54 protein-coding genes and 1 tRNA gene (1 of these 55 only partly in view) are annotated in these 56601 nt (G+C 60.9%); 26 read left to right on the top strand and 29 right to left on the bottom strand.

Going from position 1 to position 56601, the window contains the following annotated elements:
- The 5 genes in view from ASD50_RS05510 to ASD50_RS05495 are tightly spaced (at most 31 nt apart) and all read left to right on the top strand, a layout consistent with a single transcriptional unit that may run on beyond the window.
- Nucleotides 1-84: the end of a hypothetical protein gene (locus tag ASD50_RS05510; protein ID WP_056237140.1), read on the top strand. 306 nt of this gene lie to the left of the window's left edge; only the last 84 of its 390 coding nucleotides appear in the window; the start codon falls outside the window, past its left edge; the stop codon is at nt 82-84.
- A gap of 1 nt (nt 85) precedes the next feature.
- Nucleotides 86-253, top strand: a complete 168-nt coding sequence (locus ASD50_RS23365; protein WP_162251987.1) for a hypothetical protein — start codon at nt 86-88, stop codon at nt 251-253.
- A 12-nt stretch (nt 254-265) separates the two neighbouring features.
- Entirely contained in the window at nt 266-1663 is a 1398-nt protein-coding gene (locus ASD50_RS05505; RefSeq protein ID WP_056237138.1) for an APC family permease, read from the top strand.
- Between the two features lie 15 nt (nt 1664-1678).
- Nucleotides 1679-2539: a hypothetical protein gene (locus ASD50_RS05500; protein ID WP_200952379.1), complete on the top strand. Its 861-nt coding sequence runs from the start codon at nt 1679-1681 to the stop codon at nt 2537-2539.
- 31 nt (nt 2540-2570) lie between these two features.
- Complete coding sequence (locus ASD50_RS05495; protein WP_056237136.1) at nt 2571-2846, top strand: hypothetical protein; 276 nt, start codon at nt 2571-2573, stop codon at nt 2844-2846.
- Nucleotides 2847-3409: 563 nt separating this feature from the next.
- Here the strand turns inward: ASD50_RS05495 and ASD50_RS05485 are convergent.
- The 11 genes from ASD50_RS05485 to ASD50_RS05435 form a co-directional block, all read right to left on the bottom strand.
- Complete coding sequence (locus tag ASD50_RS05485; RefSeq protein ID WP_056237130.1) at nt 3410-3670, bottom strand: DUF2312 domain-containing protein; 261 nt, start codon at nt 3668-3670, stop codon at nt 3410-3412.
- A gap of 157 nt (nt 3671-3827) precedes the next feature.
- Nucleotides 3828-7286, bottom strand: coding sequence for a pyruvate carboxylase (pyc, locus tag ASD50_RS05480; protein ID WP_056237128.1), 3459 nt, complete (start codon nt 7284-7286; stop codon nt 3828-3830).
- A 160-nt stretch (nt 7287-7446) separates the two neighbouring features.
- Nucleotides 7447-8565: a branched-chain amino acid ABC transporter substrate-binding protein gene (locus ASD50_RS05475; protein ID WP_056237126.1), complete on the bottom strand. Its 1119-nt coding sequence runs from the start codon at nt 8563-8565 to the stop codon at nt 7447-7449.
- 137 nt (nt 8566-8702) lie between these two features.
- Nucleotides 8703-9050 (bottom strand): DUF6867 family protein, encoded by a 348-nt coding sequence (locus tag ASD50_RS05470; protein WP_056237123.1) that lies wholly within the window; start codon nt 9048-9050, stop codon nt 8703-8705.
- A gap of 16 nt (nt 9051-9066) precedes the next feature.
- Nucleotides 9067-9795 (bottom strand): ABC transporter ATP-binding protein, encoded by a 729-nt coding sequence (locus tag ASD50_RS05465; RefSeq protein WP_056237121.1) that lies wholly within the window; start codon nt 9793-9795, stop codon nt 9067-9069.
- Nucleotides 9795-11426, bottom strand: coding sequence for an ATP-binding cassette domain-containing protein (locus tag ASD50_RS05460; protein ID WP_056237119.1), 1632 nt, complete (start codon nt 11424-11426; stop codon nt 9795-9797). The genes ASD50_RS05465 and ASD50_RS05460 overlap by 1 nt, the downstream gene beginning before the upstream one ends.
- Nucleotides 11426-12994, bottom strand: coding sequence for a high-affinity branched-chain amino acid ABC transporter permease LivM (gene livM, locus ASD50_RS05455; RefSeq protein ID WP_056237116.1), 1569 nt, complete (start codon nt 12992-12994; stop codon nt 11426-11428). Before livM ends, ASD50_RS05460 begins: the two co-directional genes overlap by 1 nt.
- A gap of 4 nt (nt 12995-12998) precedes the next feature.
- Nucleotides 12999-13901, bottom strand: a complete 903-nt coding sequence (locus ASD50_RS05450; RefSeq protein WP_056237114.1) for a branched-chain amino acid ABC transporter permease — start codon at nt 13899-13901, stop codon at nt 12999-13001.
- Between the two features lie 346 nt (nt 13902-14247).
- Entirely contained in the window at nt 14248-15249 is a 1002-nt protein-coding gene (locus ASD50_RS05445) for a 4-hydroxyproline epimerase (RefSeq protein ID WP_056237113.1), read from the bottom strand.
- Between the two features lie 14 nt (nt 15250-15263).
- Nucleotides 15264-16523, bottom strand: a complete 1260-nt coding sequence (locus tag ASD50_RS05440) for an NAD(P)/FAD-dependent oxidoreductase (RefSeq protein WP_056237109.1) — start codon at nt 16521-16523, stop codon at nt 15264-15266.
- Nucleotides 16524-16551: 28 nt separating this feature from the next.
- Entirely contained in the window at nt 16552-17445 is an 894-nt protein-coding gene (locus tag ASD50_RS05435; protein WP_056237106.1) for a dihydrodipicolinate synthase family protein, read from the bottom strand.
- Between the two features lie 100 nt (nt 17446-17545).
- Here ASD50_RS05435 and ASD50_RS05430 point away from each other — a divergent pair, with 100 nt between their 5' ends.
- A complete protein-coding gene (locus ASD50_RS05430) occupies nt 17546-18205 on the top strand; it encodes a GntR family transcriptional regulator (protein WP_413813874.1) in 660 nt (219 codons plus the stop codon).
- 28 nt (nt 18206-18233) lie between these two features.
- On the opposite strand, the gene ASD50_RS05425 is transcribed toward ASD50_RS05430, so the two are convergent.
- Both ASD50_RS05425 and ASD50_RS05420 read right to left on the bottom strand, forming a co-directional pair.
- On the bottom strand, nt 18234-18545 hold the full coding sequence (locus ASD50_RS05425) for a hypothetical protein (RefSeq protein WP_056237104.1): 312 nt from the start codon (nt 18543-18545) through the stop codon (nt 18234-18236).
- A gap of 259 nt (nt 18546-18804) precedes the next feature.
- Nucleotides 18805-20301 carry a CoA-acylating methylmalonate-semialdehyde dehydrogenase gene (locus ASD50_RS05420; protein WP_056237179.1) on the bottom strand — a complete coding sequence of 499 codons (1497 nt, stop codon included), beginning with the start codon at nt 20299-20301 and terminating at the stop codon, nt 18805-18807.
- 138 nt (nt 20302-20439) lie between these two features.
- Between ASD50_RS05420 and ASD50_RS05415 the strand changes: the two genes are divergently transcribed.
- The 3 genes from ASD50_RS05415 to ASD50_RS05405 all read left to right on the top strand — a co-directional run bounded on the left by ASD50_RS05415 (nt 20440) and on the right by ASD50_RS05405 (nt 22238).
- Entirely contained in the window at nt 20440-21321 is an 882-nt protein-coding gene (locus tag ASD50_RS05415) for a LysR family transcriptional regulator (protein ID WP_056237101.1), read from the top strand.
- A 28-nt stretch (nt 21322-21349) separates the two neighbouring features.
- Entirely contained in the window at nt 21350-21817 is a 468-nt protein-coding gene (locus ASD50_RS05410; RefSeq protein WP_156464949.1) for a hypothetical protein, read from the top strand.
- Nucleotides 21818-21920: 103 nt separating this feature from the next.
- Complete coding sequence (locus ASD50_RS05405; RefSeq protein ID WP_156464948.1) at nt 21921-22238, top strand: hypothetical protein; 318 nt, start codon at nt 21921-21923, stop codon at nt 22236-22238.
- 9 nt (nt 22239-22247) lie between these two features.
- Here ASD50_RS05405 and ASD50_RS05400 read toward each other — a convergent pair whose 3' ends face one another.
- The 6 genes from ASD50_RS05400 to ASD50_RS05375 all read right to left on the bottom strand — a co-directional run bounded on the left by ASD50_RS05400 (nt 22248) and on the right by ASD50_RS05375 (nt 29106).
- Nucleotides 22248-23492 carry a Gfo/Idh/MocA family protein gene (locus ASD50_RS05400; RefSeq protein ID WP_056237094.1) on the bottom strand — a complete coding sequence of 415 codons (1245 nt, stop codon included), beginning with the start codon at nt 23490-23492 and terminating at the stop codon, nt 22248-22250.
- Between the two features lie 13 nt (nt 23493-23505).
- Nucleotides 23506-24525, bottom strand: coding sequence for a LacI family DNA-binding transcriptional regulator (locus tag ASD50_RS05395; RefSeq protein ID WP_056237091.1), 1020 nt, complete (start codon nt 24523-24525; stop codon nt 23506-23508).
- Nucleotides 24522-25517: an ABC transporter permease gene (locus ASD50_RS05390; protein ID WP_056237089.1), complete on the bottom strand. Its 996-nt coding sequence runs from the start codon at nt 25515-25517 to the stop codon at nt 24522-24524. Before ASD50_RS05390 ends, ASD50_RS05395 begins: the two co-directional genes overlap by 4 nt.
- Nucleotides 25514-26500, bottom strand: a complete 987-nt coding sequence (locus tag ASD50_RS05385) for an ABC transporter permease (protein WP_162251988.1) — start codon at nt 26498-26500, stop codon at nt 25514-25516. The genes ASD50_RS05390 and ASD50_RS05385 overlap by 4 nt, the downstream gene beginning before the upstream one ends.
- Before the next feature lie 5 nt (nt 26501-26505).
- On the bottom strand, nt 26506-28008 hold the full coding sequence (locus tag ASD50_RS05380; RefSeq protein ID WP_056237084.1) for a sugar ABC transporter ATP-binding protein: 1503 nt from the start codon (nt 28006-28008) through the stop codon (nt 26506-26508).
- A 72-nt stretch (nt 28009-28080) separates the two neighbouring features.
- The gene (locus ASD50_RS05375; protein ID WP_056237082.1) at nt 28081-29106 is read right to left on the bottom strand and encodes an ABC transporter substrate-binding protein; all 1026 of its coding nucleotides are present in this window, start codon (nt 29104-29106) and stop codon (nt 28081-28083) included.
- 682 nt (nt 29107-29788) lie between these two features.
- On the opposite strand from ASD50_RS05375, the gene ccoN reads away from it, so the two are divergent.
- Genes ccoN through ccoS form a run of 8 tightly spaced genes read left to right on the top strand, consistent with a single transcriptional unit; the run spans nt 29789 to nt 36666 of the window.
- A complete protein-coding gene (gene ccoN, locus ASD50_RS05370) occupies nt 29789-31444 on the top strand; it encodes a cytochrome-c oxidase, cbb3-type subunit I (protein WP_056237079.1) in 1656 nt (551 codons plus the stop codon).
- Nucleotides 31445-31450: 6 nt separating this feature from the next.
- A complete protein-coding gene (gene ccoO, locus ASD50_RS05365) occupies nt 31451-32188 on the top strand; it encodes a cytochrome-c oxidase, cbb3-type subunit II (RefSeq protein ID WP_056237077.1) in 738 nt (245 codons plus the stop codon).
- Complete coding sequence (locus ASD50_RS22290) at nt 32188-32358, top strand: cbb3-type cytochrome c oxidase subunit 3 (protein ID WP_082549497.1); 171 nt, start codon at nt 32188-32190, stop codon at nt 32356-32358. Before ccoO ends, ASD50_RS22290 begins: the two co-directional genes overlap by 1 nt.
- A 16-nt stretch (nt 32359-32374) precedes the next feature.
- A complete protein-coding gene (ccoP, locus tag ASD50_RS05360; RefSeq protein WP_056237075.1) occupies nt 32375-33247 on the top strand; it encodes a cytochrome-c oxidase, cbb3-type subunit III in 873 nt (290 codons plus the stop codon).
- Nucleotides 33244-33462 carry a hypothetical protein gene (locus tag ASD50_RS05355; protein ID WP_056237072.1) on the top strand — a complete coding sequence of 73 codons (219 nt, stop codon included), beginning with the start codon at nt 33244-33246 and terminating at the stop codon, nt 33460-33462. The genes ccoP and ASD50_RS05355 overlap by 4 nt, the downstream gene beginning before the upstream one ends.
- Before the next feature lie 17 nt (nt 33463-33479).
- The gene (locus ASD50_RS05350; protein ID WP_056237070.1) at nt 33480-34262 is read left to right on the top strand and encodes a DUF2189 domain-containing protein; all 783 of its coding nucleotides are present in this window, start codon (nt 33480-33482) and stop codon (nt 34260-34262) included.
- A complete protein-coding gene (locus ASD50_RS05345) occupies nt 34259-36514 on the top strand; it encodes a cation-translocating P-type ATPase (RefSeq protein ID WP_056237068.1) in 2256 nt (751 codons plus the stop codon). The genes ASD50_RS05350 and ASD50_RS05345 overlap by 4 nt, the downstream gene beginning before the upstream one ends.
- On the top strand, nt 36511-36666 hold the full coding sequence (gene ccoS / locus ASD50_RS05340; protein WP_056237066.1) for a cbb3-type cytochrome oxidase assembly protein CcoS: 156 nt from the start codon (nt 36511-36513) through the stop codon (nt 36664-36666). Before ASD50_RS05345 ends, ccoS begins: the two co-directional genes overlap by 4 nt.
- A gap of 5 nt (nt 36667-36671) precedes the next feature.
- Here the strand turns inward: ccoS and ASD50_RS05335 are convergent, their stop codons facing one another.
- Nucleotides 36672-36950 (bottom strand): DUF6522 family protein, encoded by a 279-nt coding sequence (locus tag ASD50_RS05335; RefSeq protein ID WP_056237063.1) that lies wholly within the window; start codon nt 36948-36950, stop codon nt 36672-36674.
- A gap of 158 nt (nt 36951-37108) precedes the next feature.
- Here ASD50_RS05335 and ASD50_RS22935 point away from each other — a divergent pair, with 158 nt between their 5' ends.
- Genes ASD50_RS22935 through ASD50_RS05310 form a run of 6 tightly spaced genes read left to right on the top strand, consistent with a single transcriptional unit; the run spans nt 37109 to nt 40533 of the window.
- On the top strand, nt 37109-37330 hold the full coding sequence (locus ASD50_RS22935; protein ID WP_156464947.1) for a hypothetical protein: 222 nt from the start codon (nt 37109-37111) through the stop codon (nt 37328-37330).
- Entirely contained in the window at nt 37330-38676 is a 1347-nt protein-coding gene (locus tag ASD50_RS05330) for a hypothetical protein (RefSeq protein ID WP_056237176.1), read from the top strand. The genes ASD50_RS22935 and ASD50_RS05330 overlap by 1 nt, the downstream gene beginning before the upstream one ends.
- A gap of 20 nt (nt 38677-38696) precedes the next feature.
- A complete protein-coding gene (locus tag ASD50_RS05325; protein WP_056237061.1) occupies nt 38697-39221 on the top strand; it encodes a DUF2249 domain-containing protein in 525 nt (174 codons plus the stop codon).
- A gap of 2 nt (nt 39222-39223) precedes the next feature.
- A complete protein-coding gene (locus ASD50_RS05320) occupies nt 39224-39547 on the top strand; it encodes a metal-sulfur cluster assembly factor (protein WP_056237058.1) in 324 nt (107 codons plus the stop codon).
- 13 nt (nt 39548-39560) lie between these two features.
- Nucleotides 39561-40025, top strand: coding sequence for a group III truncated hemoglobin (locus tag ASD50_RS05315; protein WP_056237056.1), 465 nt, complete (start codon nt 39561-39563; stop codon nt 40023-40025).
- Nucleotides 40026-40071: 46 nt separating this feature from the next.
- Entirely contained in the window at nt 40072-40533 is a 462-nt protein-coding gene (locus ASD50_RS05310; RefSeq protein WP_056237054.1) for an RrF2 family transcriptional regulator, read from the top strand.
- 30 nt (nt 40534-40563) lie between these two features.
- Here the strand turns inward: ASD50_RS05310 and ASD50_RS05305 are convergent, their stop codons facing one another.
- Nucleotides 40564-41265 carry a Crp/Fnr family transcriptional regulator gene (locus tag ASD50_RS05305; protein WP_056237052.1) on the bottom strand — a complete coding sequence of 234 codons (702 nt, stop codon included), beginning with the start codon at nt 41263-41265 and terminating at the stop codon, nt 40564-40566.
- Between the two features lie 163 nt (nt 41266-41428).
- On the opposite strand from ASD50_RS05305, the gene ASD50_RS05300 reads away from it, so the two are divergent.
- Nucleotides 41429-41869, top strand: a complete 441-nt coding sequence (locus ASD50_RS05300) for a pseudoazurin (RefSeq protein WP_056237174.1) — start codon at nt 41429-41431, stop codon at nt 41867-41869.
- A gap of 150 nt (nt 41870-42019) precedes the next feature.
- Nucleotides 42020-43204 (top strand): NnrS family protein, encoded by a 1185-nt coding sequence (locus ASD50_RS05295; protein WP_056237172.1) that lies wholly within the window; start codon nt 42020-42022, stop codon nt 43202-43204.
- Between the two features lie 26 nt (nt 43205-43230).
- Here the strand turns inward: ASD50_RS05295 and ASD50_RS05290 are convergent, their stop codons facing one another.
- The 6 genes from ASD50_RS05290 to ASD50_RS05265 form a co-directional block, all read right to left on the bottom strand.
- Nucleotides 43231-44655, bottom strand: coding sequence for an HlyD family type I secretion periplasmic adaptor subunit (locus ASD50_RS05290; protein WP_056237050.1), 1425 nt, complete (start codon nt 44653-44655; stop codon nt 43231-43233).
- On the bottom strand, nt 44652-46799 hold the full coding sequence (locus tag ASD50_RS05285; protein ID WP_056237048.1) for a peptidase domain-containing ABC transporter: 2148 nt from the start codon (nt 46797-46799) through the stop codon (nt 44652-44654). The genes ASD50_RS05290 and ASD50_RS05285 overlap by 4 nt, the downstream gene beginning before the upstream one ends.
- 32 nt (nt 46800-46831) lie before the next feature.
- On the bottom strand, nt 46832-47125 hold the full coding sequence (locus ASD50_RS05280) for a hypothetical protein (protein ID WP_056237045.1): 294 nt from the start codon (nt 47123-47125) through the stop codon (nt 46832-46834).
- A gap of 57 nt (nt 47126-47182) precedes the next feature.
- A complete protein-coding gene (locus ASD50_RS05275; protein WP_244484440.1) occupies nt 47183-52864 on the bottom strand; it encodes a DUF4082 domain-containing protein in 5682 nt (1893 codons plus the stop codon).
- A gap of 214 nt (nt 52865-53078) precedes the next feature.
- The gene (locus tag ASD50_RS05270) at nt 53079-53393 is read right to left on the bottom strand and encodes a DUF167 family protein (RefSeq protein ID WP_056237040.1); all 315 of its coding nucleotides are present in this window, start codon (nt 53391-53393) and stop codon (nt 53079-53081) included.
- A 28-nt stretch (nt 53394-53421) separates the two neighbouring features.
- Nucleotides 53422-53712, bottom strand: coding sequence for a YggT family protein (locus tag ASD50_RS05265; RefSeq protein WP_056237170.1), 291 nt, complete (start codon nt 53710-53712; stop codon nt 53422-53424).
- Nucleotides 53713-53862: 150 nt separating this feature from the next.
- Here ASD50_RS05265 and ASD50_RS05260 point away from each other — a divergent pair.
- Nucleotides 53863-53938 (top strand) — tRNA-Ala (locus ASD50_RS05260).
- Between the two features lie 359 nt (nt 53939-54297).
- On the opposite strand, the gene ASD50_RS23600 is transcribed toward ASD50_RS05260, so the two are convergent.
- Nucleotides 54298-56169: a recombinase family protein gene (locus ASD50_RS23600; protein WP_056237038.1), complete on the bottom strand. Its 1872-nt coding sequence runs from the start codon at nt 56167-56169 to the stop codon at nt 54298-54300.
- A partial coding sequence (locus ASD50_RS05250) for a DUF2924 domain-containing protein (RefSeq protein ID WP_156464946.1) occupies nt 56166-56601 on the bottom strand: 436 nt, incomplete at its 5' end. The genes ASD50_RS05250 and ASD50_RS23600, both read right to left, overlap by 4 nt.

Here is a 56601-nt window from a genome sequence, read left to right as displayed (position 1 = left end):
TTCGTTTTGGTGGTGCGGTTATCAGACAGGGAGTACCGAGAAGTACTGGACGAACGCTTCGGCTCGAAGCGCAAAGGGGGCTGACATGGATATCTGGAATTTCCTGGAATACGGAGCCTGGGCTCTCTCTGTGGTTTTTGGCGCCTTTCTTCTCATCGACCTTATTCGTGTCGACACGACTTATGACAACGACCTGCTGACTTCCTCTCGCGAAGGCGAGATCGAGGCCACGCAGGAACGTCACACGATTTGAGAGGCGACCAAAATGGCAAACATCACAACTGATGCAGCGAAGCCGGAACGGCTTCAGCTGTTGCGCGTGCTGGGTCCTGCCCATGTTTGGGCACTCGGCGTTGGTATCGTTCTGGTCGGCGAATACATGGGCTGGAACTTCGCGGTCGGCAAAGGCGGAATGATCGCCGGCCTGGTTGCATGCTGGGTCGCCGGCCTGCTCTACACTTGCGTGGCGATGATCGATTCCGAAGTGACCTCGACCGTCGCTGCTGCCGGTGGGCAATACGCTCAGGCCAAGCACATCGTTGGCCCCTTGATGGCTTTCAACGTCGGGCTGTTTCTCGTCATGGCCTACACAATGCTCGAAGCCGCAAACGCCATCACGGTGGGTTTCCTGCTGGATACTGTTGCCGGCATGACGGGTCATTCCGGCTTGCACCAGCAACCCTTCATCGTCTTGGCGATCATGTTCCTGGCGTGGCTGAATTATCGCGGCGTGCTTGCGACCCTGACGTTCAACCTCGTGATCGTGGCGGTGGCTTTCACTGCCATCTGCGTCCTGTTCTTCGCCATTCAGTTTGGGGCCTCGGACGTTCCGCTCGACTTCTCGGCGGTGACGGAAGAGCCACTTCCCTACGGCTGGCTGGGTATCGTGGCCGCATTACATTTCGGCCTGTGGTACTATCTGGGTATCGAGGGAACCTGTCAGGCGGCCGAAGAAGTGCGTTCGCCAGCGCGTTCGCTGCCTTACGGAACCATGGCCGGCATCATGACGCTGCTGATTGCGGCCACCTTGACCTGGTACATGTGTTCGGGCCTGATTCCTTGGGAATACCTCGGCCAGGCAGGAACACCGCTGTTCGACGCGGCGCGTGTGACCGGCAGTGTCTGGCTGATGGTGCTTTTGTTCATCGGCACGATCTTCGCCACGCTTGCTTCGGCCAATGGCTGCATCAACGATGCGTCGCGCGCCTGGTTTTCGATGGGCCGCGACCGGTATCTGCCAAGCTGGTTCGGTGCCGTTCATCCGGTTTACCGCACGCCGTACCGGTCAATCGTGTTCCTCGTGCCGATCGCATTGATCTTCGCCCTTGGCGCACCGCTCGACCAGGTCGTGACCTTCTCGATCCTGTCCGGGCTTCTCGGCTACACGTTCATGACGTTCAATATGGTCATGTTCCGTCGCAAGTGGCCGCTTGACACAATCAAGCGCGGGTATGTGCATCCGTTCCACCCACTGCCCACGATCATTCTCCTGATACTGTGCTCGACTGCCTTCTTCGCCGTTTTCCTGGGTTACGGCACCCAGCTTATCGCGATGATGTGCTTCTACATCGTGGCCTCGCTCTGGTTCCATTTCAGGCGTTACCAGTATGTGCGCCGTGGCGACCAGTTCACGATGCCTTGGCCCAGGCCTCAGGGTTACTAAAAAAGGATACGGGCAGTGGCACAGCCGCTGCCCGTGTCGTATTCTACCGCTAGCAGGCACTTTGAAAGGCTTTCGCGAGCGTGCGATTGCCGGGACCCAGGGACACCCATGGCCACCAATATTGCCTTCGTGATTTTCGTCGGTGTATCCGTTCTATGGCTGATTGCGCGAGCCCTGCAGGATCACCGAAATGCTCTGGCCATGCGCAGGGGACTCCTGGATGATCTTGCCGGCCTTTTCGGGGACGCAAAGATCAGTCTTGCGCCGGACTCTTTTCCAATTCTGCGCGCCCACCTGCCTGATGGCCGTGGCGTAAAAATCGAACTCATCGCCGACACACTGGTTTTCCGCCGGCTGCCGCAGCTTTGGCTTCAGGTTACGATTGCTGAAACCGCGGCCAGGCAACGACCGTCGATCGGGGTCCTGGCCCGGCCTATGGGTGCTGAATTCTACTCTACCGTCCATGATCTGCCGGAATGGATCGAGCCGCCTCAAATCGGCGCGCCGCTCTTGATGCGGGGAGATGGACGGGCGTCGGCCTCGCAGCTTGACCGCGTGTCAGCCCTGTTTCGCAGCCTGTTTTCCGATCCGACGGTCAAGGAAGCAACGATCACGCCACGCGGCGTGCGCTTGATCCGCCAGGCAGCGCAGGGAGACAGAGGCTCCCATCTGATACTGCGCCAAACCCGTTTTCCATTCGCCCCTATCTCGCGCGAACTGGTGCAGAAGGCGATTTCCGAGGCCGAGGCATTGCGGCAGGCTTTGTCCGATGAACAGCCCGTTCAAGAGGCGACGCAGCTACGCGTATCCGTTTCTCGTCCATGGTCGGGCAAAAGCAGGGGCCCGGAGCGGCTCGGCCATCCGGTTCGAATTTGAATTGTCTCAACAATCAGCGCAAGGAAGGCCGATGGCCAAGCAAATCAACCCTTATGCCGTTCTGGCGCTTGCCATCCTGCTTCCGGGCGCGGGTCACGTGGCAATCCGCGAGGCTCCGCGTGGGTTGGTCTTCGCGTTGTTTGTCGCCCTGTTCTCAGTGCTGACCTATATGACGACGACGCCGGACCAATCGTTTATCGGGCGGCACGCAGGCGGCCTCTTCGTCTGGGCGCTGTCCATTCCGGACGCCTACCGGCGTGCGGCCCTGAAAGCACGTCAAAGTGATACAAAGGCTCCGCTTGCCTGAATGCTCCGTGAAAATCGGATGAGGTCGCATGAGCGTTTCGGAAGATCGGTTCGTCAATACGAAAACGTATTCCGATTTACTATTCCTGCCAGAATTGAGCGCTGCGGCATCCAGGTGGTCACACCAATATATCTAAATCGAAAGTTTCATCGGAAATCCTGTGTATAATATAAGTATTCTTGCTACGCGTTGAAAACATTGAGTTTGTTTCGTCGAGGCCGGTGTAACCCGCAACGAACCCAATACGCTCGCGGTCCGCGAAGCGATCGAGCTGGCAGTATATTGTCTTATCGTCGAAGGCGCGGAAGGCGGACATTGGTCCTTCCAGCACAAGCAAGCGGGAGCGGCAATCATCGCTGACTATCGCAACCGAAGCCCTCGCAATTCGGATGCGCCTCAAATGGCAAAAGCCGGCAGCTGACAAGCCTGCCTGCAGGGCAAAGGCGAGTAAAAATGACCTGCCGAAGAGGCATCTCTTCGACAGAGTTGTTCTGAAACGGCGTCACGCCGCTTTCAGTAATGTTTGGGTCAATTGGTGCGCCGCAGGCGGTCGGTCGGGCGGGTTACACCATGCCGAGAGCGGCCATATAGAGGTCGAGGATCGATTCCTCTTCCTGGCGCTCGGCCTGATCCTTCTTACGCAGCCGGATGATGGTGCGCATCGCCTTGGTATCGAAGCCTGTGCCCTTGGCTTCCGCGAACACTTCCTTGATGTCGTCGGCGATGGTCTTCTTTTCTTCCTCGAGCCGCTCGATGCGTTCGATGAAGGCTCGCAACTGGCCGGCGGCAACGGTCTGGCTGGTTTCGGTGATGTCGTCGGCCATTTCATTCTCCGCGTTGTTTGGAATTGCCGCGACTCGCAAGAGTGGCGGCCACTTTTTGTGAGGGTTCGATGCCCGACAGGTGCTGGCTGGTCAAGCCCGTTTGTCGGGTGAGGCAGGCTTGTGAATAAGCCTGCCTCATTTGGCGTGATCGCTGGTGCTAGCCGAACACGACGAGAAGATCCTTGGCATCGATCTGGTCACCGGTGCGTACAAGCACTTCGGCAATCACGCCGTCGCGCTCCGCATGCAGCGCGGTTTCCATCTTCATCGCTTCGATGGACAACAGCACATCGCCTGCCTTGACCGCTTGCCCGGCCGCCACGGCGACCGTCGAGATAACCCCAGGCATGGGCGCGCCGACATGGATGTCGCTGCCCGGCTCGGCCTTGCGTCGCGCCTTGACCGCGGAAGCGCCGTGCGCCCTGTCAGGTACCTTGACCCTGCGCGGTTGGCCATTCAATTCGAAGAACACCGTCACCATGCCCTTGTCATCGACATCGCCGATGGCCAGGCAACGGATGACCAGTGTCTTGCCCTTCTCGATGTCGACGAAAATCTCGTCAGTTGACTGCATGCCGTAGAAATAGGTCGGCGTCGGCAGCACGCTGACGGGGCCGTAGGTCTCCTGCGCTGCTGCAAAGTCGGTGAACACTTTCGGATACATCAGCCACGAGGCAAACTCGTAGTCGGAAAGCTTGCGGCCGAGCTTTGTCTCGATTTCCTTGCGGCTGGCGGTGAGGTCGGCAGCCTTCAGCAGGGAACCCGGCCTTGCCGTTACCGCCTTGCCACCCTTGAGCGCCTTCTTTTGCAGTGTCGCAGGCCATCCGCCCGGTGACTGGCCAAGATCGCCACGCAGCATGGCTACGACTGAATCGGGGAAGGCGATGTCCTTGGCGGGATTCTCGACGTCCGCCACTGTGAGATCCTGGCTCACCATCATCAGCGCCATGTCGCCAACGACCTTCGATGACGGTGTTACCTTGACGATGTCGCCGAACATCAGGTTCACGTCGTGGTAGGCTTGCGCCACTTCGTGCCAGCGTGTCTCCAGTCCGAGCGAACGGGCCTGCTCCTTCAAATTGGTGAACTGACCCCCCGGCATTTCGTGCAAATAGACTTCCGAGGCCGGCCCCTTGAGGTCGCTTTCGAAGGCGGCGTACTGGTTGCGTACCGCTTCCCAGTAGAACGAAATCTTCCGGATCCATTGAGGATCGAGACCGGGATCGCGATCGGTGCCGCGCAGGGCTTCGACGATGGAGCCGAGGCACGGCTGAGAGGTGTTGCCGGAGAACGCATCCATTGCAGCGTCGATGGCATCGGCGCCAGATTCCACCGCAGCCAATACCGTAGCGGCCGAGAGGCCCGAGGTATCATGCGTATGAAAGTGGAGGGGAAGGTCGGTTGCCTCGCGCAGAGCCTTGAACAGCACCTTGGCGGCTGCCGGCTTCAGCAGGCCGGCCATGTCCTTGACCGCGATGATATGCGCGCCTGCCGCCTCCAGTTCCTTGGCAAGTGAAACATAGTATTTGAGATCGTACTTGGCGCGGGCCGGGTCGAGGATGTCGCCGGTATAGCACATCGCCGCTTCGCACAATTTGCCTTCGGCGACGACCGCGTCCATCGCGACACGCATGTTGTCGACCCAGTTCAGACAGTCGAAGACGCGGAACAGGTCGATGCCGCCACTGGCGGCCTGCTTGACGAAATGTTGGACGACATTGTCGGGGTAGTTGGTGTAGCCGACGCCGTTTGCTCCGCGCAGCAGCATCTGCAGGAGAATGTTCGGCGCCCTTTCGCGGATCAGCGACAATCGCTCCCACGGATCTTCGGTCAGGAAGCGCATCGCCACGTCGAAAGTCGCGCCGCCCCAGCATTCAAGCGACAGCAATTGCGGCAGCGCGCGCGCATAGGTGCCGGCGATGCGGGTGATGTCGTGCGTGCGCACACGGGTGGCAAGCAATGACTGGTGGCCGTCGCGCATCGTCGTATCGGTCACCAGAACCTGCTTCTGGTCACGCATCCATTGCGCGAACTTCTGCGGCCCGAGCGTGTCGAGCTTCTGGCGCGTGCCGTCGGGAATGGGACCCGTGAACCACGGAATAACGGGTGCCGCCGCATCCGGGTTAGGCTTGGGACGGCCGCGCGCTTCCGGGTGTCCGTTGACCGAAACGTCGCCGAGATAGTTCAGCAACTTGGTGGCGCGGTCCTGCCGCTTCACATGCGTAAACAGTTCAGGCGTCGTGTCGATGAACTTCGTCGTATAGGAATTGTCGCCGAAGCGCGGATGATTGATGATCGCCTCGAGGAAGGTGAGGTTCGTCGCCACGCCGCGGATGCGGAACTCGCGCAAGGCCCGGTTCATGCGTGCGATAGCTTCGCCCGATGTCGGTGCCCATGCCGTGACCTTCTCAAGCAGCGGGTCATAAAAGCGCGTGATAACCGCGCCTGAATAGGCGGTGCCGCCGTCAAGGCGTATGCCGAAGCCGGTCGCCCCGCGATAAGCGGTAATGCGTCCATAATCCGGTATGAAGTTCTGTTCCGGGTCTTCCGTGGTGATGCGGCATTGCAAGGCATGGCCGTTGAGACGGATGTTTTCCTGCGCCGGCACGCCCGATTGCGCTTGGCCGATTGCAAACCCGTCAAGAATGTGGATCTGCGCCTTGACGATATCGATGCCGGTCACCTCCTCGGTGACCGTGTGCTCGACCTGGATGCGCGGGTTAACCTCGATGAAGTAGAACTTGCCGGTATTGACATCCATCAGGAACTCGACGGTGCCGGCTCCGATGTAGCTGGTCTCATTGGCGATCTTCAGCGCATAGCCGCACAGTTCCTGGCGCTGCGCTTGATCGAGATAGGGGGCGGGCGCGCGCTCGACGACTTTCTGGTTGCGGCGCTGGATGGAACAATCGCGCTCGAACAAATGCACGGCGTTGCCATGGGTGTCGCCCAATATCTGCACTTCGACATGGCGCGCCCGTTCGACCAGCTTTTCGAGGTAGACTTCGTCTTTGCCGAAGGCCGCCTTGGCTTCGCGCTTGCCTTCCATAACTTCGCGCGCGAGATCAGCCTCGGAACGGATGGCGCGCATGCCGCGTCCACCGCCGCCCCATGAGGCCTTGAGCATAAGCGGGTAACCGATATCGGCGGCGAGCTTTTTCACGGCCTCCATATCGTCGGGCAAGGGATCGGTGGCGGGAACGACAGGTACGCCGACTTCCATGGCAAGATTGCGCGCGGCAACCTTGTTGCCGAGGCGGCGCATCGTATCCGCCTTGGGGCCGATGAAAGTGATGCCGGCCTCGGCGCAAGCGTCAGCGAATTCAGGACTTTCCGAAAGCAGGCCGTAGCCCGGATGAATTGCATCGGCTCCGGAAAGCTTGGCGACGCGAAGAACTTCCTCAATCGAAAGGTAGCTCTCGATCGGACCCATATCCTTGGCAAGATGCGGGCCGCGGCCAACCTGGTAGCTCTCGTCCGCCTTGAACCTGTGCAGCGAATATTTGTCTTCTTCCGCCCAGATCGCCACGGTTTTCAGGCCGAGTTCGTTGGCCGCACGGAAAATGCGGATGGCGATTTCAGAGCGGTTGGCGACAAGGATCTTCGCGATAGGCAATGGGGCACTCCGCAAGCAAGGGGTCAAAAGGCGCGCATGAATAGCGCGAAATTGCTGCGGCGCAAACGGGAATGACGCATCGTAAGGGATATATCATTCCAAAACGAAAATGCCCGGCGCTCAGCGCCGGGCATTTCCTGCAGGTTTGCTGCTTCCAGGCTTATTTCAGCTGGAAGTAGTTGTACTTGCCGTCGTCGCCCTTCTTCCACTGGTAGACGACATAGTCGGCGTCGGTGCGGTCACCCTTTTCGTTGAAGGACAGGTCGCCGAGAACGGTCTTGAACGGACCCTTCTCCTTGATCGCCTTGGCAACTTCCTGGGCGTCGTTGGTGCCGGCTGCAGCTGCGGCCTGTGCAATCACCTGCGTGGCTGCATAGGAGTACAGCGTGTAGGCTTCAGGCTCGAAGCCGGCAGCGCGGAACTTCTCAACGACGTCCTTGGCGGCCGGGTTCTGGCGCGGGTCGGGACCGAAGGTGTTGTAGGTGCCGGCAACGGCGTCGCCCGCGATGGAAGCGAGTTCGTTCGACACGATGCCGTCGCCCGAGAACAGCGGAGCCTTCAGGCCCTGGTCAGCCGACTGGCGGATGATCAGGCCGGCTTCGGTGTGCAGGCCGCCCCAATAAATCAGGGTCACGCCGGCTTCCTTCATCTTGGCGATGAGGGCCGAGAAGTCCTTGTCGCCGATGTTCACGCCTTCGTACATGACTTCCGTCACGCCAGCAGCGTTCAGCGCCTTCTTGGTCTCATCGGCAAGGCCCTGGCCATAAGGCGTCTTGTCGTGGATAACGGCAACCTTGGCATCCTTGAAGTTGGCGGCGATGTAGGCGCCGGCAACCTGGCCCTGCTGGTCGTCACGACCGCAGACGCGGACGGTGTTCCACAACCCACGCTCGGTGAAGGTCGGGTTGGTGGCAGCCGGCGTCACTTCGAGAATGCCATTCTCGGCATAGACTTCCGAAGCAGGGATCGACACGCCCGAGTTGAAGTGGCCGACAACGAACTTGATGCCGTCGGCAACGAACTTGTTGGCAACCGAAATGCCCTGCTTGGGGTCGGAAACGTCGTCGCCGACGCTGACCTTGATCTGCTCGCCGTTCATGCCGCCCGCAGCGTTGATGTCTGCAGCAGCCATCTCCGCACCCTTCTGCAGCTGAGCGCCGAACGCAGCGTTCGGGCCGGTGATCGGGCCAGCAACGCCGAGCAGAACGTCAGCCCACGCCGAGCCGCTGAACGCGACCAGCGCGGTCAGGGCTACCGCGGACAAGAGTGATTTCTTCATTTAAACGCTCCCATTTACGGGGTGGGCGTGGATGATACTTTCATGCGATGCCCACCCTAATCGCAGAAAGCCAACTTTGCCGATTTTCAGGCGGTTGTCACGTCGATTCATCTTCGAAACGACGTTAATGGTGAACCTTAACCCTTTGATTTCCAGCTAAGGGGAGACACTTTCTCGTAAAGCCAATTGTACTGCGTAACCATCTGGTTAGTGCGCGTGTACTGGTAGCCGAGAAAGGCCAGGATCATGAGAACGATGGTGTCGACGAGGTAGTACTGCGGCGAGAACATCGTGCCTTCGAACAGGGCGTGATGGATGAACCGAACGCCGATGCCCAGGCCGAGGATATAGAAGAAGAGAGCCAGTGGTGGCCGCCAGGTTTGCGCACAGGCCTTGCCGGTCATCCAGGCCGCCCAGCCACCGAGGAGGCAGGTAACGAAGAAAAATTGCCAGATCGAGGCCTCTTCATAGAGAATGCCTTGCATGATGTTCCCTCCAGGTTCAGTGCCTGCCGCCTTCGAGATAGGCAGCGCGCACTTCCGGGTTTGCCAACAGGTCCTTGCCGGTGCCGCTCATGGTGACATTGCCGTTGACCATGACGTAGCCGCGCGTGGCGAGCTTCAAGGCGCCGAAGGCGTTCTGCTCGACCAGGAAGACGGTTAGTCCCTGTGTGCGATTGAGTTCTCGAATTGCATCGAAAATCTGCTTGACGATGAGCGGCGCAAGGCCGAGCGAGGGTTCGTCGAGCAGAAGCAGCTTTGGTCTCGCCATCAGCGCGCGGCCAATCGACAACATCTGCTGTTCGCCGCCTGACAAGGTGCCGCCACGCTGCCCAATACGCTCCTTGAGGCGGGGGAACAGCGTGAATACCTTCTCGACGTCCTCACTATAATATTTGAGGTTGTCGAGGCTGGCGCCCATCTGCAGGTTTTCCATCACAGTCATGCGCGGGAAAATCCGGCGACCTTCCGGCGACTGCGCAATGCGCATCCGTGCGATCTCGTGGGTGGGCATTTGAGTGATATCCGTGCCGGCAAAGGTAATCGTGCCGGCACGTGCTCTCGGTGCGCCGAAGATGGTCATCATCAGCGTCGACTTGCCGGCACCGTTCGCGCCGATCAGTGCCACGATCTCGCCTTCATGGACCGAGACGTCGACGCCGTTCAGCGCCTTGATGTTGCCGTAGAATGTCTGGACGCCCTTGATGTCGAGCAGCGGTGCGTTGGCCATTATTTGCGCCCCCCGCGCTTGGCTGCCGCAGCTGAGGCGGCCTTCTTGTCCAGAGCTTTCGCCTGGCCGATCCAGTCTTCGCGGGCGATACGGCCGTCAAAAGCGAGGTAAGCTTCCACTGCCTCGATATCTGCCTTCTTCCATGCGGCGATCTGGTCGAAATGGAAAATGCCGCGCTCGTTGAGCTTGCGCAGGTTCACCGGGCCGATCCCGTTGATGGCCAGAAGATCGTCAGGCCTGCCACCACGTGGCGCTGCCAGACGATTTGAAATCGCCTTCACGGCCGTCTTTACGGCAGGCTTTGTCGACGCCTTTGCAGCAGGTGCCTTCGCCGCTGGCTTGGCAGGTACCTTGGCAACCGGCTTGCTGGCGACTGCCTTGGCAGGCTCGGCCTTGACTGCCTGTTTGGAGACAGCCTTGGCTGCAACCGGTTTTTCAGACGGCTTGGCTGCGGGCGATGTCTTCGGTGCAGTTTTCGGCAAAGCCGCCGCAGCCTTGGCTGGCTCGGCCTTTGTCGCTGCCGGTTTTGCCTTGGCGGCCGGTTTTGCTGCCGATGCTTTGGCCGCCGGCTTTGCCTGGATGGAGGATTTTACCTGAGCGGCTGGCTTTGCCTGAACGACGGGTTTTGCCTGCGCCGCTTTTGACGCGCCTTTCTCGACAGTCACGCGTTCGCCATCGCCGTGAACCACCGTGTCGCTCAGCGGTCCGGCGAGCATGGAAGCAGAGGCGCCGGGACCGTGACTGGTGTCTGGGCCAGTGTCCAGTTGTTCGATGACATCCTCGTCGCCGACAGCCGTGAGCACGTCTTCGACTTCCTCGTCGTCGACGCCGAGATAGGCGGCGATGACGCGAGGATCGGTTCTCACCGACGTCGGGTCGCCGTCGGAAATCTTGCGGCCATATTCAAGCACCACGATGTGGTCCGAGATTTCCATGACCACGGACATGTCGTGCTCGATGAGCAGGATGGACGTTCCGGTGTTGGCCTTGATGTCGTTGAGCAGGCTGTTGAGAGCCAGCGACTCTTTCGGGTTCAGGCCGGCTGCCGGTTCGTCCAGGCAAAGCAGTTCCGGATCGGTGCACATGGCGCGCGCGATCTCGAGCCGTCGCTGCGCACCATAGGGCAGGTCACCCGCCGGGTCGTCGGCGCGATCCACAAGCTTGGCTTTTTCCAGCCAGTACTTGGCTTTCTCGATCGATTCTGCCGAGGCCTGGCGATAGCCGCCGATACCGAGCAGGCCCAGGATCGTGTAGCCGGAGGCCTTCATCAGCTTGTTGTGCTGGGCCACCAGAAGGTTTTCCAGAACGGTCATGCCGGAAAAGAGCCGGATGTTCTGGAAGGTTCTGGCAACCTTGGCCTTGGCTGTGATCTGGAAGTCGGGCATGCGCTCGAGCAGGAACTCGCCGCCGGCTCTGCCAGTAAAGCGGATCATGCCTTCAGTCGGCTTGTAGAAGCCGGTGATGCAGTTGAACACGGTTGTCTTGCCGGCCCCGTTGGGGCCGATCAGCGCAGTAATCTCGCCGCGCCGGGCCTCGAAGGACAGGTCGCCAATGGCAACCAGTCCGCCGAATTTCATCGAGAGATGCTCGACCTGAAGGATCGGGCTGGTTGAAGCTGCACTCATGCTCATCAGCCGTGCCCTTCCTTTGTAAACTCACCTGACACGGATTTTCGTTCCTTGAGGAATGCTGTCGGTTCCCGGCTTCCGACGAACCCGCGAGGCTTCCACACCATGACGATCACCATGGCGACACCGAACAAGAGCATGCGATAAAGCTCAGGCGTAAAGTCCTGCCCAAAGATCATCTTGAGGAACTGCATTTCGCGCAGAATCTCGGTGCCGCCGATCATCACTGCCGATGCAACGGCGATGCCGCCGAGCGATCCCATGCCACCGAGAACGACGATTGCAAGGATGATCGCCGATTCCAGGAAGATGAAGGATTCGGGGCTGACGAAGCCTTGCCGTGCGGCAAAGAACGAGCCGGCAAATCCGCCGAACATGGCACCCGTGGCGAAGGCAGTAAGCTTGGTGGTCGTGGTGTTGATGCCAAGCGAACGGCACGCGATTTCGTCTTCGCGCAGGGCTTCCCATGCGCGCCCAACCGGCATCGAGCGGAGGCGTATCGTGACAAAAGCCGTCAGTATGCAAAGCGCAAGGATCAGGTAGTAGAGGAAGATCTTGTAGTAGGCGCCGGACTGGGGAATTTCCAAAACTTTGGCTATGTAGTTCGGATCGGATACGTTGAAGGACATCAGCCCGAAGAAGCTGACCTTTGGAACGCCCGAGACGCCGGCAGCGCCGTTGGTCACTTCGCGCCAGTTGATCAGCACGAGGCGGATGATTTCGCCGAAAGCCAATGTGACGATGGCAAGGTAGTCACCGCGCAGCCGCAGTACCGGAAAGCCGAGGATGATGCCCCACATCGCCGCCATTGCGCCGGCCGCCGGCAGCAGGATCCAGAACGACCAGCCGAAATGCGTGCCGAGCAGCGCATAGGAGTAGGCGCCTACCGCATAGAAGGCGACGTAGCCCAGGTCGAGCAGGCCAGCAAGGCCGACGACTATGTTCAGCCCCCAAGCCAGCATGACGTAGATCAGGATCTGGATGCCGAAATTGTCGACCCATTTCAACGAGCCCTGGAAGCCGAACAACAGCACCATTGCCACGGGGTAGAGAACGAGAACGGCGAAGCCCAGCGAATAGGAGTGGGCGCCGATGAAGTTGCGGAAGTAGAAGATAACCCACGCCAGCACATAGATGATGGCGGCGCCGCGCAGCATGCCGAGATAAACCGACCAATACGGACCTACGGCTGCTTCGAGCGTGCCTCCGGCGAGTAAAAGCACTGCGCCGATTACCAGGGCGATCACCAGGTTGCGCTTGCTGAAGAAGCGGAGCGCGACGCTGGTCGGGCGCATGCCCGTTTTTGTATCCGTTATCTTTTGCGCCGCGAGGAAAGGCGTCAGGTAGACCACCTGCAGAAAACGGCCCAGTGCAGTCAGCAGGACCACAACCGCGAGCAGGCCCCACCTCGGTACGATGATGAGTTCGTTGTGGATGTTCTGGTCGGTCTTGAGACCGATCAGAAGCACGAACATGAAGAAGGCGATGAGGCCAGCGTAAAACGCTTCCCGAAGGCCCGTCGAGATGTTGCTTGCACCGCTGGCAAGTTTGCTCGATTCAGCTACGGCCATGGTTTTAGACCTTTTCGACTTCTGGCCGGCCGAGAATGCCGGAGGGCAGGAAGATCAGCACGATGGCCAGGATCGAGAAGGCTGCCACGTCCTTGTAGTCGATCGAGAAATAGGCAGACCAGATGCTCTCGATGAAGCCGATGGCAAGGCCGCCGATGACCGCGCCGGGGATCGAGCCGATACCGCCGAGCACGGCAGCAGTGAACGCTTTGACGCCGGGAACGAACCCGTCCGAGAACACGACGACGCCGTAGTACATCAGGAAGAGCGTGCCGGCGACGGCGGCAAGCGCTGCGCCGATGATGAAGGTGATCGAAATGGTGCGGTCGACATTGATGCCGAGCAGCGCCGCCATTTTCTGGTCCTGTTCGCAGGCGCGCTGGGCGCGGCCCAATGCCGTCTTGTTGACGACATACCAGAAGATGACCAAGAGGATGGCCGTCACGAGCACGATGACGATCTGCTTCAGGGAAATGCTGATGCCGTAGATGTTGTAGACTTGGCTGATCATCGGCGGGATCGGCTTGTTGCGCGGGCCCTGGGTGACCTGCACGAAGTTCGACAGCGCGATCGACATGCCGATGGCCGTGATCAACGGGGCCAGACGGAACGAGCCGCGCAGGGGACGGTAGGCCGTCTTTTCGATAACCCAGTTGTACAGGCTCACCAGGAGCATCGATACGATCATCATGATCAATAGTGCGATCACGACCGGTACCGAGTAGAATATCGCGCCCAGTATCAGGAATACGATCAGCGCCGCGAAGGCACCCACCATGAAGATGTCGCCATGGGCGAAATTGATCATGCCGATGATGCCGTAGACCATCGTATAGCCGATCGCGATCAAGCCATAGATAGACCCCAGCGTCAGCCCGTTGATAAGCTGCTGGATGAAGTACTGCATATTTAAACGGCTCCCCTGGAATGTCGCCGTCGCTGGCGCATTCCTTTTCGTATTTCCCCTAGTCCTAAAGTTTCAAGCCCGGATTGCAACTCCAATTTTCACGTCACGCGCTGCGACTTCGAAGGTGCTTCCGAGCATCTGTCGCGAGGTGCAACTGGTTGCTGGACTGGCGCGGAACCTATCATTGGCACAACGCAATGTCATTGACGATTCCGGGTTCATACCCACCCCCATTCGAACGAATCTCCGGTTTCCTGCCCAAATTTGGCGGATCATTGCATAGTCGTGGATAATCAGGATTAGCAGTTTTTGCCGTTCGTGCGGTGCCTTCATCCCGTCTGGAGAATTATTTGACAACAAATCCGTGGGCGAACGGGTCGCGGTCATCAATGAAAATTGTGTTCAATCCGGTCATGCGGGCCCACCCGCCGATAGAGGGTATGATGGCTGGCTTGCCGGCCACGGAAACCTCTTTTTCTACTCTTCCCTTGAACAGGGAACTGATGATCGATTCGTGGACGAAGCTGTCGCCTTCCTTCAATTTACCCTTGGCGTGCAACTGCGCCATGCGGGCCGAAGTCCCGGTGCCGCAAGGTGAACGATCGATTGCCTTGTCGCCGTAGAATACGGCGTTGCGCGCGTCGGCTTCCGGGTGGATTGGGGCTCCCGTCCAAAGCATGTGGCTGAGGCGGTTGATGCCGGGATTTTCCGGATGGGCGAATTTATACTTTTCGTTCAGGCGTTGGCGCACCACCGGGCTCCAGGCAACGAGATCGTTGGCTGAATGATCCGACATATCGCGATAGTTCTTCTGCGGATCGACGATGGCGTAGAAGTTGCCGCCATAGGCGACGTCGACGCTGATCTCACCCAACACCGGACACTCGACCGTCAGGCCCTCGGCATAGAGGAATGACGGCACGTTGGTGATACGAACTTCCTCGACATGTTCACCAACCTGCTTGTACTCGGCGATTACCAGTCCGGCCGGCGTGTCGAGCCGTAGAGTTCCTGGCGTCTTCGGCTGCACCAGACCGTGCTCGATGGCGAAGGTCACGGTGCCGATAGTGCCGTGGCCGCACATGGGCAGGCAGCCGGAGGTCTCGATGAACAGGATGGCGATGTCGCAGTCGTCACGCGTCGGCGGGTAGAGAATTGAGCCCGACATCATGTCGTGGCCGCGCGGCTCGAACATCAGGCCGGTGCGGATCCAGTCGTATTCAGCGAGGAAATGCGCGCGCCGCTCCATCATGGTGGAACCCTGAAGGCGCGGGCCGCCGCCGGCGACGAGGCGAACCGGATTGCCGCAGGTATGGCCGTCGATACAGAAGAAGGAATGACGCGCCATTTTTGCTGTCCTCGTTAAAAGCGGCTCGGAGAGAAAGGGGTCAGGTCAACGGCGGGAGCCTGCCGCAGAACAAGTTCTCGCACCAGCCGCCCCGTTGCTGCGGCCTGGGTGAGGCCGAGATGACCGTGGCCGAAAGCATAAGTAACACATTGCGCGCCCGGTGCCTTGCCGATGACCGGGAGCGAGTCAGGCAGGGAGGGGCGGTAGCCCATCCACTCGCGACCGCCCTCCGGATCGAGCCCCGGCAGGAACTGTTTTGCCTTGGCGAGCAGCGCCTTGGCGCGGGCATAATTGGGCGCGCGTGATATGCCGCCCAGTTCCACGGCACCGCCGACGCGCAAAGCCTCGGCCAAGGGCGTTATGACAAAGCCGTGGCCCGAGAAGATCAATTGGCGTTTCACGTCGAAGGCGCTTTTCGGCAGCGTCGTATTATAGCCACGCTCGGTTTCGAGCGGAATTTCGTCGTGAAGGTTTCTGGCCAGCAAATGCGACCAGGCACCGGCGGCAATGACGAGCCGGCTTGCAATCTTGCGGGTGCCGTTCGCAAATTCGAGCATGGCCTCGACATCATTGGCCGCAATGCTCGCGATACTGGCCCGCTCGAATTTCGCGCCCTTGCTTTCGGCATGGGCCCAGATCGCCTTGCCGAGCAATTTCGGGTCATCGACCGTCTTCCAGCCGAGCACGAATGTTGCCTTGATGAAGCGCGGCGAGAGCCCCGGCTGCAGGTCTGCCAGTTCCTTGCCTTCCACGTGCCTGTAGCCGATACCGAAGCGGTCGCGCGCTTCCCATCCAGGAAGCGACGACTTGAATTCGGTTTCGCTTTCATAAAGCTCGAGCGAACCGTCCTCGTGCAGCATGTGGCGTGTGCCGGAGCGTTGCATGAGCGAGAGCCACTCGGCCTCGGCAAGCTTCATCATGCCGGCCTGCGCTGCGAGCGCACTATCGTACTTTTCCGGAGCGCCGGCGCGCCAGAAGCGCCACAGCCATGGTGCAAGCCTTGGAAGATAAGCGGGCGGGATCGCAAGGGGCCCCAGGGGGTCGGCGAGCCATTTCGGCAGATTGCGCATCATGCCTTTTTGGGCAAGCGGCAGGACATCTGAAAAGGCGAAGGCAGCGGCGTTGCCCGAACTGGTCTCTTCGCAAATGCCGGTGCGGTCGTAAACTGTGACGTTGCGGCCGGCCTCCGCCAGAAACGCCGCGGCACAGATGCCGATGATGCCGCCACCGACAATGGCGACATCGAGATTTTCTGTTCTGCCAGGCTCGGACATTTACTTCTTGATGGCCGGGTGCCCGCGTTTAGAAGTTCGGCAGCTTCGGGCGGGCAGCGAGCGCGTCCTTGATGATCTTTTCCACAGCTTTGCGGCGGTCGCCCGACAGCGGCTGGCGCGGCATGCGGACCCGGTCATTTGTGCCGATGGCATGCACTTCCGCAAGCTTGATGTTTTGGACCAGATAGGTCGAGACGTCGAGGTCGAGCAGCGGCCTGAACCAGCGGTAGATTGCAAGCGCCTCGTCGCGGCGTCCCTGCCTCATCAACTGGTAGATGGCAACGGTCTCGCGCGGGAAGGCGACGACCAGTCCGGCGACCCACCCGACAGCGCCGATGGACAGAGCTTCGAAAGCGAGATTGTCGACGCCGGTAAAGAGGTCGAAGCGGTCGCCGAACCGATTGATGAGCTCGGTCGAACGGCGAATGTCATCGGAGGATTCCTTGATCGCCACAAACAGCTTGTCTCTGGCCAACTCCTCCATGTCGTCCACGGTCACGTCGACGCGGTAGGCGATCCGGTTGGAATAGATCATGACCGGCAGGCCGCCTGCGGCTGCAACCGCCTTCAGTGCGTCGACCGTTTCCTTCGGGTTGGTGTGGTAGATCGGGCTTGGCACGATCATCAGGCCATCGGCGCCTTCCTTGGCGGCGCGCTTGGCCAGGCTCGCTGCCTCGCGGGTGCCGGCCTCGTTGATGGTGAGCAGAACCGGCTTCTTGCCGGCAACCTTGCGCGCCGTCTTGAACACCTCGATCTTTTCATCGTGCGAGAGCATCGGGCCTTCGCCCAGCGAACCGGCAACGATGATGCCGTCGCAGCCGGCGTCCATCTGCAGTGCGAAGCAGCGTTCCATCTCCGCGTGGTCAAGGCGGTCGTCGTCAGTGAATTTGGTCGTAACAGCGGGAATGACTCCGGTCCACATCGCATCTCTCCATCTGATATATCAGGTGTATATCTATAATGGGCGAGCTGTCAATGTGAATCTGGCTGTGATATATCAGAAGCATATCAAGGAGATTTCATTGGCATTGACCGAGGAAAGCACAGGTTCCGAGCCTGCAGCCGCCAGGGCTTATCATGCGCTGGAGCGCATGATCGTGACGCTGGAGCTCTCGCCCGGAGGTTTCGTCACCGAAGGGTCGATCATCGACAAGCTCGGGCTTGGCCGCACTCCGGTGCGCGAAGCGATCCAGCGGCTGGCCTGGGAGGGTTTGCTGGAGGTGAGGCCGCGGGCCGGCATTGCCGTCGCTGCCCTTCATGCCGGTGACTGGCTGCGGGTCATCGATGCCCGCCGTGGCGTCGAGGTTGTCCTTGCCCGTTCCGCTGCCCGTTTTGTGACACGGGAGGCTGCCGACGGTTTTCATGCCGCGGCGCTCTCCATGCAGAAGGCGGTGATTGCCGGCGACGTTCTTGCTTTCCTCACGGCCGACAAGGCGATGGACGAGGCGCTTGCGCTTGCTGCGGACAATGTCTTCGCCGCGCGCGTCGCAGCCCCGTTGCAGACGCACAGCCGCCGCTTCTGGTATCGCTATAGGGCGGATACCGGTCTGGCCGACTCCGCTGCCCACCACGTCGCGCTGATCCAGTCCATACTGGACGGAGACGAGGAGGTAGCCGGCGCAAATGCGGACCGGCTGATGAGTTTGCTGCGTTCCCTGGCCGAGGCGGCGGCAACGCGATAGCGCCGATTTATATACGATACCAAACCTGTTAGCCGCCGACGTCGGCAACAATCATTGACTGCCAGTTGTCGCCGACCGCGACGACGCAGCTTGTTCCACCTACATCGGTCGCGAAGATGGTCCAGGTGCCGCTATCGGCAACGAAGATTTCCAGGATGACCATGGGACCCATCTGCCCGACGGCCAGTTGGCGTTCCTGAAATTTGGTCGCCAGTTGCTCGATGAGAACGGAGCGGTCAGCGCAGGACACTTGCTGCGCTTGGGCAACACCGACACTTGCCGCCGCCATTGCGGCCAGCGCCAGTTCCTTCACCCACTTGAACACTGATTTGCGTGCCATGAGGCACCTCCTTTGCCCTTGCGCCCCGGGGAAAGGAAGGCATATGCGGCGGCCTCACTTCACCGGGGCGATCCGGGCGATTTCGACGTCTCCATGGCGTCGCTCCTTCCGTAGTCCGGATCGTCCGTAGGGAACGCTATATGTTCCCTCTATGTTCCATATATGGGGTGTTGCGCTGATCTGCGCAAGTAATCGACAAAATGAAAGCCGCGGACTTGGGGCCCGCGGCTTCGAAAATTCACCCTGTTGGGGTGGCCTGCTACTTCATCGTTGGCATGGCGAACTCTGCGCCTTCCTTGACGCCCGACGGCCAACGCGAGGTAACCGTCTTGGTCTTGGTGTAGAAGCGCACTGAGTCCGGGCCATACTGGTTGAGGTCGCCGAAGCCTGACTTCTTCCAGCCGCCGAAGGTGTAGTAGGAAACCGGCACAGGGATCGGCACGTTGATGCCGACCATGCCCACTTGGACGCGGGCTGCGAATTCACGTGCCGCATCGCCGTCACGGGTGAAGATGGCAACACCGTTGCCGTATTCATGTTCGGACGGCAGCCGAACCGCTTCCTCGAAATCGTGGGCGCGTACCACCGAGAGCACTGGGCCGAAGATCTCTTCCTTGTAGATGCGCATGTCCGGCGTCACTTCGTCGAACAGGCAGCCGCCCATGTAGAAGCCGTTCTCGTAACCCTGCATCTTGAAGCCGCGACCGTCCACGGCGAGCTTGGCACCTTCCTTGACACCGATCTCGACATAGTTGCGCACGCGTTCCAAGGCAGCCTTGGTGACCAGCGGGCCGAAGTCGGCTGCCGGATCGGTCGAAGGTCCGATCTTCAGGCTCTCGACGCGCGGGATCAGCTTTTCCATCAGCTTGTCGGCAGTCGCCTTGCCGACCGGCACGGCAACGGAAACCGCCATGCAGCGCTCGCCAGCCGCGCCATAGCCGGCGCCGATCAGGGCATCCACCGTCTGGTCCATGTCAGCGTCGGGCATGATGATCATGTGGTTCTTGGCGCCGCCGAAGCACTGCACGCGCTTGCCGTTGGCGCAGCCACGCGAATAGATGTACTCGGCAATCGACGAGGAACCGACGAAGCCGAGCGCGGAAATGTCCTGATGGTCGAGGATGGCGTCGACCACTTCCTTGTCGCCATTGACGACGTTGAGGATGCCTGCCGGCAGGCCGGCTTCGAGCATAAGCTCGGCCAGCTTCATCGGCACGCCCGGGTCGCGCTCGGAAGGCTTGAGGATGAAGGCGTTGCCGCAAGCGATGGCCGGCGCAAACTTCCACATCGGGATCATGGCGGGGAAGTTGAACGGCGTGATGCCGGCAACCACGCCAAGCGGCTGGCGGATCGAATAAAGGTCGATGCCGGGGCCCGCGCCTTCCGTGTATTCGCCCTTCATCAGGTGCGGAATGCCAAGTGCGAATTCGACGACTTCGACGCCGCGCAGAATGTCGCCCTTGGCGTCGGGAATGGTCTTGCCATGCTCGCGGGCGAGCAGTTCGGCCAGCGCGTCATTGTCGCGCGCCACCAGCTCGAGGAACTTCATGAATATGCGCGCGCGGCGCTGCGGGTTGGTTGCCGCCCAAGCCGGCTGCGCTGCCTTGGCGTTTGCAACCGCCTGCTCGAGTTCGGCCTTGGAGCCGAGCGCTACCTTGGCGCGCACGCTGCCATCCAGCGGCTGAAAAACATCGGCTTCACGTCCCGACGTGCTCTTGACGTGCTTGCCACCTATAAAATGACCGTAGTGATCCATCATATCGCTCCCAGAAATTCGATACTTCATTGTCTGCTTTCGCTGACGCGATGGCAACGTGAGCGGAAACGCAACCGTTGTGCGTTGAATGTAGAGCGATCTTGTATCGCGCATTATTTTCTGCATATAAATCCCAACATGAATTGGGACGATGTGCGCGTTTTCCTGGCAGTCGCGCGTGCCGGGCAGATCCTTGGTGCGGCAAGGCGGCTGGAACTCAACCACGCCACCGTTTCGCGGCGCATCGCCACGCTCGAAGACGCACTGCGCGCCAAGCTGTTCCGGCGCCTTACCACCGGCAGCGAACTGACCCGGGCGGGGCAGCGTTTTCTGGAAATCGCCGAACGCATGGAGGCAGACGTCATTGCCGCGCGCTCTGCCGTTGCAGGCGAGGGCGACGACATTTCGGGCACCGTGCGCATCGGTGCGCCGGATGGTTTCGGCGTCGCCTTTCTTGCCCGACATCTTGGCGAACTTACCGCCCAGCACCGCGAGCTGACGATCCAACTGGTGCCGGTGCCGCGCTCGTTCTCGCTGTCACGGCGCGAAGCTGACATCGTGATCACGGTCGAGCGGCCGACCGAAGGGCGGTTGGTCGCAGGCAAGCTCGTCGACTATTCGCTCGGTCTCTTTGCTTCGCGCTCTTATGCCGACGAACACGGCCTGCCCAAATCCGCCGCCGAACTTTCGGGCCATCCACTCATAGGCTACGTACCGGACCTGATCGTCAGCCCCTCGCTCGACTACGAAGCGGAATTCAGCGCCGACTGGCGCTCGTCCTTCGCCATTTCCTCCGCACTTGGTCAGGCAGAGGCCGTGCGCTCTGGTGCTGGTATCGGAATCCTGCACACTTTCGTCGCCCGCTCGATGCCGGAACTGGTGCCGGTCGAGATCATCGCGCCGATCCGCCGTGCCTATTGGCTGGTCTATCACGAGACGGTCCGGCCGCTGCGCAGGGTACAGACGGTGGCAAGCTTCATCAGCAAGGCGGTGGAGCGCGAACGGGCATTGTTCCTGTAAGATCGCAGTTCATTCGAAGGAGGTCTCCTTGAGATTGAAAGCACTTTTCGTCGCCGGATTGCTCCTCGCTCCCTCCACCGCTTCGGCGGACGAGGTGACGTGGTTCGTCTTGCAGGAAGAGGCCCAAGGGGCCGTCCTGATCTATGGAACGCCTGATAGCGGTTATGCGCCGCTTTCGTTCCGTTGCGATGGCAAAGGCGGCGTTCTCGATGTGACCATCGAGCACCAGCCGATCAATGCGACCGACGGCGTTAAAGTCGAGACGTTTTTCTCCGCCGGAGACATCGAAGTGCGGGTCGCTACAACCGGCACGAGGCTCGAAATGGATGACCTGTTCATTCTTGAGGGGCAGACGCCGCTCGACAAGCGTTTCCAGGACCTGGTCATGTCGTCCGGCTCCTTGACCATGATGATCGAAGATGGCTCGGAGGAATACCCGCTCGAAGGTGCCGGCGATCCAGCACGTAAATTTTTCAAGCTGTGCGGGGCAAAATAACCTGCTTCGAGGGTCATGAAAAAATCTGAAATTAAATCTTGATTGTTTTTATCCACTTTAATATGACGATCCGCACCGTTCACCCCCGGTGCTGGAGCGAGCCTTGTCGAACATGATGGAAATCGAACGTCGCCAGGAAGAGGCTCAGGCCCATATCCGCGCGACGATCATGAACGAGTTCTGCCGTGTCATGAACCAGAGCGGCCTGCCGCCGATGGCGGTCATGCGGCTTGCCGCGCAGGCCGTCGGCTCCATCTATCGCGAAGTGGCCGAAACCCATTCAGGCCCGAATGCCTGCCCCTGCAACTGGCGTCCCAACGAACAGACGGACGTCGACGTGCTTTGCACGGCGCTGCTGGCCGCAATCCGCTTCAAGCCGGTTCAGGATCTGCGGGCGATGAGGCCGATAGGTTCGGCCTGACCGCCTATCTTAAGCGCCCTTGCGGGCGACAACCGGCACATAGTGTTCCAGATCGGGCGCGGGGAAGTGAACCGTCTCGCCGATTTCGGCGGAGCGGTAAAGACCCATCAGCATCTCGACCACGCCCAGTCCGTCCTCGAATGTCTCGAGGGGCTTCTCGCCCTTGCGGAAGCACTCGACCATGTGGCGGTTCTCGTCGGTATAGCCGTAGATGCCGGGTTCATCCTCCAGCACCGGCATCAGGCCCTGCTCGGCATTCTGCTTCTCGACAAGGTCTTCGCCTTCCGAACCGGTGACGGCGCGCGACATGAAAACCTTGAGCCCGGTGGCCAGCGAGTTGAACTCCATCGCATATTCCGGACCGAGCAGTTCAAGCTGGATGCGCAATCCGGCCCCGACATAGGCCCATGAGGTGGTCGCCTCGATCATCAGTTCGTTGCCGTCCTCGTCTTCCAGCGAAATCGTTCCGCGCGCGAAGTCTTCGGAAGGCCGGTTGCGGTAGTCGACCTCAGCGCCGAAGCGCGAGCGCAACTGGTCGGCGTAGGCGGGCCGCGTCCATTTCAGGTTGGCAACGGTGCCGTTGACGGACTTGATCTTCAGCGAGTTGCGCGGCGCGCCGGGCGCGGTGAGCAGATGGCGGGCCACCTCGACCGAATGGCACATCATGTCGGAAAGCACGCCGCCGCCTTGCTTGTCGCCCTGCCAGAACCAGGGCTCATGCGGACCGGAATGCTCTTCCGCCGCACGAGCGAGGTAGGGCCGCCCGGTGGCTGAGGCGGCACGCCGCCAGATGATTTCCTTGCCGCGCAGCACCGGCGTGCAGAACACCTGGTTTTCCAGATAGCCGTGATTGAGCTTTGCGTCCTCGGCCAGATGCAGCATTTCGCGTGCTTCGCCGATGGTTCGCGCCAGCGGCTTTTCGCAGGCAACCGCAATGACTTCGCTTCGACCGGCCACGACTTCGGCATGGATGACGCGCATGGTGTCGAGGCGGGTGTAGTTGGGCGACAGGATCCAGATGGCATCGACGTCCTTGGCGCGCACCAGCGATTCCAGGCTGTCATGGCTGCGACATTCGCCAAGGCCGAGTTCGGCAACCTGCTCGACGAAGCGCTGGCGCTTCTCCGCGCTGCGGCTGTAGACGCCGGTGACTTCGACATTGCGCACATTCAGCATCGCTTTCAGGTGGAAGTGGGCGATGAAGCCGCTGCCCACGAACCCAACCCGCAGTTTTGCTTTCGGCAAATCGGTCATTCGGCGTGTCCTTTCAGTGGTGTTTGGGCGGGGCGGTGGTGCCGCGCACCTTGAGCGTCGTCGGCAGCACCAAAGGCTGGTCAGGCGCAATGCCGCCGGCAAACATGTCGAGCAGCAGGCCCATGGCCCGCTTGCCAATTTCCGCCCGCGGTTGCGCCACTGTTGTCAGTGGCGGGAAAAAGGCTTCGCTCAGGTAAAGGTCGTCGAAGCCGACCACGGAGACGTCGCCCGGCACATCGCGGCCCAGCCGGCGCAGCTCGTGGATGGCTCCGAAAGCCATTTCGTCGTTGGCGAGGAAGATGGCGGTCGGGGGTTCGGCCAGCGACAGCAAGCGCTGGCAAGCGTCGCGCGCGGACTGCAAGAGGTAGTCGCCGCGTTGCTCATAGCCTTCCGGGATCGAAAGCCCGGCTTCGCGCATGGCGCTGCGGTATCCGTCCCGACGCTTGATGCTCATCACTTCCGGCACGGGTCCGGAAATATGGGCGATCCGGCGATGGCCGAGCCCAATCAGGTGTTCTACCGCCTGCCGGGCTGCGGCTACGTTGTCGATCTGCACGTGCGGGAACCGCGCCTCCTCGATCATTTCAAGCGCAACGACCACCGGCAGGTCGGTAGGCAAGCGATCGCGGAAACCTTGTTCCGGCGGCAGCGACCCGGTCATCAGGATCATGCCGTCGGCATGCCCGTCGCGCAGCATGTCGAAATACTCGGTCTCGTGGCTGGGGTCGTTCTCGGCATTGCCCATCAGCACGGAGTAACCGGCGGCGCGCGCCGCAGCCTCGACGCCTTTCAGGATGTCGAGGTAGAACGGGTTGCCGATGTCGCGCACCACCAGAAGCACGGCCATGGAGCGGCGCGTCCTCAAATTGCGGGCGCTGACATTGGGCCGGTAATTCAACTGGCTCGCAGCCTCGCGGATACGGCTCAAGGTAGGTTCGGCCACCAGCCCGGTATCGGCAAGCGCCCGCGAGACGGTCGCCGGCGAAACGCCAAGACGTTCCGCAATATCCTTGATCTTGGGCCGGGCGGTCATGCGCGCATCGAACGGCCGCGGCCGTAGAACAGCATCAGCACCAGAAGGGTGATGCCAAACACCATCTGGCGGCCCGATTCATCGATGTTGATGGTGACCAGTATGCTTTGCAGGATAACCAGCAGCAGCGCACCCGCCATCGTTCCGGTATAGCCACCCTTGCCGCCGGAAAGCGGCGTGCCGCCAAACACCACGGCGATGATGGAGGGCAGCATGTACTGTTCGCCGACATTGGCAAATGACGAGCCCGAATAGCCGAGCAGGCAGATGCCGGCGATCGCGGCGAAGATGCCGGACAACACAAACAGCGCGATGCGCACCGCCTTCACCGGCACGCCGGCCATGAAGGCAGCCTGTTCGTTAGAGCCGATGGCGTAGATGCGGTGGCCGAATACCGTGCGGCCAAGCAGGAAGGCCATGACAAGCCCGATCGCGATCCACAGCCACAGGATGCCGGGTATCCCGAACAGGAAAGGCTGCGAGACGAAGTTGGCGAGGCCCGGTGACGCGCGCCCGGACGGAATGCCTTGCCGGATGACGACGAGCAGGCCTTGCAGCACGCCGAGCATGCCAAGCGTCATCACCAACGGCGGAATGCGCAGCAGGGTCACGCCGATGCCGTTGAAGAGACCGAAAAGAGCGCCAGTTGCGATGCAGCCGAGGATCGCCAGCGGGATGCCCGAGTTCTCGCCCGCCATCAGGTTGCCGGCGATGATGGCGCTCAGCGACACCACGCCGCCGACCGAAAGATCGATACCCTCGCGGCCGCCGAGGATAACGAGGTTCTGGCCTGCGGCGACGATGCCGAGCAGCGCGGCAACGATCAGCAGGCGCATGATCTGCTGGCCGGATGCAAAGCCGGGAGATAGCGCTTCGCCGAGCAGGAGGAGGGCTGCTATCAGGATCAGCGCAACGATGAGGGGCTGCTTCACGAATCCAGCTACGCGGGTCGATACCGGTGTGCTTGTGGTGGCAGGGGCGCTATCGCTCATGCGCGTGCCCTCCGTCCAACCAAAACGCCTGCCATCAGCGCCAGGAGAATGGCAAGGCCCTGCACGAGGTTCTGCCACTCCGACGGCGTGCCGACGAAGAACACCAGAGAATTGATGAAGCCGATGATGAGCGCGCCGATCATTGAGCCGACAACGGTGCCGTAGCCGCCTGCGAGCGCGCTTCCGCCGAGCACGACAGCGGCGACAGAGAACAAGGTCATCTTGCCGCCGACAAGCGGGTCTCCGCTTGCCGTGTCGCCTGTGATGCAGAAGGCTGCAAGCGCCGCAAAAACACCGCACAAGGCGTAGCCGCCCATGCGGATCGCGGTGACCGGCAGGCCGCTCTGGTAGGCTTCCTGCTGGCCATCGCCGACGGCAAGCAGCCTGAGCGAAAGGCGCGTGCGGACCAGAACGACGAGCAGGATGGCAAAGGCCACGACCGCATAGAAAACGAACGGAATTTCGAGGATGCGTCCGCCATAGGTGCGCCAGAATGCGGCAGGCGCCGGCGTTCCGGCCACGGGTTGTATGTAGAGTGCTAGGCCGGTGAAGAAGATGGAGGTTGCGAAGGTGGCGACGATTGCCTGCAAGCGCAGTGCAGCGACAACCAGTCCGTTGACCAGGCCGCAGGCGAGACCGGTCGCAATGCCGACGGCCAGCGCGGCCATGACGCTCAAGCCGTCGCCGCCCAACGCCGTCATCACCGCAACAATCACGACGTTGACCAGAGAAACAATAGCGCCGGCGGAAAGGTCGATGTCGCCGGCATAGATGACATAGGTCTGAGCGACGGCCAGGAACATCAGCGCCAGATAGGTCTTGATCAGGCCTGTCACGCCGCTCAGCGACAGGCTGCGTGGCTGGAACCAGCCATTTAGCACCATCAATACAACGAGGATGATCAGAGCCGGCAGGAACGGGTAACGCTCGAACGCCCGTTTCAAGGCGCTGCGGTTTTGCGAACGGGCAGGGGCGGATGCCATCGTCATCATGCGGCCTCGTACGCAGCCTGATAGAGGTTATAGCGCGTGCGCTCCGCGCCGGTCAGCTCGCGGCGGATAGAGCCGCCGTTGAAGACCAGTATGCGGTCGGCATTGTCGAGCAGCTCGGCGTCTTCCGAGGCGTAGAGCACGATCCCCATGCCTTCTTCGGCAAGCTTTCGGATCAGCGCGAAAAGGTCGGTCTTGGCGGAAAGGTCTATGCCCTTGGTCGGGTCGTCAAGCAAAAGCACCGCAGGGCGGTCGATCAGCCAGCGTGCAATCACCACCTTCTGCTGGTTGCCGCCTGAGAGCGAACTGATCGGAAAGCCAAGGCCGGCGAATTTTGTTCGCAGCGCTTGCAGTGCTGGCAGCGCCTTGCCGGCGGAGACTACCGGATGGGCAAGCTTCATGCGATCGCGCAGGTAATGGATCGGCATGACGTTTTCGAGGATGGGCCGGCCCGTGATGACACCTTCCCTGGCGCGGTCTCCCGAAACATAGGCTACCCCATGCCGGATGGTTTGGCGCGGATTTGCCGGATCGAGCGGCTTGCCGTCGAGATCGATCTTGCCGGAGGTTGGAGGTATCGCACCGAACAGCGCTCTCAGCACCGCCGACTGGCCTTGGCCATGCAGGCCGCCGAAGCCGAGGATTTCACCCTTGCGCACGGTAAAACTGATGTCCTTGAAGCCGCGCCCTGTCAGGTTCTGTACGGAAAGGGCGGACGCGACTGCACCGGTGGGGGCGCTGTGTCCGGCCGGTTTTGCGCCAGCCTCGTCGTGGCTGCCCACCATCATCGTTATGATTTCAGCCGGGTTGGTATCGGCGATGCGCTTGGTGCCGACAATCTTGCCGTCGCGAATAATGGTAACACGGTCGCCGATCGCGAAGATCTCGTCCATGCGGTGCGAGATGAATATGATGCTGCGCCCTTGCTGTTTGAGCGTGCGCAGGATTTCGAAGAAACGATCGACCTGGGCGCGGTCGAGCGCAGAGGTCGCTTCATCGAAGATAATGACCGACGCTTCTGTCGAAAGTGTCTTCATGATCTCGACCAACTGGCGCTGGTCGGCGCGCAGGTCCTGGATCACGGCATCGAGCGAAAAGCCGTCACCGGTAACGCCATCGAACAGCGTCACATAGTGTTGGGCACGTTCTTCAAGGGTTTCCTGGTCGACCAAGATGCCGGCGCGTGACGGCAGGTTGGCGAGACTGATGTTTTCCGCCACGGTGCGGTGCGCGGCGAGGGAAAGTTCCTGGTAGAAAATGGCGATACCATGGGATCTGGCCGATTGCGGCCCGGTTATGGTGATCGGCTGGCCGTCGAGCAGGATTTCGCCAGAGTCCGGCTTGACGCTGCCGGCGACGATTTTGGACAGCGTACTCTTGCCGGAGCCGTTCGACCCCATCAGCACATGCACCTCGCCGGCCTCGATATCGAGGTTCGCCTGGCTAAGCGCCTTCGTTGCGCCGTAAGCCTTGCTGACGCCGTTGAGTTTCAACTTGATCATTGGAGCGTCCCGTCAGTGGCAGCAGGGCGCGCGGATCAATCAATGACCCGCGCGTCCGTCCCGGGAGAAAGCTTACTTGAAGAGCTTTTCGGCGTCTTCGATCGAGAAGGAAGACGTGTAGGAATAGTAGCCCGGCTTGCCTTCAAGCGCCTTGGCCGCGTCAGCCAGGTTGGAGCCGTCGATGAACGGGATCGGCAAGTACATGGCGTTCTTGTATTGGCCAGCCGTCGCAGGCTCCTTCAATTCCTTGCCCTGCAGCATCAGCACCGCGACGTTAAGCGCCGACGCCATCACGCCGGGAGGATTGACCGAAGCACCTGAATTCAGCTTGTCCTTGGTCCAGATGTCGATGAAGTCCTTGCGGATTTCGCCTGTAGCCGCGATGGAACCGGTCTTGCCGGCATCCATGATCGACTTCCAGGCGCCGGCTGCCATGCCGTCCTGGACCCATACGCCATTGATGTCGGGGTAGGTGGCGAGCAGGTTCTGCATGGCCTGCTGGCCCTGTGCCTGATCCCAGTTGGCGTTGACTTCATTGACCAGCTTGATGTCGGGGTGCTTGGCAAACACTTCCTTGTAGCCGGCAACGCGCATTTCGTTGGCCGGATGGCCGGCAACGCCATTGATCGCTACGACATTGCCCTTGCCGTTCAGCGTCTTGGCAAGCCACTCTGCGCCGGCTGCGCCCCAGGCCTTCTGGTCGATGCCGACATAAAGCGCGTCAGGCGAGGACACTTCTGCGTCCGTTGCGATGACCAGAATTCCAGCTTCCTTGGCCTGTGCGAAGACCGGATCGAAAGCCGTCGGGCTGTTCGGATTGATGATGATGGCGTCGACGCCTTCACTTATGAAGTTGCGGATATGGGCGATCTGGCCGGGCACGTCGACATTGGCGCTCTGCACCTCGACGGTGACGTTGATGCCCTTTTCCTTCCATTTTTCGGCGGCGGCCTTGGCCTCGTCGATCATTTGCGTGCGCCATTCGGAGCCGACCCAGCCGTTCGACAGGCCGATCTTGACGTCCTTGGCGTAAGCGGAAAGTGCGGAGAAAGCGATCGCCGTGGCGGCGACGGCGGACAGGATTAGCGCTTTTTTCATGTAACATCCTCCCAGAAGCTCAACTGTGAAACCGAGTTTAAATTGAAATGAAATCGATTTCAATGGCTGTTTTCGGGTGCTTTCGACGATTTTGAAACGCACGTCAGGCGTTGTGACGTCGAGTCACGGACCCAAATGGCGAATGGACGACCGCTAACAGGCTGGAACAGCAGGAGAATAAGTCGGGAGGGGGCAGAAAACACAACACCCGCCGGGGGAGGAGGTCCGGCGGGTGTCGTATGGTTCGGTCAGCGATCGGGAGGAGGTGAAGGCCGACCGTATCCGCCTTGGCCTGGGAGGAGGATGGCTTCGGCGGAATTCGATGATCAGAAGCTAGGCCTGTTGACCGATTGGTAAAAGACTCAATTTTGCATGGCAGCGTTGCGTTTTGTGCAATGCAGCATGCGCGCGGCGCAATGTCGCCGGCCTGCCCGCTGGACAAGGATAGCAAGCGTCATCAACGGCTTATCTTTTCCGGCTGCGAAATCCGCGGCGACACACCCTTGCCTAGACGATTTGGCGCTGAGACCAAGTGTCCCGGCCGAGGGACCAAGGGTCGCACAGGATTGTGGCTGCTACGTTTTGTTCCTTGCGCAAGATCAAAGACCAAGGAATCATCATCTAATAGCAGGGTTGGTAACTCCCTTGCAATCGATTGCTTTTCTCGCACAGGCGGAACGACATGGTCTCGCAACTGACGACATCCGAACGGCAATATGCGCTGGTCACACTTCTTTTGCTCGGTCTCGGTGGCCTGGCGATGGCAGCCATGGGGCGCGGCGATCCGATCGCCGTGCACGGCTATATCGTCCTGCTCTTCGCCATCGGGTTGTCCTTCGTGGTGATGGCCGGCTACTACGCGCCGGAACCCGACAAGGAACGCCTCTCGCGTTACTATGACGATCCCACCCGGGTCGGCATCGTTCTGTCCATCGCCTGGGCGGTGGTGGGCATGTTCGTCGGCGTCTGGGTTGCCGCTTTGCTGGCCTGGCCGGACCTCACCTTCGATCAGGCGTGGGCGAGTTTTGGCCGTCTTCGGCCGGTGCATACTTCAGGCGTCATCTTTGGCTTCGGCGGCAATGCACTCATCGCCACCTCGTTCCACGTGCTTCAGCGTACTACCCGTGCCCGCCTGCCTGGCCAATTCGCGCCATGGTTCGTACTGCTTGGCTACAATCTGTTCTGCGTCGTCGCCGCCAGCGGCTACCTGATCGGCGTCACCCAGTCGAAGGAATACGCTGAGCCCGAATGGTATGCGGACATCTGGCTGGTCGTCGTGTGGGTGACCTATTTCCTCATCTACCTACGCACGCTGGCGCGGCGAAAGGAACCCCATATCTACGTGGCCAACTGGTACTACATGGCCTTCATCCTGGTGGTTGCGATGCTGCACATCGTCAACAACATCGCCGTGCCGATCTCGTGGGGTTCCGCGAAGAGTTACTCGGTCTATTCCGGCGTGCAGGATGCGATGGTCCAGTGGTGGTACGGCCACAACGCGGTGGCTTTCTTCCTCACCGCCGGCTTCCTTGGGATGATGTACTATTACATGCCCAAGCGCGCGGGCAGGCCGATCTTCTCCTACCGGCTTTCGATCATCAGCTTCTGGGGCATCACCTTCTTCTACATGTGGGCGGGCTCGCACCATCTGCACTACACGGCGTTGCCGCAGTGGGTGCAGACGCTCGGCATGACCTTCTCGGTCATGCTGCTGGTGCCGTCATGGGCATCTGCCGGCAACGCGCTGGCAACGCTCAACGGCGCCTGGCACAAGGTGCGAGATGACGCCACGCTGCGCTTCATGATGGTCGCTGCCGTGTTCTACGGACTTTCCACCTTTGAAGGCTCGTTCATGGCCATCCGCCCGGTCAACTCGCTTTCGCACTATACCGACTGGACCGTCGGCCATGTCCATGCGGGTGCGCTCGGCTGGGTGGCGATGATCACCTTCGGCTCGATCTATGCGCTGGTGCCATGGATGTGGAAGCGCGAGGCGATGTACTCGCCGAAACTCATCGAGGTGCACTTCTGGCTCGCGCTGTCCGGCACCATCGTCTACGTCTTCGCGATGTGGAATTCAGGCATCATCCAGGGCCTGATGTGGCGCACCTACAACGAAAGCGGTTCGCTCACCTATTCCTTCATCGATTCGCTGGTCGCCATGCATCCCTACTACATCGCCCGAGCTTTCGGCGGGCTCCTGTTCCTGCTCGGCGCCATCGTGGCGGCGTATAATGTCTGGATGACGATCCGCCAAAGCAAGCTCGAGGCGGCGCAGGGCAAGGAAGATGCCGATATCCCGCTGTTTGCCCGCGACGCAGTCCAGGCCGGAGAGTAACCGACCATGAAAGAGTTCTTTCATCGCAAGATCGAACGCAATGCCATCGGCTTCGTCGTGGCGATCGTCGCAGTCGCTTCGATCGGCGGCTTCATGGAGATTGCGCCGCTGTTCACCATCCAGGAAACGGTGGAGGAGGTGCCCGACATGCGCACCTATACGCCGCTCGAACTGGCCGGGCGCAACATCTACATCCGCGAAGGCTGCTACGCGTGCCATTCGCAGATGATCCGCACGCTGCGCGACGAGGTCGAACGCTACGGCCCCTACTCGCTGGCGGTCGAATCCAAATACGACCACCCGATGCTGTGGGGGTCGAAGCGCACCGGCCCTGATCTCGCCCGTCTCGGCGAAAAGTATTCCGATGCCTGGCACGTTGCGCACCTGATCAATCCGCGCGACGTCGTGCCGGAATCGGTCATGCCGAAATATGGCTGGCTGATGCGCAACGAACTGAAGATCGACGATCTTGGCGAGCACATCGCGGCCCAGCAGACGGTCGGCGTGCCCTATACGCAAGAGATGGTCGAGAACGCGGTGCAGGATGCGCGCGGCCAGGCAACGCCGGACACCGATGCGGCGGCAGGCGTCGCGCAGCGATACGGCGATGCCACCCATGTGCGCGCGTTCGATGGCGATCCGTCGCGTCTTACCGAAATGGACGCGCTGGTCGCCTATCTCCAGATCCTCGGCAAGCTGACCGACAAGGCCTATCAACAGGCTGCAACGGCGGAGGTGCAGTAATGGACTTCGATCACGATACGCTGGTTGCGCTGTCGAAGAGCTGGGGGCTCTTCTACCTCCTGGCCATGTCGGCGGCGGTGATGGTCTATGCGTTGTGGCCGTCCAACCGCAAGCGCTTCACGCATGCGAAGATGAGCATTCTCGACAACGACGACAAGCCGCTGGAATAGGCCGGAGAGAAAAACGATGGAGCTTGAAAAGCGCGATCGGGTGACTGGCCGGACGACCACCGGTCATGAATGGAATGGCATAGAGGAACTCGAGACACCGATCCCGAGGGTGGTCTTTTTCTTCCTTGGCGCAACGGTTCTGTTTTCGCTGATATGCTGGGTGCTTTATCCGACCTGGCCGCTCGGCTCGACCTTCACCAGGGGCCTGACCGGGTTCGATCAGCGGAACCTGGTGACAGAGCAGGTTGCCAAGGCCGATGCGGAGCGCGCTTCAGCGTGGGCCGGCAAGGTCGAAACCATGAGCTATGCCGACATCGAGGCCGACCCGGCGTTGATGCAGCCGGTGAAGGAAGCAGGTCGCACCCTGTTCGTCGACAACTGCGCTGTATGCCATGGCGTCAGCGCGACCGGTGGTCCGGGCTTTCCCAATCTCACTTCCAAATCATGGCTGTGGGGTGGTGAACCGGAAGCGATCGAGGAAACGATCAAGGTCGGCATCAATTCCACCAATGACGATACGCGCGTTTCGCAGATGATGGCCTTCGGCCGCGACGGCGTGCTTGCGCCGGAGCAGATTTCGAATGTGGTGACTTACGTCCGCTCGCTGTCTGGAGCCGAGGGCGATGCTGCCAGGATCGACGCCGGCAAGGAGGTCTTCGCCGCCAACTGCGTGGCCTGCCACGGCGACAATGCCAAGGGCAGCCACGATGTCGGCGCGCCCGACCTGACGGATCATTTCTGGATCTACGGTGGCGATGTCGATTCCGTCTATACCAGTGTCTATTCCGGCCGGCAGGGTCATATGCCGCACTGGGATGCGCGCCTCAGCCCACTCCAGGTCAAGCTTCTGACCGTTTACGTTCACACGCTTGACGGAGCGCCGCAGTGACATCGGCAAGCGCCGCAACGCCCTCGCAAAATGGCCCGCAACGCCGGCGCAGGCTGGTGATATGGGGGCTGGTCGCCATGGGGCTAGCGGTGTTTGTCGCGGCAAACATGCATCTGGTCTATGTTGCGGTCACTTCGCAGCCCGATTGCGTACCGCATGCCAAGGAAGTCGGTGTCGACGGCGCTCCCCTCAGGGCAGCGCGTTCGGCCTGTTGAAGCTGAAAGGATAAGGCATGGCCACCGCCGAACAGTCTGAGATCATCATTCCGCTGGCCGAGCAGCGCCGCCGCCATCTTCCTGCAAGCGCTGCCTTTGGATGGCTTGGCGCAGGCTGGCGCGATCTGTGGCGACACCCCGGTCCGAGCCTTTTCTATGGCTTCGTCGTGTTCGCGATTTCCGTCGCGATGGTATGGTGCCTGTTCGCACTCGGGCTGGACTACATTCTTTTTCCGGCGCTGGCAGGGTTCATGGTCGTCGGGCCGCTGGTCGCCATCGGCCTTTACGAGAAAAGCCGCGCCATCGAGGATGGCGAACCGGTCAAGCTTGAAAGCATGCTTTTCGTCGCGGCCAAGTCTGGCGCGCAGGTGCTCTACACCGGCGCGATACTCTGCCTTTTGATGCTGCTCTGGATGCGTGCAGCCGTCATCATATATGCCCTGTTCTTCGGGGTCCGGCCGTTCCCCGGTCTTGACCACGTTGCCGGGATGCTTGCCACCACGCCGGAAGGCTGGGGCATGCTTGTGGTGGGAACCGCGGTCGGCGGCCTGTTCGCGGCCTTCTCGTTTGCCATCAGCGTGTTTGCCATTCCCATGCTGCTCGACCAGAAACTTGATGCGTTCACAGCGATGGGCACCAGCATTTCCATGGTCTGGCGCAATCTGCCGGTGATGGTGATGTGGGGCGTGATCGTGCTGTTCCTATTCCTGCTTGCGGTCGTCACCGGGCTGATCGGCCTGATCCTCATCTTTCCGCTGCTTGGGCATGCCACCTGGCATGCCTACAAGGCGATCAGATGAGTTGCTGCGCGCCCGGCGTCGAAGCTGCTGCCGAAATCGGGCGCGATCCCTCGGCAGAGGAGCTTCGGCTGGCTAGCCGCGATCTGGGCGGCGGTCTCTTCCAGACCGATCTTTCCGTTCCTGCTGTCCATTGTGCGGCGTGCATTCGCACTGTCGAACGCGGGCTCGGCAAGTTGCCCGGCGTCGAAAGCGCCCGTGTCAACCTCTCCACCAAGCGCGTGGGCGTCAAATGGCGGGGTGAATTGGCACCGCAAATGATCCAGGCTCTGGCAGGGCTTGGCTATCCCGCACATCTTTACGAAGCAGAGCAGGACAAGAGCGATCCTGAACTTTCGCGCCTCATCCGGGCGGTCGGCGTCGCCGGCTTCTGCGCCATGAACATCATGCTGCTTTCGGTGTCGGTCTGGTCCGGTGCCGATGCGGAGACCCGGCAGGCGTTTCACTGGATTTCGGCCGCATTGGCCTTGCCGGCACTCGTCTATTCCGGCCAGGTCTTCTTCCGCTCCGCATGGAGCGCCTTGAAGGTCGGCCGCACCAACATGGACGTTCCAATCTCCATCGGGATTACGCTTGCGTATTCGCTCAGCCTCTACGACACCGTCCACAATGGCGCCCATGCCTATTTCGACGCCGCCACGACGCTGGTGTTCTTCCTGTTGATCGGGCGAACGCTGGACCACGTCATGCGCGAGAAGGCACGTGCTGCCGTGCGCGGTCTGGTTCGGCTCAGTCCGCGCGGCGCAACAGTTCTGCGCGACGATGGCAGCCAGGATTATCTTCCCGTCAGCGAAGTCGAGCCGGGCATGCGCATCCTGCTCTCTGCCGGCGACCGCATCCCGGTCGATGGTGTCGTTGCGGAAGGTTCATCGGAACTCGACTGCGCTATCGCCACCGGTGTGAGTGCGCCACTTCATGTTGGCCCTGGCTCCGAGTTGCGCGCCGGCACGCTCAATCTCACCGGACCCCTGACGCTGGCTGCCACCGCCAAGGCGCAAGACTCGTTCCTGGCCGAGATGGTACGATTGATGGAGGCGGCCGAAGGCGGGCGGGCTCGCTACCGCCGCCTGGCCGACCGGGCCTCGCGGCTTTACTCGCCGGTTGTCCACGCAACCGCATTCCTGACTTTCCTTGGCTGGATGGCCGCGACCGGCGACTGGCATCAGGCAATCAGCATCGCCATTGCCGTGCTGATCATCACCTGCCCTTGCGCGCTCGGGTTGGCAGTGCCCATCGTGCAGGTGATCGCGGCGCGACGCCTGTTTGAAAACGGCATCATGGTCAAGGATGGCTCCGGCATTGAAAGGCTGGCCGAGATCGATGCGGCGCTTTTCGACAAGACCGGGACGCTGACGCTTGGCAGGGCGCGGCTTGTCGACGCGCGGGCCGAAGATGGGGCTATGCTACGCATTGCGGCAGCCCTTGCCGCAAAATCGCGTCACCCGTTGTCGCGGGCAATTGTATCTGGTCTCGATAGCGATACGGCAATTTTGCTTTCCGATATTGTCGAGCATCCCGGCCTCGGCATTGAAGCCCATGCGGGAGCCGACATCTACCGTCTCGGTCGTGCCGAATGGGCGCTTGCTGGAGGGGGTGAAGGTCAGGGAACCGTGCTGGGGCGGAACGGCGAACTTGCAGCCAGCTTCGTGTTTGAGGATGCCCTTCGCCCAGATGCCGGCGACGCCATTGCCGCCTTGCAGGCTGAAGGGCTGGATGTGGCGATATTGTCTGGCGATCAGCCGGCGACCGTTGCGGCGACTGCACGCCAACTCCGTGTACAGCACCATGAAGGCGCACTGCTGCCCGGCGAAAAACTCAACTACCTTGGCAAGTTGGCCGAGCGCGGGAAACGCACCTTGATGGTGGGCGATGGCTTGAACGATGCTCCGGCACTTGCGGCCGCGCATGTGTCGATGGCTCCCGCCACCGCAGCCGATATCGGACGCAACGCCGCCGACTTCGTGTTTCTGCATGAAAGCCTGGCAGCGGTGCCGACTGCGCTTGCGGTCGCCCGGGAGGCAGGCCAGTTGGTGAGGCAGAATTTTGCGCTCGCCATCATCTATAACGCCATCGCCTTGCCCATCGCGATCGCCGGCTACGTGACGCCGCTTATCGCTGCGCTTGCCATGTCGCTGTCTTCGGTGCTTGTAGTGGCCAATGCACTTCGCCTCAGGGCTGGCAAACTGCCCAAGCCAGCCGACAAGGCGCGCCCGTATCAAGCGTCAAAAATTCAATCGATAGTGCCGGCTGAATGAGCAGCCTTGTCTTCCTCGTGCCTCTGGCGCTTATCCTGGGTGGCGCTGCCCTTGGCGGGTTCCTGTGGTCGCTGCGCAGTGGCCAGTATGACGATCTTGACGGAGCCGCAGAACGCATTCTCCTCGACGATGACGAGGAAGACGAAAGGTAGGGCTCTTATTGCCGGCCCTGTTCGGACGCGAGCTTGACTAGGTCGAGTGCTTCTTCGCCGACAATGCGTTGCTCGGCGTCTATCACCGCACGCCAGACGAAGTTGCCGCGCCGCACGGTCAGCCTTTGCTGCCCTTCGTCGGGGCCGGCGCCTGCTTCTACCGTGCTTGTCACCAGCCCCAGCCGCATCATCCTTTGCAGTTCGGCCACGGTCAGGTGCAGCCTTGCGGCCAGGATCGCAGGATCGACGAAGAAATCTCCCTTGGCGTCACGTTCCAGTTTCATGCTCGATCTCCGGGTCGACGCAATTTCTCAACATCCCAAAATTTCCTGGCAGAGAATATCTGGCGCTTCCCGGCGCTGTTTGCCTTTTCGCAAATACATAGATTGCGGATATATGTTTTACATGATCCATGAGGACAGTGCGAGCGGGAGACCCTTCGATGCGGGAGCGCGGATGGGCAGGATGGCAAGCTGCGGACGCCCGTAAAAGTGGCGATCGTGCTGCGGCCTATAGCTTGGCCGTGCTGATTGCGCAGGGTTCGGGCAACATGCTGGCGCCTGCGGGTTGGGAGGTGCTTGCGCTTTGCGACCACCTTTGCGCTGACCCGCAATCCCCCCGGGATGGCCGCGACAGGACGTTGGTCGCCAAGGATACACGATGATGATGGGAGCGGCGCTTTCGCGTTGGACGATGGCCTATTTTGCCGTCGCGCTGGCATGTCTGCTCGGTGCCCAGGCCATGATGGTCATGGGTCTCGGATACCCCGCCACGGCAGTTGAAGATCCGCAGACACTTATTCTTGTCCATACCGTCACCATTGGCTGGCTCAGCCTGCTGATGTGCGGCGCGCTGTTCCAGTTCGTACCGGTTCTGGTAGCCCAGCCGCTGATCGGCGCGGGCATGGTGTTGCCGGCGCTGGTCAGCCTTTTGGCCGGCCTCGTCTCGCTTCTTGCCGGCTTCCTGCAACTCTCCGGCGATCTGGAAACCGGGCTGCCCTTCCTGCCGGTCGCCGGTATCCTGCTGCCGTTAGGCTTCGGTCTTGCCGTTGTCGTTCTGGGCCGCACGCTTTTGCGCGGCCGGCCCTTGCCGTTGCCTGCCCGCTTCGTCGCTGCGGGTCTGGTCTGTCTGGTCGCGACCGCCGCGATCGGTGTGCTGTTTGCCCTGCTGCTGTCGGGGCTGGATGTGCTGGGCGCTGAAGTCGATTGGGTCGGTGAGGTCTTGCCGCTGCATGTGACCGCTGGCTTTGGCGGCTGGCTGACGATGACTGCCATCGGCGTCAGTTATCGGCTGTTGCCGATGTTCATGCTATCGCCGGACAAGGAGCGCATCACCGGAAAGGCTGTGCTCTGGAGCAGTTGTTCCGCGCTCGCCCTGGTGCTGGTGGTCGTTCCGCTCGAGCGGGCGCTTGGCGGACCGGGTATCGCCTGGCATGCCGCCTGCCTTGCCATGCTCGTCGCCGTCGTTTTCTACGGCGTAGATCTTGTGTTCTTCTATCGTCATCGCAAGCGGCGCAATATCGAGTTGAACAGCCGCTCGGCGATCGGGGCCTTTGCTGCGCTCTACCTGTCGGTCGCCTTGCTCGTTGGACTGGTCGCCACCGGCACGCTAGGCCAGAACAGTGCTGCTCTCATCTATCTCGTCGCCTTCGGCTGGCTGAGCGGCCTTGGCCTGTCGCAACTCTACAAGATCGTCCCGTTCCTCACCTGGTTGGAATGCTACGGTCCGGTAATGGGTCGCAAGCCGACGCCGCGGGTTCAGGACCTCGTCGTGGAAAAGCGCGACATGCCGTGGTTTGCCTTGTATTTTGCCGGCGTGCTTGCAGGTACGATAGCGCTTCTGGCAGGCATGCCCGATCTGTTCCGGCTGGCGGCGCTGGCAACGCTTTGCGCAACCGTGGCGCTGGTGGTCGAAATGGTGCTGGTGCGCCGCCTGTTCAACGTATCCGTTGCCTCGCGTTTGCCCGAGGGCACGTCGAGGCCCCGGCTTTTCCTTTCATCCGCGCGATGAGACCGACTGGAGAATTTCTCATGAGCATGCCCTATTACGACCTCGATGTTCGACCGATCCTGCGCGAAGGCGGTGAACCATTCAGCGTCATCATGCAGGCCGTCTCTTCCTTGGCGCCGGGCCAAAGCCTGCGCCTCTACGCCACCTTCAAGCCGCTGCCATTGTTCCAGGTGCTCGGCGCACGCGGGTTCGAGGCGTCCGCGCGAGAGATCGGAAATGGCGAGTGGGAGGTGATCTTCACGCCTGGCGAAGCCGCCGCAGACCCGGTCGTAAAGCCTACCGCTCCGGCCGCAGCGAGCGACGACAAATGGCCCGCTCCGGTCGATGAACTCGACAACCGCGACCTCGATCCGCCCGAGCCCATGGTGAAAACGCTGGAGGGGGTGGAAGCGCTCCAGCCCGGCCAGACCATTGCCGCGCTTTTGCCGCGCGAGCCCGTCTTCCTGCTCGAGGAACTTGAGGCACGCGGCCATAGCTGGCGCGGCCAGATGGAGCCGGAAGGCCACTATAGGGTGGTGATCCGGGCCGGTAACCCTCGGCGCTAGAGATGGCAGACAATGAAGAAGCCGAACCGCTGGCCGCCGATATTATCGAGGCGCTGCGTGTGGTGATCGACCCGGAGCTTGGCGAAAACGTCGTCGATCTGGGCCTCATCTACGATGTTTCCATCGCGCAAGGCGGTGTTGCACAGATCGAAATGACCACCACGACCAAGGGTTGCCCTGCCACCGCCTATCTGAAGGAAGCGGTGGAAAGCGCCGCCTGGTCGGTGGCCGGAGTGCATTTTGCCGAGGTCAAGCTTACATACGAGCCGGCCTGGATGCCGGAAATGATGAACGACAGTGCGCGACAGCGGCTGGGTCTCGCCTGATGGAAGAACGCGTATGAACGACTACACCCGCAACAAAAGCACGATTGTCATCGACGGGGTGCCATTGCCCGATCTCCTCGACGAGCAGATGGTCCACGATGTCGTGCACGGTTTCTACGACCAGATTCGGCGCGACGAATTGCTGGCGCCCGTCTTCAACAGCCGCATTTCCCCTGAAGAGTGGCCGCACCATCTCGGCAAGATGTGCGACTTCTGGTCCTCGGTGCTGCTGAGGACTTATCGATATGACGGTCGGCCGTTGCCGCCGCATCTGGCCATTCCGGGGCTTGGGGAAGAACATTTCCGGCGCTGGCTGACGCTGTTCCGCGCAACGGTTCATCGCATCTGCCCGCCTGAAGTCGCGGCCCTTTTCATGGACCGTGCGCTGCGGATCGCCCATAGCTTCCGGCTCGCCGTGGCTTTCAGCCGGGGCGAAAGCACGGTCGATGTTCAGCCAATATTCGAAGAGAGCCTATAGGATGGCGTCGGACCTCCTTTAACGGAGGCGTTGTCTGGAGACGATCATGCGGCTAACCGGATTCTCCGACTATGCGCTCAGGATGTTGATGTATGCCGCTTCGGCAGAGGGCCGGCTCATCACCATCGAGGAAACGGCGCGGACGTTTCGCTTGCCCAAGACGCATCTCAACAAGGTCGCCAATGTCTTGACGCGCGGCGGCTTTCTCATCGGGATTCGCGGCAGGGCTGGCGGATTGATGCTGGCCCGCCGGCCGGAGACAATCTGCATTGGCGACGTTGTGCGGCTAACCGAGCCTGATTTCACGCTTGTCGAATGCTTTTCCACCGGTAACCAGTGTGTCCTGACCAATTGCTGCAAGCTTTCGGGCGTGCTCAACGAGGCGCTGGCGTCGTTTCACAGGACGCTGGATAGCTACACGCTTGCCGACATCGTGCTGGCTCCGAAGGATTTTTACCCGGTCGGTTACCGTGCCGGGAAATCCCTTGCACTCGAGCCGGCAAGATAGCAATCGGCAAAGAGAGCGCCGCAAGTTAGTCTACTTGTCGGCTTGCCCCTCGGCCAGCAGCAACAATTTGTGTGGCTGCACCACCGTTACCTTCTGGCGCCCGCTTTTCACTAGGCCCCTTTCTTCCCACGCCGTCATCAGCCGGCTGACCGTGTGCAACGTTGTTCCGGTCATATCGGCAATATCCTGGCGTGATAGCGGGAAATCGATCAACAGTCCGTCGTCTGTCTTCTTGCCTGTCTGCTGCACCAGCTTGAGCAATGCGTGAGCCACGCGGCGATCAACCTGTTCGGTAGACATTTCGATCACGCGCGCATGTGCATCCTGCAACCGCGCACCGACGGCCTTGTAGGTATTGGCGCCGAAGCTTGGGAATGCGGCGGCGAATTCGGACCACAGCCGGCTTGGCCACGACAGGATCACGCAATCGACAGCGGCGACGGCGGTTGCCGGATAGGTCGTGCGGCCGAGCGCGCGGGCTATGCCAAGGAGTTCGCCGGGGCTGATATAGCGCACGATAACCTGCTGGCCATCCGGAGTCGTCTTCACGACGCGGACATGCCCATCGAGCAGAAGGAAGAATGCATGTGCTTCGGCTTCCTGTTCGAAGATGGACGTTTCCTTGACAACACGCATCGAACGGGCTTGCCCGAGCATGGTGTCGAGATCGGCAGCGTCCATGCCCTGGAACGGAGCCAGATCGGCAATCAATGTACGGTCGAGGCGGCTCAAGTCGCTCTATCCTGTTGCGGTCAAACAGGTCCCCATAAGGTGCCTGCGTCAACCGGCACCACCATTTTTCGTGATCCCGGCTTTGTTTGCGTTCTCGCAACGTTTATCACTCCGCTGCGGCTTAGACACCATCTCAACGTCGCACAAAATGAAAGGCAAGATCATGAGAAACAAGATCACAATGGCGGTTGCGGTCGCCGCCCTGATGATGACTGGTGCTGCCCAAGCTGCGGACCATCAGGTCCAGATGCTCAACAAGGGCGACAAGGGCGCGATGGTTTTCCAGCCGGACTTTATCCAGGCACAACCGGGCGATACCGTTACTTTCGTGCCGACCGACAAAGGCCATGATGCCGAGAGCATCAAGGGGATGATCCCCGACGGCGCCGAGCCGTTCAAAGGCAAGATGAACGAGCAGATCACCGTTACGCTCGATAAGGAAGGCGTCTACGGCGTCAAGTGCACGCCGCACTACGGCATGGGCATGGTGGCGCTCGTCGTCGTCGGCAAGCCGGTCAACCTCGACGCCGCCAAGGGCGTCAAGCAGATGGGAAAAGCCAAGAAAGTGTTCGAAGCCCTGCTGGCTGAAGTGCCGGCTAACTAAAGCCGGACCAGGTGTCGGTGCGCGGGCGTCGGATCGCGCACCTTGGAATTGCAATGGAGCATCCCCGGATCGCACGCCGGTTGTGAGCGCTCCGCCGGCAAGGCAAAATCCGGGGGGAATTTGCCTTGCCGTTTTATTGAAATGAACGACATGGCCATTCCTCGCACCAGACCCGGCAACTATCCGGCGATCCTCTCCTACGGCTTTCGCCCCTTCTTCCTTCTTGGGGCGCTGCATGCCGGCGCCTCGATCGTCTTCTGGCTGCCGCTGTTTTATGGTGCCGTCGAAATCTCCAGCGTATTCGTGCCGGTCGATTGGCATATCCACGAGATGTTGTTCGGCTATCTCGCGGCTATCGTCACCGGCTTCCTTCTGACGGCAATTCCAAACTGGACCGGACGCCTGCCGGTACAGGGCTTGCCGCTCTTAGGGCTTGTCGTTCTTTGGTTCGCTGGTCGGGTTGCGGTCGCGTTCTCGGCCGAGATCGGCTGGGTCGCCGCAGCTGTCATCGACAGCGCTTTCCTGCTGGCGGTTGCAACGTCTGCGGCAATCGAGATCATTGCCGGCCGCAATTGGCGTAACCTCAAGGTGGTGGTGCCCGTCAGCGTGCTTTTCCTTGCCAATTTTGCCTTCCATCTGGAGGCCCATTTCGAAGGGGTTTCCGATGTTTCGCGCCGGCTAGGTATCGCTGCAGCCATCGTCCTCATCACCATCATAGGTGGCCGCATCATCCCCAGCTTCACGCGCAACTGGCTGGTGCGCGAAAATCCGGGACGCTTGCCGGTTCCGTTCAACAAGATCGATGCAGGTATCATCATAGTCTCGGTGTTGGCGCTGGCAGCCTGGACTTTTGCGCCGGGATCGGGACTGACGGGCTGGCTGATGATTGCGGCTTGCGGTCTCAATCTTCTGCGCCTCGGACGCTGGGCGGGTGATCGCACCTTGCGCGATCCGCTCGTAACCGTGCTCCACGTCGCCTATCTGTTCGTACCGGCTGGTTTTCTCCTTGCCGGCCTTTCGGCGCTTCTGCCCGATAGCGTTCCGCCCGCGGCCGGCCTGCATGCCTTTGGGGTCGGCGCGGTCGGTTCCATGACCCTTGCAGTCATGACGCGCGCCACGCTTGGCCATACCGGGCGCGAACTGCGCGCCAGTAGCGGCACACGTGCAATCTATGTGTTTGTCGGGCTCGCCGCTCTGGTTCGCGTTGTCGCTACATTCGTGCCGGATATGCCCATGCTGCTCGACATGTCAGCCGGGCTGTGGGCTGCTGCGTTCCTCGGCTATGCCGCGATTTTCGGCGGCATGCTAGTCAGGCCGAAGCTGCGCGCACACTAGCCAGGCAACAGAGGCTCCCCGAGGTCTCACGGCTCGTGGAGGCTTTCGTCCAGCCCGCGCAGTAGCGGATAGAGGAAATAGGAGATGATGGTGCGCTGGCCGGTCTTGATTTCGGCCTGCACGGTCATTCCGGGGATCAGCCGGAATCCTTGTGGAAGGTTACGCAAGTTCATGTCACCGAGTGCCACCCGCACCTTGTAGAAGGGCGCCGTGTTTTGCTGATGCTGTTCGGCTTGCTGGCCGGGAGCGAATGCATCCTGGCTGATGTTGCGCACCTTGCCGTCGGCCGTTCCGTGTTTCTGGAACGGAAACGCATCGAACTTGACCCTTGCGGTATCGTCGCTGGCGATCTGGCCGATGTCCTTGGCCGCAACCGCAACTTCCGCTTCAAGCGGCACGTCGAGCGGCACCAGAGTGAACAAGGGTTCCGCGTCACGCACCACAGACCCGATAGAGCGCTGGGCAATGTCGAGAACGGCGGCGTCGGCAGGTGCGGTCAACACGGCCATCTGCTGGCGTAGCTCAGCTTTTTTGAGCTCCTCCGCGGCAGTGCCCCGGCTGTCGCGCAACTCGACCAGGTTCTCCATCGAAGCGCGACGGAAATCCTCCATGAACGCCTGCCGTTCGGCCTTCGCCTGTTCAAGCGTCTGTGCGGTCTCCAACTGGTTGCCTCGAATGCGGCCGATGCCTGCTTCCAGGTCGAGGCTGACGTCGCGTCCTTGCAGATAGCTCAGGCGCGAGCCGGTGCCCTGGTCGAAAAGGGTTTCGCGCATCTGGTCGATTTCATGCAGGCCGGCCAGCCGCTTGACCAGCACGGCTTCCTCGCTGTGGCTGGCGGCAAGGGTCGCTTCAGCATGTGCAATCTGCGTATCGTAGTCACGCAACTTTGCATCGTAGAAGGCTTTGCGCTGGCTAAATAATTGCGCCTGCAGCAACTGGTCGGCGCGCGCGCCCTGCGGCACCGTATAGGTCTTTCCCGCAAGTTCTGCCTCGATGCGTTCGATCTGGGAATCGAAGCCCTGGATCTTGCCCAGCAACTGGCTGCTGTCAGCCGTGGCAAAGGTCGGGTCCAGCGTCGCCAGGGTCTGGCCGGCGTGCACGGTGTCGCCGACTTTCACATCGATCGTGCGGATCACCGAGGTTTCCAGCGGTTGCACCACCAGCATCGGCCGCGTCGTGATGAGCTTGCCGGGGGCGACGACGATCTCGTCAATGCTCGACAGCGAGGCCCAGGTGATGGCGCATGCAACGAAAAACAGGATGCCGTAGAGCGTCATGCGCGCCAGCCGGGGCGGCGGCCTCTGCTCAAGCTCGACGGCGTCGGGCTGGAACTCGAGTATTGCCGGAACCGGCGGTGCCTGAACTATGCGCAGGACAGGTGGCTCCACCGGAGCGGGAACCGGCGTCGTGTCGGTCTTGGCGAGCGAGAGCTTGGCGCGGGAGGCTTTCATACTGCAAGCCTCGTCTGCTGGTTCCACAAGTGGCGGTACGTCGTGCAGCGCGACAGCAGTTGGTCGTGGCCGCCAATATCGGCCAACTTGCCCCGGTCGATGACCAGAATGGCGTCGGCGTCGGCAAGCGTGGACAGGCGGTGCGAAACGATGATGACCGTGCGGCCCTCGGCGATCTTGCGGATGCTCTGGCGAACGATCATCTCGCTTTCCGGATCGAGCGCGCTGGTCGCCTCGTCGAAGATCAGGATGCGCGGATCGTTGACCAGCGAGCGGGCGATGGAGAGGCGCTGCTTCTGTCCACCCGACAGGTTTTCGGCGTTTTCCTCGATCATCGTGTCATAGCCGCGCGGCAGCTGCTCGATGAACTCTTCCGCACCCGCCAGCCGCGCTGCCTCAACGACCTGTTCAAAGGTGGCGTCCGGCCGCGCTGCCGCGATGTTCTCGCGAACCGTGCCGCGGAACAGGAAATTGTCCTGTAGCACCACGCCGACATTCTTGCGCAAATGGACGAGGTCGATTTCGCGCACATCATGGCCGCCGATGCGGATGATGCCCTGCTGGATCGGGTAGAGCCCCTGCAACAGCCGCGTCACCGTGGTCTTGCCCGAGCCGCTGCGGCCGACGACACCGAACACGCTGCCGGCGTTGATCGCGAACGAGACATTGTCCAACGCCAGCGGCATGTCGGCGCGATAGCGGAAGGACACATTCTGGAACTCGATGGCGCCGGCAATATCGGGTCGCAAGCCCTCGGTGCGACCACTGCGCTCTACGCGCTGGTTCATCACTTCGCCCAGCATGCGGACCGAAAGCGCGACCTCCTGGTATTCGTGCACCATCGTCACGATCTGGACGAGCGGTCCGGAAACGCGGCCGGCCAGCATGTTGAAGGCAACGAGCGCGCCGATGGTCATGTTGCCGTCGAACACGGCCAGCGCGCCGAAGCCGACGATGGACACGCCCATCAGCTTTTCCATGAAGCCGGTAACGGACTGCGCCACCGTGGAAATCTTCTCGACATCGAAACGCGTGGTCACGGTCTGCGCCGAACGGTCATCCCAAACCCGCCGTTGCAGCGGTTCCATAGCGAGCGATTTCACTGTGCGCATGCCGTGAACTGTTTCGACCAGCATGCCTTGGCGGATGCCCTCGGCTTCATAAAGCGCGTTCAGGCGCCGCTTGAACGGGCCAACCATCAGCGCCACGACGATGGCGATGGCTGCGCTGAACAGAAGCACGAGGGTCGCGAGCTTGGCGCTGTAGAGGAACAACACCGGCACGAAAACCAGCAGCGACAGCGCATCGAGCATGGTCAGGAACAGACGCCCGGTCATGAATTCGCGAATGCGGCCGGCCTGCTGCATATGCTTGACCAGAACACCCGCCGAACCCTGTTCGAAGAAGGTGATGGGCAGGTCGAGCAGATGCTTGAAGGTCCGCGTCGCCACCCTGATGTCGATGCGGTTGGTGGCGAAAATCAGGAGATAGCGCCGCAGAAAGACGAAGGTTGCGTCGAACAGAAGCGCCACGCACACGCCGATGCTCAAAACGTAGAGCGTCGAATAGCTCTCGTGGACAAGCACCTTGTCGATGACGAGCTGGAAAAAGATCGGTGTTGCCAGGCCGATAGCGTAGAGGAACAAGACTGCGATGGCGACGTCGGCAAACAGCCTTCGCTGCTTGACGATTTCGGGCAGGAACCAGCGGAAGCTGAAAGGTTGGTCCGGGTCGCTCAGCGCATAGGTGCGCTTGGCCAGCAGAAGTTCGCCGCTCCATCTCGCGCAAAACTGGTCGAGCGGCACAGCAAGCAGTTCCGGGCGCGCCGCCAGCGGATCGAATATCTGCACGATATCCTCGCCGGCCTCGGTGCGCGCGGTGCCGATGATGGAGACCCAGTTGTCGTTGTCGAGGCGGGCAAGCGCTGGATAGGCCTTGCCGAGCTTCATCAAGCCCGACCGGCCGACCTTGGCGAATTTGGCGCGTAGGCCGGCTTCCCGGGCCATGCGCAGTATCAGGGTCGGAGATGCCGGATCACTGCCTACGGCATAGATCGCCGCCAGCCTCTCGGGACTGCCGTCCAGCCCGTGATGCCGCAACAAGCCGGCCAGGCAATACAGCCCTGTCTGCGGCATCGAATCCATGGCCGGAAGCCCCCGCTACGATCAGGTTTCGATCAGCTGAAGTTGGGTGAGCCGTTTACGCTACGGCCATGCTTCTCGGCTTCCGCGGGTGCGACTGGCGTCTTCTTCACCGCGCCGGCGTCAATCAGGCCCTGCAGCACCTTTTGCATCAACTCGACGCTGTTGGCGAAGGCCTCAACCGGCATGATGACGCGCTGGCGGAACACCGGCTTTGGAGAATTGGCATGATCACGTTCGCTCGGCGACAGGCTGACAAGGTCGATGCGCACGATGGTGCCGCTGACAGTGACCTCGCCGATACCGTCGGCGTACAATTCCTGGTGCATTGCGTGTCCTTCCTCTGGGCCGGATGTCCGACAGTGCTTGTCGCGTAGTGGAATATACTACGCGGCAAGCTGTCCGTTGAACATTACATCGACCCAGTAGTTGGACGCATTCCATGTGCTGGTCGGGAATACAGAGCTACTTCCATAGGCGTAGACCCCGGCATTCACGGGTGCAGTAAGGGGCCCATTTGTGACAGGGGCGGTGAAGTAGTTGTTGTTCGCGGAGTAGAAGCCGTTGGTGTGGTACGAAACGACATAGGTCTGACCAGCCGAGATCTGGATCGGCGTGTTGAAGGTCGCCGATTGCCAGCCGCTCGCCGTCTCGTTGGTGAAGGTCAGCGTTCCCATCAGACTGCCGGTCGAGGTCCACAGGCTGCCGGTGTGCGTGCCCGTATTCTGCGACCCCTTGTAGAACTTGATGCCGGTGATGGTGCCTGCCGTCGAGGCTGTAAACTTCATGCCAAGCTCGACCGAATTCGGATCGTTGTCGGCGATGATCGCTGGTGTCGAGTTCGATGCAAACAGGCTCTGCGTAGCGGGTGGCGGTGTTGTGACGTTGAGAGATACGGTTGCGGACGATGTTCCGCCCTTGCCGTCCGAGATGGCATAGGTGAAGCCAGCCGCGCCGGTATAGCCGGCGGTAGGCGTGAAGGTGACGGTGTTGGTCTGGGCGTTGAAGGTCGCCGTGCCGTTGGATGGCGCGCTGACGCCGGTGATGGTGAGCGGATCGCCATTGGCATCGGTGTCGTTGGCCAGAAGCGAGGCGGCGGTGATCTGCAGCGCCGTGTTCTGCTGGGTGGTGAAGCCGGTGTCGTTGGTGGCGACCGGCGGTGTATTCGGTGGCGGCGCCGTCACGTTGAGGGAGACGGTTGCAGACGATGCGCCGCCGCGTCCATCCGAGATGGCATAGGTGAAGCCGGCCGCGCCGGTGTAGCCGGCAGTCGGCGTGAAGGTGATGGTGTTGGTCTGCGCGTTGAAGGTCGCCGTGCCATTGGATGGCGCGCTGACGCCGGTGATGGTGAGCGGATCGCCATTGGCGTCGGTGTCGTTGGCCAGAAGCGATGCGGCGGTGATCTGCAGCGCCGTGTTCTGCGTCGTCGTATAGCCGGTGTCGTTGGTTGCGACCGGTGCGGTATTCGGTGTCGCTGTGACGGTGAGCGCCACGGTTGCGGACGCCGTGCCACCCTTGCCGTCGGAGATGGCGTAGGTAAAGCCGGCCGCGCCGGTGTAGCCGGCGGTCGGCGTGAAGGTGATGGTGTTGGTCTGGGCGTTGAAGACCGCCGTGCCGCCCGAGGGCGCGCTGACGCCGGTGATGGTGAGCGGGTCGCCATTGGCGTCGGTGTCGTTGGCCAGAAGCGAGGCGGCGGTGATCTGCAGCGCGGTGCCTTGCTGGGTGGTGTAGCCGCTGTCGTTGGTGGCGACCGGCGGCGTGTTCGGCACCGTCACGTTGAGGGAGACGGTTGCCGACGATGTGCCTCCGCGTCCATCGGAGATGGCGTAGGTGAAGCCAGCCGCGCCGCTATAGCCGGCGGTCGGCGTGAAGGTGATGGTGTTGGTCTGGGCGTTGAATGTCGCGGTGCCGCCCGAGGGTGCGCTGACGCCGGTGATGGTGAGCGGATCGCCATTGGCGTCGGTGTCGTTGGCCAGAAGCGAGGCGGCAGCGATCTGCAGCGCCGTGTTCTGCGTCGTCGTGTAGCCGGTGTCGTTGGTGGCGACGGGTGCGGTGTTGGTGACCGGCGTCTGGCTGAAGACGACATCGACCCAGTAGTTGGTGTTGGCATAGGTGCTGGACGGGAACAGGTTGCCGTTGCCATAGGTGTAGACGCCGGCCGTGGCCGTCAGCGGGCCGGTGGTCTTGGGCGTGGCGAAATAGTTCGACGTCGAGGTGTAGCCGCCGAAGCTGTGGAAGCTTGCGACATAGCTGGTGCCGGCGGTGATGGCGACCGGGTTGGAGAAGGTGACCGTCTGCCAGCCGCTCGCCGTCTCGTTGGTGAAGGTGGCGGTGGCGATCAGCGTGCCGGTCGAGGACCACAGCGTGCCGGTATGCGTGCCGACGTCGCCCGAGCCCTTGTAGTACTTGATGCCGGTGATGGTGCCGTCGACCGACGAACTGAACCGCACGCCCAGGTTCAACTGGACCCGGTCCGGGTCGTTCAGGTTCGCAGGCGTATCCGTCGCCGAGAAAATCGTCTGGTTAACGGCTGGGTCCGCGACCGTCATGTTGACGATTGCCGAGCCTACTCCGCCCCTTCCGTCCGAAATCGAATAGCCGAAGCTGGCAGCGCCGGTATAGCCGGCGGTCGGCGTGAAGGTGATGGTGTTGTTCTGGGCGTTGAAAGTGACGGAACCGTGGGCTGCCGCACCTGCGCCGGTCAGCGAAAGGATATCGCCATTGGGATCGGTGTCGTTGGCCAGAAGTTGAGCCGCGGTGAAGGTAAAGGACGTGTCGCGAGATATCTGGAACCCGTTGTCGTTCACGCCGACAGGCGGTGCGTTGACGCTGTTGGTCGGGCTGAAGATCACGTCGACAAAGTAATTGACGCCGTTTGAAGCACTGGTCGGGAAGGCCGTGTCGTCGGCGTAGGTATAGTAGCCGTTCCCGGCGGGTGCGGTGAGCGGTCCGTTGGTTTTTGCGGTCGTAAAGTAGTTTTCCGTGTCCGCGTAGTGGCCGCTCGACAGGTAGCTCACCATGTAGGTAGTGCCGGCGGAAATCTGCACGGGGTTGCTGAAGACCACCGTTTGCCAGCCGCTGGCGGTCTCGTTGGTGAATGTCGCGGTGGCGAGCTTGGTGCCGGTCGAGGACCACAGGGTTCCGACATGGGTGCCGCCGTCGCCGAGGCCCTTGTAGAACTTCATGCCGATGATCGTGCCGGACTGGGACGAGCTGAACCTCATACCGATGTTGACGAACCGGCTGTCCCGGTCGGAGAGGATCTCAGGCACTTCCGATGGTGAAAACAGGCTGGTCAGCTGTGCCGGCGTGACCGTAATGTTGACACCGGCTCCGGGCGTCTCGAGGTTGACGCTGTCGTCGACCGCACGCGTCTTGATGTTGTAGGTGCCGCCGGCGAGCGGCGTGAACGTATAGGTCCAGTTCTGAAGGCCGCTGGCGCGGCGCCAGGTGGTGCCGCCATCGGTAGACACTTCGACCACGGCCACCAAGCCGCCGCCGCTGTCGGTTGCCGTGCCGCTGATGACGACCGGTTGTCCGGCTGTGTAACTGCCGCTCTGCGTTGGCGACGTAACAACGCTCACCGGTGCGGCATGGTCGGTGGTCTTCGAAGCTGCCACCAGGCTTGCCATAAGCGTACCCGGCTGGATGCCCATTTCGGCGAACAGGTTGACCATTGCCTGCTGGACGTTGGGGTCGGTCGGCGTTGCTTCGTTGTCGTGGTGGGAATCGAGGCCCCATGACCAGTAAACCGTGCCCGCACCGAAGACGAGAGCGCCGCTTGGCGCGCGATACATGGTCAGGGCGTGGGTAGCGGTGCCCGGACCGGTTGTGTTGCCGTAGTCGAGCAGCAGCGTGTTCACGTCAACGGTCGTCGACGACAGGTTGATCAGGCCGGCCGGCCGCGCGCCGTTGTCGAGGTCGGAATCCCACTCATAGCCGAGAAGGTTTTTCTGGAGCGAATAGACCTGTCCGGGCTGGAGATCGGCCACCGCCGTATTGCTCCAGAAGCGGAAATTGGACATGTCATAGGGGATGGTGATGGTGTCGAGACGGTAGGAATCGACGGTGAAGATGGTTCCCGTCAGGCCGTTCTCCGGTTGTCCGGCCCCGAGTTCGGGATCGCGCCATGTCGAAGTCGTGTTGCCCGGGTCGGTGTCGGTGTTGTCCCAGCGTTCCTTGTAGGACACCATCGTCTTGTAAGGCGTGCCGGTGCCGTCGATGCTCGATTCCCAGCGCACCTGCCAATAGACTTCGTTGCCGCTCAGGAAGGCGAGGTTGACGCCGGCGTCACGCGCGGCCTCGACATTGGCCCGTTGCTGCGCCGACCAGTATTCGTCGTGGCCGACCGACAGGAACACCTGGCTGTTCAGGAGCTGCGAGCCGGAGCGGTCGGTGTCTATGCCGGTGATGTAGTTGACGTCGTAGCCGTTCTGCTCAAGCCAGCGGATCGTTGGGTACTCGACGGAGAAGATGAAGTCCTGCGGGCCTGACGAGAAGCCGCCGTCGCGCGTGATGATCGGGCGGTTGTAGCTGACGGCGCTGGCTCGGCCGGCGTGGCCGCTGGCGTCGATGCCGCCGTAAAGATTGTAGCCACCCCACCAGTTGTAGGCCTGCCAGGTCGTGTCCGAAGTCTGGAAGGTGATATCGCTCGTCGCCTGATCGTCGCGCACGATGAAGGGGATCATGTTCGATCCGCGCGATCCGTCGAGGCGGGTCAGCTTGGCGATGTAGATACCCGACACCGCGTCGGCTGGAACATCCCACGATGCCGAAACATTCCAGTTGCCGGCATCGACCAGCTTCCTGACCGGATCGAACAAGGGATCGGGCTGGACCTGCGCGCTCGCCAGCGTCTTGTTGATGGTGGTGACCTTGGTGGCACCGTTGCCGCCGTAGTAGCCAAGACGATAGATGTCGATGCGGTAGTTGGTCGAGTCGGTGTCGATCTTGAAGTCGACCCGTTCGCCGTGATTGAGCGAAAACTGTACGGAGAAGCCCTCGATCGACGAATCGGCTACGCCGATCATCCACTCGCTTTCCGGCGAGCCTTGCTTCTGGTTTTCCAGAACGATCGCATTGTTCGGTCCGCTCAGCGCAGCAACGCCGTTGTTCGTACCGCCGGATGCCGATGTGTCCATATATTGCGGATCGAGCGGCGAAAGGCCGCCGCCGACCGGCGGTGCATAGGTCGTGTCGTAGTATTGCAGCACGCGCGCGGCATAGCCCGTCGGCTGGCCATTCGACGCCGTCGGACCGCCGATGCGGATCGAACATATCGTGCAGGCTCGTCCGGTACAGGATCCGCATGCCATTGCAGCGCCAGCCGCGCGCCAGTCCGCATTCCAGCCGGAAATCGTGGCGACAGGCGCGCTGTCGAGCACCGTGGCAGGCGCTGCGTCCGGCGCTGCGCCGGCGCTCTGCGACGGCTGTGAACTTCCTGTCGTTGCCGGTGCTTGCACGAGCGTCGGTTGAGGCGTTGCGTGTTCGGCCGGCGCGGATGGCGGTGCGCTTGCGCCCGCCGGTCCGGCGGGGGCTGGAGCCGATACGCCAGACAGTGCCGGCGAGGGCGTGGGCGTCAGCAACGACGACACCAGATTCTGCGCGGTCGCTGCCAATTGCTGAAGATTGCCGTAGCGACCCGAAAAGTTCGGCGCGTGCTCCGGTGCATAGCCATCCTTGCCGGTGTTCATGGCCAGGACGGAGCCGAGGAAAGCGGATGCCGCGGACACTATTTCGGGCGATTCAACCTTTGCATGGCGTTGGGCTGCGCGCGAAACCTTGATCTGGCGCTTGCCCGAAGGCCGCGGTGTGCTGGTCTCGGCAAGTACGGTTGCTGTGGTGGCGCTGTCCAGCGCGGCCATTTCCTTCACAGACGCAGGGGTGTTCTCGGAAACCGCAGCCGCAGCCTTCTTGGCCTTGCGCTGCAAGGCCGGCTTTTGCCCGTTGCCGGAGGAAGACGCATTGCCGCGATGCCCGCCAAATGCCAGGTTCTCGACCGCCGGAAAATTTCCTGACCCTGTCGAGCCGTCCGTCAACGGCGATCTTTCACGTTTGTCGTCGAGCATTTTCATCGTCGTGAGCCCGGGCTTTGGCAATGTCGCATTGCACGATTGAACACTTATGTTCGCTCGCGCGCACCCGCTTTGACTATTGGCTTCTTCGGGTGAATTGAGGTCCCACCAACGATCTAGTCCTGTCCCGAAGGATTAGATCGCGGCGGCGTTGCCGGGCTGGCGGATTGGGGCAGGGCAGCGGCCGAAAACCGCCCGCAGGTATCTTCTAGCGTTGCCGCAATTGCGCAACGCAGTCGGCAAGTTTTGCTGGATCGCCGGTGATACGCACCGTTTTCAGCCGCGCGGTCTGGCCGGCTGCGATCGCCACGGCGGATGCGGGGACACCGAACGCCTTGGCGATCAGCCTTTCAAGGGCTTCATTGGCTTCGCCCTTTTCGGGGACTGCGCGGACCCGGGCCTTCGCGTGGCTGCGCCCGTCGGAGGTTTGTTCAATTCCGTCGATCCTGTCGACAGCCGATTTCGGCGTTAGGCGCATATGGAGATCGATTCCATCATCGCGAAGCCGGAAAGGTTGGCTCATGGCTGGAGCGAACGCATCCGCTGTTGGGTCAGACGATCAGTGGCACGACCGTCGTTAACAGGAATTGCCGGACGAAGAACAGCAGAAGCAGGAGGATGATGGGCGAGATGTCGATGCCGCCGAGGTCCGGCATGAAGCGGCGAATCGGCCGCAGGGCCGGCTCGGTCAGCTTGAACAGCATGTTGCCGATGGTGCCTACGAACTGGTTGCGCGGGTTGACCACATTGAAGGCGTAGAGCCACGAGAAGATGGCCGAGGCGATGATGATCCACCAATAGAGGTCAAGCGCCAGAACAAGGGTCTGAATAAGGGCGATCATGCCGTTCTCCAATTGTTGCCGACATGTAGCCATTGCCGGCAAAACGAGCAAGGCCCGCCTTCGCGCCGGCAGGCGCAATGATCGCCGATGTGGCCAATTGCTTGCTTGACAGTGGATGGCGCTGCCTCATAAATGCGCCATCCGTTGGACGGGGCTGTAGCTCAGCTGGGAGAGCGCGTCGTTCGCAATGACGAGGTCAGGAGTTCGATCCTCCTCAGCTCCACCAACGGCAGATCGGCTAAATTGCGCCCACATGTACTGTCTGGAATAGCGTCGCTATTTCAGGAGGTTATCGTGTATGTGTTGATCATGGTCGGTTGAAGAGACGGCATTTGAGAGCATTAGCAGGCCGGTTTCTGACACCCGTCTCTTGGAGGCAATTTTTGTGCCCTCAAGTTTTGTGGCCTGATGCTTGAGCATCGCGGCGATGGTGCAGTCTCAGGTGATGCGGCCGACCATGGATATAGCGTGCCGCTGTGATTAGCGCTCTGCCTAGTTTTTGACGAATGGAGTGGAACGAAACGGTGCTCTAGGAGGGGATGCTGATACGTGTGTTCGGTTGATTCTCGCTAGGAGTGTGAAGCATTACTGAAGCGCAGCTTCCTGCTCGGACCATAAGAGCGGCAGGTCCATTCGGGCAAGACGCCGAGCGGTAAGGGAGGGGGACTGTCGACCAGTGAGGATAGCATCAAGCATTGCGGGGCTGAGGAACGCGAGCGGTAAGATGCGGCCAACATCGGCGCGATCGACATTGAATGTAGACGCAACGGCGTTCGTACTCATGTCCGGCGATTTGGTAAGGTGGTCGAGATAAAGATGCGCGCGAGCTATTATATCGACGAGGGGTTGGTCCGGCTCTGGTGGCTGTAGGTAGGGTGATTCAATTATGATGCGCATGCCGACCCCGCGACGTCGTAAGGTGATTGGATGCTCGAATGCCGCAATCTGAGCGATTGTGCCCGTGTCTTGATCTTTTGCGCAGGCAGCTTGGGAGCCGCGGCTGAGGCTCGAAGTGTCGAGACTAGCTAGAAGCCATTTTGCTATCTCGCTTGCTTTGACCTCAAAGCGGATGGCTGATGTGGTCAGTGTGATGGACTGGAACAGCAATCGGAGCACCGATCGCCGGCTGTCATATTGTGGTGTCTGATCCGAAAGAGCTGCAATCAGCTTCTCTGTTCGTCGCAAACAGCTGGGTATCATATCTGCTGATGCATGCCGCTGGATCCAGTCGGCGAGTAAGGATTTGTTCCGAAGCAGTTGCATCGCATAACTCTGAATGACCTTTTCGATATCAGGGGTGGGGATACGCCAGCTCTCTGGAACGGCCTTGGCAGACCGTCTGATCCGGCCAGATATGTAATATCGATAGCGTCTTCCGTTGGCCTTGCCATGGGTCGGCGCCATACGATCTCCGGTGTCATCGAATAGGATGCCGGTCAAGAGATGTGTATCGCGATGTGGAGTTGAGCCTTTGGGGACCACCGCTCCAATTTTAAGTCGCTCCTGTACGGCATCGAAGAGCTTTACATCCACCATGGCGTCATGCTCACCGTCATAGATCGTGCCCTTGTGTCGAAGCTTGCCGATGTAGATGGGATTAGCTAGCAGCTTGTAGAGCATGCCAGAGGACATGGGACGGGTGAAGTATCTGGAGTTCCCGCGACCGCCATCCGTATCCGATATCTGAAGATTACCTCCATGAGCCGAGCTGCTGGGATGAGTTTGTTGCAGATCTTCATGGTTGGGCCGTACATGTTCTCCCACCTCGGAATGCTTCTCCCCTACGGGATGACTTGAGCGGTGCTTCCCTTCAGCAGCAGCTTCTCTGCTCACCATCGCGGCAAGTTTTGGAACCGACTTAATCTCCAGATATCGGTTGAATAGGCTACGGACGAAGCTGGCCTCAGGCTCTTTGACTAGAAGTTTGCGATCCTGAACCCGATATCCTAACGGAACAGTCCCTCCCATCCACATGCCCTTGGCCTTTGAGGCGGCGATCTTGTCGCGAATGCGCTCGGCTGTGACCTCTCGTTCGAACTGGGCAAAGGACAACAGCACATTGAGCGTCAGCCTGCCCATGGAGGTGGTGGTGTTGAACTGCTGGGTGACGGAGACAAAGGAAGCCCCTGCCGTATCGAAGATCTCGACGATCCTGGAGAAGTCCATCAGGGAGCGGGTGAGCCGGTCGATCTTGTAGACCACCACCACATCGATCTTCCGGTCGCGGATATCCCGCAACAGCCGCTGCAGGGCAGGCCTGTCCATCGTGCCGCCAGAGATGCCGCCATCATCATAGCGGTCGGCCACAAGCTTCCAGCCCAGACCCACCTGTGATGCGATGAAGGCGGCACAGGCTTCATGCTGGGCATCGAGTGAGTTGAACTCCTGGTCGAGACCTTCTTCTGTCGACTTTCGGGTATAGACCGCACAGCGCAGCTTCTTTTGAGGAAGACTCATAGCCCAAAGAACCTCGGGCCTGACCAGTGGACGCCGGTGATCTTGCCTGCAATCGCTGTCAGCGAGGGATAGACCTTTGCCTCAAAGACATAGCCACCTTCGATGACATCAACGACATGGGTCTTGCCGTTCCAGTCCCGCAGCAGCCGGGCGCCTGGCAAGACCAGTTTCCGCTTTGGCAGGGCCTTCGCCTTGGTGTCGTTCGATAAAAGGGACGGGGGAATATCATTTTCGGTCCTCTTCTTCATGGCCTCTTCAATCGTGGACCTGATCAACCGGCGTGTCTCAGTGGAATATCCTCCGAAACGCTTTGCTTGGTGGTGCCATACTGCTGCCTGTCCGGCGTCAGCGCTGATGGGACCAAAGCGGTTTAACCGAGAACGGAGGATTTCTGGTTCATTGTAGCCTTTCAAAGGAGCGAAGATGAGACAG

The sequence above is a fragment of the Mesorhizobium sp. Root552 genome, assembly GCF_001427285.1.
Lineage (GTDB): Bacteria > Pseudomonadota > Alphaproteobacteria > Rhizobiales > Rhizobiaceae > Mesorhizobium.
The sequence above is the reverse complement of the archived record's forward strand: the minus strand, read 5'-3'. Positions and strand labels throughout refer to the sequence as shown.

What these genes read in the sequence shown, in the direction of transcription:
- ASD50_RS05415 (WP_056237101.1), top strand. Translation starts at nt 20,440, where the DNA reads ATGAATTGGGACGATGTGCGCGTTTTCCTGGCAGTCGCGCGTGCCGGG.
- ASD50_RS05375 (WP_056237082.1), bottom strand. Translation starts at nt 29,106, where the DNA reads ATGAAAAAAGCGCTAATCCTGTCCGCCGTCGCCGCCACGGCGATCGCT.
- ASD50_RS05300 (WP_056237174.1), top strand. Translation starts at nt 41,429, where the DNA reads ATGAGAAACAAGATCACAATGGCGGTTGCGGTCGCCGCCCTGATGATG.
- ASD50_RS05485 (WP_056237130.1), bottom strand. Translation starts at nt 3,670, where the DNA reads ATGGCCGACGACATCACCGAAACCAGCCAGACCGTTGCCGCCGGCCAG.
- ASD50_RS05380 (WP_056237084.1), bottom strand. Translation starts at nt 28,008, where the DNA reads ATGATCAAGTTGAAACTCAACGGCGTCAGCAAGGCTTACGGCGCAACG.
- ASD50_RS05420 (WP_056237179.1), bottom strand. Translation starts at nt 20,301, where the DNA reads ATGGATCACTACGGTCATTTTATAGGTGGCAAGCACGTCAAGAGCACG.
- ASD50_RS23365 (WP_162251987.1), top strand. Translation starts at nt 86, where the DNA reads ATGGATATCTGGAATTTCCTGGAATACGGAGCCTGGGCTCTCTCTGTG.
- ASD50_RS05265 (WP_056237170.1), bottom strand. Translation starts at nt 53,712, where the DNA reads ATGATCGCCCTTATTCAGACCCTTGTTCTGGCGCTTGACCTCTATTGG.
- ASD50_RS05470 (WP_056237123.1), bottom strand. Translation starts at nt 9,050, where the DNA reads ATGCAAGGCATTCTCTATGAAGAGGCCTCGATCTGGCAATTTTTCTTC.
- ASD50_RS05465 (WP_056237121.1), bottom strand. Translation starts at nt 9,795, where the DNA reads ATGGCCAACGCACCGCTGCTCGACATCAAGGGCGTCCAGACATTCTAC.
- ASD50_RS05495 (WP_056237136.1), top strand. Translation starts at nt 2,571, where the DNA reads ATGGCCAAGCAAATCAACCCTTATGCCGTTCTGGCGCTTGCCATCCTG.
- ASD50_RS05320 (WP_056237058.1), top strand. Translation starts at nt 39,224, where the DNA reads ATGGCAGACAATGAAGAAGCCGAACCGCTGGCCGCCGATATTATCGAG.
- ASD50_RS05390 (WP_056237089.1), bottom strand. Translation starts at nt 25,517, where the DNA reads ATGAGCGATAGCGCCCCTGCCACCACAAGCACACCGGTATCGACCCGC.
- ASD50_RS22935 (WP_156464947.1), top strand. Translation starts at nt 37,109, where the DNA reads ATGCGGGAGCGCGGATGGGCAGGATGGCAAGCTGCGGACGCCCGTAAA.
- ASD50_RS05460 (WP_056237119.1), bottom strand. Translation starts at nt 11,426, where the DNA reads ATGAGCATGAGTGCAGCTTCAACCAGCCCGATCCTTCAGGTCGAGCAT.
- ccoP (WP_056237075.1), top strand. Translation starts at nt 32,375, where the DNA reads ATGGAGCTTGAAAAGCGCGATCGGGTGACTGGCCGGACGACCACCGGT.
- ASD50_RS05475 (WP_056237126.1), bottom strand. Translation starts at nt 8,565, where the DNA reads ATGAAGAAATCACTCTTGTCCGCGGTAGCCCTGACCGCGCTGGTCGCG.
- ASD50_RS05335 (WP_056237063.1), bottom strand. Translation starts at nt 36,950, where the DNA reads ATGAAACTGGAACGTGACGCCAAGGGAGATTTCTTCGTCGATCCTGCG.
- ASD50_RS05385 (WP_162251988.1), bottom strand. Translation starts at nt 26,500, where the DNA reads ATGGCATCCGCCCCTGCCCGTTCGCAAAACCGCAGCGCCTTGAAACGG.
- ASD50_RS05285 (WP_056237048.1), bottom strand. Translation starts at nt 46,799, where the DNA reads ATGGATTCGATGCCGCAGACAGGGCTGTATTGCCTGGCCGGCTTGTTG.
- ASD50_RS05445 (WP_056237113.1), bottom strand. Translation starts at nt 15,249, where the DNA reads ATGGCGCGTCATTCCTTCTTCTGTATCGACGGCCATACCTGCGGCAAT.
- ASD50_RS05435 (WP_056237106.1), bottom strand. Translation starts at nt 17,445, where the DNA reads ATGTGGACCGGAGTCATTCCCGCTGTTACGACCAAATTCACTGACGAC.
- ASD50_RS05310 (WP_056237054.1), top strand. Translation starts at nt 40,072, where the DNA reads ATGCGGCTAACCGGATTCTCCGACTATGCGCTCAGGATGTTGATGTAT.
- ccoS (WP_056237066.1), top strand. Translation starts at nt 36,511, where the DNA reads ATGAGCAGCCTTGTCTTCCTCGTGCCTCTGGCGCTTATCCTGGGTGGC.
- ASD50_RS05280 (WP_056237045.1), bottom strand. Translation starts at nt 47,125, where the DNA reads ATGCACCAGGAATTGTACGCCGACGGTATCGGCGAGGTCACTGTCAGC.
- ASD50_RS05425 (WP_056237104.1), bottom strand. Translation starts at nt 18,545, where the DNA reads ATGGCACGCAAATCAGTGTTCAAGTGGGTGAAGGAACTGGCGCTGGCC.
- livM (WP_056237116.1), bottom strand. Translation starts at nt 12,994, where the DNA reads ATGGCCGTAGCTGAATCGAGCAAACTTGCCAGCGGTGCAAGCAACATC.
- ASD50_RS05270 (WP_056237040.1), bottom strand. Translation starts at nt 53,393, where the DNA reads ATGAGCCAACCTTTCCGGCTTCGCGATGATGGAATCGATCTCCATATG.
- ASD50_RS05350 (WP_056237070.1), top strand. Translation starts at nt 33,480, where the DNA reads ATGGCCACCGCCGAACAGTCTGAGATCATCATTCCGCTGGCCGAGCAG.
- ASD50_RS05295 (WP_056237172.1), top strand. Translation starts at nt 42,020, where the DNA reads ATGGCCATTCCTCGCACCAGACCCGGCAACTATCCGGCGATCCTCTCC.
- ASD50_RS05395 (WP_056237091.1), bottom strand. Translation starts at nt 24,525, where the DNA reads ATGACCGCCCGGCCCAAGATCAAGGATATTGCGGAACGTCTTGGCGTT.
- ASD50_RS05505 (WP_056237138.1), top strand. Translation starts at nt 266, where the DNA reads ATGGCAAACATCACAACTGATGCAGCGAAGCCGGAACGGCTTCAGCTG.
- ASD50_RS05325 (WP_056237061.1), top strand. Translation starts at nt 38,697, where the DNA reads ATGAGCATGCCCTATTACGACCTCGATGTTCGACCGATCCTGCGCGAA.
- ccoN (WP_056237079.1), top strand. Translation starts at nt 29,789, where the DNA reads ATGGTCTCGCAACTGACGACATCCGAACGGCAATATGCGCTGGTCACA.
- ASD50_RS05440 (WP_056237109.1), bottom strand. Translation starts at nt 16,523, where the DNA reads ATGTCCGAGCCTGGCAGAACAGAAAATCTCGATGTCGCCATTGTCGGT.
- ASD50_RS05400 (WP_056237094.1), bottom strand. Translation starts at nt 23,492, where the DNA reads ATGACCGATTTGCCGAAAGCAAAACTGCGGGTTGGGTTCGTGGGCAGC.
- ASD50_RS05450 (WP_056237114.1), bottom strand. Translation starts at nt 13,901, where the DNA reads ATGCAGTACTTCATCCAGCAGCTTATCAACGGGCTGACGCTGGGGTCT.
- ASD50_RS23600 (WP_056237038.1), bottom strand. Translation starts at nt 56,169, where the DNA reads ATGAGTCTTCCTCAAAAGAAGCTGCGCTGTGCGGTCTATACCCGAAAG.
- ASD50_RS05345 (WP_056237068.1), top strand. Translation starts at nt 34,259, where the DNA reads ATGAGTTGCTGCGCGCCCGGCGTCGAAGCTGCTGCCGAAATCGGGCGC.
- ASD50_RS05315 (WP_056237056.1), top strand. Translation starts at nt 39,561, where the DNA reads ATGAACGACTACACCCGCAACAAAAGCACGATTGTCATCGACGGGGTG.
- ASD50_RS05330 (WP_056237176.1), top strand. Translation starts at nt 37,330, where the DNA reads ATGATGGGAGCGGCGCTTTCGCGTTGGACGATGGCCTATTTTGCCGTC.
- ASD50_RS05290 (WP_056237050.1), bottom strand. Translation starts at nt 44,655, where the DNA reads ATGAAAGCCTCCCGCGCCAAGCTCTCGCTCGCCAAGACCGACACGACG.
- ASD50_RS05275 (WP_244484440.1), bottom strand. Translation starts at nt 52,864, where the DNA reads ATGCTCGACGACAAACGTGAAAGATCGCCGTTGACGGACGGCTCGACA.
- ASD50_RS22290 (WP_082549497.1), top strand. Translation starts at nt 32,188, where the DNA reads ATGGACTTCGATCACGATACGCTGGTTGCGCTGTCGAAGAGCTGGGGG.
- ccoO (WP_056237077.1), top strand. Translation starts at nt 31,451, where the DNA reads ATGAAAGAGTTCTTTCATCGCAAGATCGAACGCAATGCCATCGGCTTC.